The following is a 57671-nucleotide window of genomic DNA, read 5'->3' on the forward strand; positions in this document are numbered from 1 at the left end:
TATATTAGAATAAATGAAATACCATTTGATTCAGATAGAAAGCTTATGTCTACAGTAAATAGTATATATGGAGATTATATAATGTTTACAAAAGGTGCTCCAGATATTGTATTTAGCAGATGTAAATATGCTTTAAAAAATGGCTCAAAAGTAGACATAACAGATGAGATAATAGAAGAATACAAGAATAAAAATGAAGAGTTTTCAAATAGAGCACTTAGAGTATTAGCATTTGCAATAAAAGATGTTCCAGAAGAAGGTTTTACACCTTCAATTGATGACGAACATGATATGATATTGGTTGGGATAATGGCAATGATAGACCCACCAAGAGAAGAAGTAATGGACGCAGTAAAAGAAGCAAAGAGCGCTGGCATAAAAACAGTTATGATAACTGGAGATCACAAAACAACCGCAGCAGCAATTGCAAAAGAAATAGGTATAATGGAAGATGGAGATTTAGCACTTACTGGAAAAGAGTTGGATGCATTAAGTGAAGAAGAATTAAATAAAAAATTAGAAGATATAAGTGTATATGCCAGAGTTTCACCAGAAAACAAAATTCGTATAGTAAAAGCATGGCAACATAAGAATAACATAACTGCTATGACTGGTGATGGTGTCAATGATGCACCAGCTTTAAAACAAGCAGATATAGGTATAGGTATGGGAAGTGGTACTGATGTAGCAAAAGATGCTTCTGCTATGGTCTTAGTTGATGATAACTTTGCAAGTATAGTAAATGCTGTTGAAGTTGGTAGAACAGTATATAGCAATATAATAAAAGCAATAACTTATTTATTTGCAGGAAACTTGGGTGCTATAGTGGCTATCTTGTTTGCAGTATTTGCAGGATGGTCGAACCCATTTACAGCTTTACAACTTTTATTTATAAACCTAGTAAACGACTCTTTGCCAGCAATAGCATTAGGATTTGAAAAATCAGAAAAAAATATAATGAATAAACCTCCTAGACATCCAGATGAAAGTATATTAGCAGGAGGAACATTAAAAGCAGTGGCTATAAGAGGTTGTATAATTGGTATAGTTACAATAATTGCACAATATATAGGATTACAAGTGTCACCAGAACTTGGTGTAGCGATGGCGTTTTCAACTTTAATATTAGCGAGAATAATGCAAACATTGCCTGCACGTTCTAATAATCAGACAATAGTAAAACTAGGCTTTTTTAGTAATAAATATGTTATAGGAGCAGTTTTAATATGTTTTGGACTTTACTCTTTAACATTAATGCCAGTTTTGAGAGGGATATTCTCTATACCAACAGTATTTGGTTTATATGAATTAGGAATTTGTTTAGGTTTAGCATTACTTTCATCAATATTGATGGAACTTAATAAATTAATGAATAGAAATATTGTAGAATAATTAAAAATACTAAACTAAAGGGACATATTGATTTTATCAATATGTCCCTTATATAGTTAGATTTATTCTAGATTATCGATTATTTGGAATGCTTTTATAACCTCAGGAAGTTCTTTTTCTTCAGGCATTCTAAATCTTATAAAGTTTTTATCAAGTCCAGTAAAATCGCTACCAGATATAACTCTTATTTTTAATTTTGCAAATTCTTGTTGTAAATTTATATCTTTATTTTTATGTTCAACTGTCATTATAGATACAGTATCACTAGTCTCAGCTATGTTAAGGTTTTTCCATGGAATCAATAGTTGATTTTTTATAGCTTTTGTTTTTTCTTTTAATTCTTCTATAAATTGAACATCATCTAATAAATTAGCTGCAATACTACGAGAGATTTCAGATACTTCGTAAGGAGTAGAAATCTTTTTAATAGGATTAACAAGTTGTTCAGGAAGGACTGCATATCCTGCTCTTAGTCCAGCCAAACCAAAACCTTTTGAGAATGTTTTTAGAACAATTACATTATCATAATCATTTAAAAGTTTTACAGCTGAATTTTCTTTTGGCATATATTCACCATAAGCCTCATCTATCATAACAGCTATATCATATTTTGCTGCCTCTTTTACTATATTTTCAATTGATGATAGAGGTATAATTTGTCCAGTAGGATTATTTGGATTATCTATGTAAATTAATTTATATTCTGAATTTATTTTTTCAATAAATTCCTTTTCATTAAACTTGAAATTATTTTCTTTCTTTAAAAGAACATAGTCATAAGTAGCACCATGCATTTTTATATCTGTTTCATATTCTGAAAATTGAGGTGAATATCCTAAAACCTTATCTCCTTTTTCAATAAATAATCTATTTAAAAGATAAATAACATGTATAGAACCATCAGCTAGACAAATTCTATCAGTAGTTAGTGCTGTAAAGTCTTTCCAATAATCAACTATATTGTTTTTTAGACTAATTGAATGAGGGTATCCTCTTATCATATCAAATTCTAAAGCATTAAAAGCTTCTACAGCTTTATTTGAGAAAGATACTGTATTTATACCTTCGCCACAATCTATCTCAAATACATCTTCGCAATGACCAGATTCTATGGCATAACTTTTTTTTAACTGCATTTCAATAGCTTTGTTAATTTTTAATTTCATAGCTTATCACTCCTTATTTAGTCAATAATAAATGTTAAAAAAGTTGCTAGATTTAAAATATTGTGAAAATACATAATAGTAAAAAACAAATATAAATATTATAATAGCTCACTTTATTTAATATGATTATATATCATATATTGTAAAATTTCTAGCATTATAAGACTATAAATTGAAAATATTCAGAAAAATACTACAAGAAACGATTTATTTTGCCTTGATATGGAAGTATAGGAATGTTATTAATTTTATAAATTGGAATAGTTTAAGTGTAAAGTTATGATATAATTTAATAAGGGTAATTCTTTAAATTAGATTAAGGAAATATAAGTATACAATAAAATGTTATGGAGTTGGATGATGGGATATAAATTGATTGTAACAGATATGGATGGAACTTTATTAGGAAATAACCATAAAGTTACTGATGAAAATAAAATTGCACTGCAAAAAGTTATTAAAAGTGGTATTAATGTAACTTTAGCAACAGGAAGAACTTTCGATTCAGCTAAATGCAATGTAGATTTTCTTAAAGAAGATATGCCAATAATAGCTTGTAATGGCTCATTGATAAGGGAACAAAATGGAAATATAATATATTCAAATAAAATTGATACAAAAACATGTCTAGATATTTTAGATGTGTTAGACAAATATAATATTTACTATCAATGTAATAGTATAGATTCCATGCTTTCAAAAAAAATAGAAGGGCGTGAAGATAGAATAAGTGTGTTTTTGGGCTCTGAAACAGAAGTAATTATAAGGGATGATTTAAGAGAAGAGATTTCTAAAAATGACATATTAAAGTTTGTAATAATAGAAGAAAAAAATCCAGCTATTTTAGACGAAATAAGAAAAGAATTAAAAAAAGTTCAAGGCATAAAAATAACTTCTTCTTGGCCAAATAATATTGAGGTTATGAATACTGGTGTTGATAAAGGCAATGCGGTTAAAATTTTAGCTGAAAAAATGAATATAGATAGAGAAGATATAATTGCATTTGGAGATAATTACAATGATATAGAAATGATACAATTTGCTGGTCTTGGTGTAGCTATGGGAAATGCAGAAGAATTGATTAAACAAGAGGCTGATTATGTGACAGATAGCAATCAAGAGAGTGGAGTTGCAAAAGCAATTTATAAGTTTTTTGAGTTAAAAGAGTCACTTAGTTCTTAAAAAAGGCATTTAAAGGAAAAAATAGGTTGACTATTTTATAGATAGTAATTATAATACAAATAGGTAAAATATAAAAATTTAGATTCAGTGAAGAAGAGAGTAGATATAAAGCAGGTCTCAGCGAGTTAGGGATGGTGTAAGCCTAATGATAATACTTTATATTGAATAGAGCTTTGGAGAATATTACTTGAAATTCAGTATGGTAATAGGTAATCTCGCCTTAAGAGAATAGAGTGGGTAAACATAGTTTATCAACTAGAGTGGTAACACGGAATATTTCGTCTCTTGGTCTTTTTGACCAAGAGATTTTTTATTTTTAGCTAAAGTAAAAATATTATAATTAAAATATAAAAAATTAAAATATGAGGTGAAAAATATGAAATTATGGGGTGGACGCTTTAGAAAAGCTGAAAATCAACTTATGGAAGAATTTAATAAATCTTTTGGGTATGACTGTATACTATACAAAAAAGATATCGAAGGAAGTATAGCACATGTCTATATGCAAGTAAAATGTGGGCTTTTAACAGATGAAGAGGGAAAAGCTATAACAGAAGGTCTAAATGGAATACTTGAAGATATTGAAAATGGGAAATTGGCATTAGATGGAGATTATGAAGATATACATAGTTTTACTGAGATAAACTTGATTCAAAGAATAGGTGATGTTGGGAAGAAACTTCATACAGCTCGTAGTAGAAATGACCAAGTTGCAGTTGATATGAGATTATATGCCAAAGAAAAGGCAAGTGATTTAGTGGGGTTAATATCTGGATTTAAAGAAACTATAAAAGATGTTGCTGATAAAAATTCAGTAATGATGCCAGGATATACTCATCTTCAAAGAGCGCAAGTGGTAACTTTTAAACATCATTTGATGGCATATTATAGTATGTTTGATAGAGATGAGAAAAGAATAAAAAATGCTATAGAAATATTAGATGAATCACCTTTAGGTTGTGGAGCTTTGGCAGGAACTACACATGATATAGATAGAAATATAACTTGTGAGCAATTAGGATTTAAAAAAGTTGTAGATAATTTTATGGATGGTGTAAGTGATAGAGACTATTTATTGGAACTAATGAGTGATTTTTCAATTATAATGATGCATTTAAGTAGACTTAGTGAAGAATTGATACTTTGGAGTTCTCAAGAATTTGGGTTTGTTGAAATAGATGATTTATATACTACTGGAAGTAGTATAATGCCTCAAAAGAAAAATCCTGATGGTGCAGAACTTATAAGAGGTAAGACTGGTAGAGTATATGGAAATTTATTTGGTCTTTTTACAGTGATGAAAGGTATACCACTAGCTTACAATAAAGATATGCAAGAAGATAAGGAAGGCTTCTTTGATAGTGTACACACTCTTGAAATGTGTATACAAATAATGGAGAGAATGATAGCTACATTAAAGGTAAATGAAGATAAAATGAAACAAGCAGTTAAAAATGGGTTTTTAAATGCTACAGAAGTTGCTGACTATCTAGTTAAAAATAATGTTGCCTTTAGAGATGCACATGGAATTGTTGGAAGTATTGTGATATATTGTGAAGATAATAAAAAAGCAATAGAAGATTTGACACTAGAAGAATTACATAAGTTTTCAGATGAATTTAAGGAAGATATTTATGACTTTATTAACTATGAAAGTATATTAAACAAAGGAATAAAAAAGAATTTAAAATAATATAGGATATTAAGTTTTAAAAGCTGTGAATTTTAATGAGTGGTATCATTAAAACTTACAGCTTTTTATTATATAAAACATTATTTATAATGCAATATCAATAACTTTTAGAGCCAATAAATTTAAATTTATTAACACTAAAAAGTTACTAAAAATAAAACCTTCTATTATTAAAATGATAATTAATATCAATAAGTATTGACAAAATTATTTTTAGATATTATTATATATAGTATAAATAATAATGAAAATCAATATCAAATAAGGCGGGAGGCAGTCTAATGAACTTATTAGTGATTGGTGGCCATGAAAGAATGGAAAAAGATTATATGGTTATGGCCAAGAAAAAAGGTTATAAAACAAAAGTATATACTACTATGTCATCTAAATTAAATAACTCTATAGGAAAACCTGATGCTGTTGTTATACTTACATCAACAGTTTCACATAAGATGTCTAGAACAGTTGAGTCTCAGGCTAAAAAACAGGATATACTAATTGTAAGACATAAAAATAGTAGTAAGGTAGCATTTAATGAATGTCTAGATATGGTTGATGAATGTCTAGGAAACTGTTCAAAATGTAAACTTAACGATAAGCAAAAACAGAAAAATACATAAATATATAATTTAATAAGTTTGAGAATACATATTCAATATGTGTTGAGTGTGTGAAATAAAGTGTGCATTCTTCCAAAAAGTTGTGGTAGTAAAGATATCACAATATACAAGGAAGGAGCACATTTTTATTTTTTAACAAAAATAAAATGTTAAAGAGATTATTGAAAAATATTATTTTAATTATTTTTAAGTTAAGTGCATTTTTAGTAAAATAAGAAAACATAAATAAAAACATATTAACTTAATTTTTGTAGAATTAATTGTCAACTTTTTATTTAAATGGTAGAATATTCATGGATGGTATCTTGTTATAAGAACTATACTTTAAATGTTTTTAATTATTTTGTCTTATATAACTCATATCTTCATGAATGAGATTGGAAATTAAGATGTTGTATCACAAGTTGGAGGTGATACTATTAAAATAGGATTTATTGGTTCTGGAAAAGTTGGGACATCTTTAGCAAATTATTTTTTGTCAAAAGATTATTGTGTAACGGGCTTTTATGGAAGAAATCAATTATCTTTATTAGAATCAACAGATTTAACAAAAACAAAGATTTATAGTAACTTGAAAGACATTATTTATGAAAATGATATATTATTTATTACAACATCAGATGATTCTATTGAAATCATAGACAAAAAACTTTCCAAATTTAATTTAAAACATAAATACATTTGCCACACAAGTGGCTCTTTAAAATCTAGTATATTGTTCTGTTCAAAAAAAGCAGGTGCATTAATTTATTCTGTCCATCCTATATTTGCATTTTCCAATAAAAATACTGATATTAAAAAAATGAAAGACATTTGTTTTTCCATAGAAGGTGATAATGAAAAAGATGATTTATTTATTCAAAATTTTATAAATAGCTTAGGAAATCGGTTTTTCATAAGAGATAAAAATACTTCATCCACTTATCATGTGGCCAATGTTTTAGTTTCAAATTTAGTGTTATCTTTACTATATGTAGGAGTAAGTTACTTTATTAAATTGGGTCTATCTGAAGAAGAAGCTTTAAAAGCTATAAATCCTTTGGTCAAAATAAATATAGAAAATATACTTGATAATGGATTTACTAAATCCCTTACTGGACCTGTTGTTCGTGGTGATATAACACCAATAAAAAAACATTTATCAGCATTAGATAAAAAAGATGAAGATATTTACAAAATACTCTCCTTAAATCTACTAAAAATAATAGCCTTGGAAAATGAAGATTCATTAAAATGTACAAAAAATATTTCTATAGAAAATGCAGTCGAAGATTTAATGAGTAAATCTGAAAAATATAAAGAGATTTACAAAATTTTAGGAGGAAAAAACAATGAAAAATACTATACTGACTTTTAAAAATGCTAAAAGTGATGGAAGGAAGCTATCTATGCTTACTGCTTATGATTACTCAATAGCAAAAATAATGGATGAATGTAATATAAATGGTATTTTAATAGGAGATTCATTAGGAATGGTCGTAAAAGGTGAAGAAAACACTCTATCTGTTACTATAGATGAAATTATATATCATACAAAAGCTGTAAAAAATGGTGCCAAAAATGCCTTAATTGTAAGTGATATGCCATTTCTATCTTACCATGTTTCTACAGAAGAGGCTGTTAAAAATGCTGGCAGACTTGTAAAAGAAGGTGGGGCACATGCTGTAAAATTAGAAGGTGGCTCAAACGTTATAGAACAAATAAAAAACATTGTAAATGCTCAAATACCTGTAATGGGCCATTTAGGACTAACACCTCAATCTGTAAATTCATTTGGTGGATTTAAGGTTCAAGGAAATACTAGTGAAACAGCAAAACAACTTATTGAAGATGCTAAATTAATAGAAAAAGCAGGAGCATTTTCTATTGTCCTTGAAGGAGTTCCTGCTAAAATAGCTGAGAAGGTGACTAATTCTATTTCAATTCCCACAATAGGGATAGGAGCAGGAATTAATTGTGATGGTCAAATTTTAGTTTATCAAGATATGTTGGGGATGTTTGGAGATTTTGTACCTAAATTTGTAAAGCAATACGCAAATATAGGAGATATAATGAAAGATTCAATTAAAAATTACATACTAGAAGTTGAAACTGGCGTATTTCCACAAGAAAAACATAGCTTTTCAATAAATGAATCTGAATTAGAAAAATTATACTAAGATTAAGGATGGTACAAAATGCTTGTAAAAGAAATAAAATCACTAAGAAATATAATTAAAGATTGGAAAAAAACTGGCTATTCTATAGGACTTGTTCCTACTATGGGATTTTTACATGAAGGACATCAAAGCCTTATTAAAAAAGCTGTAAAAGAAAATGATAAGGTAGTAGTAAGTGTATTTGTAAATCCAACTCAGTTTGGACCAAATGAAGATTTTAACAGTTATCCGAGAGATATAGAAAAAGATTTTAAATGCTGTATAGATAGTGGTGCATCAGTAGTCTTTAACCCATCATCAGAAGAAATGTATTTGAAAGGCAATTGTACTACCATAGATGTGTCTGGACTTACAGATTTTCTTTGTGGTTCTAAAAGACCTGTTCATTTTGGTGGTGTATGCCTAGTTGTTTCAAAACTTCTGAATATAGTAACTCCTGATAAAGCTTATTTTGGAGAGAAAGATGCTCAACAATTAGCAGTAATTAAAAGGATGGTCAAAGATTTGAATATAGACACAAAAATAATAGGATGCCCTATAATTCGTGAAAAAGATGGTTTAGCAAAAAGCTCAAGAAATACATATCTTTCAAAAGAAGAAAGAAAAACTGCTTTAGTTTTAAATGAAAGCCTAAGCTTGGCAAAAGAAGAACTGGCAAAAGGAAATCTAGATGTAAAAAAAATAAAAGAATTAATAACATCTAAAATAAATTCTGAAGATTCAACGAAAATAGATTATGTTGAAATTGTAGATAGTGAGACATTACAACCTGTTGAACATATAGAAAATTCTGTACTTGTAGCAAGTGCTGTTTTCATAGGAAAAACTAGATTAATTGATAACTTTACATTTCAATTTGATATATAGGTTGTTGTTTTATACAGTATAGATAATTAAAAAAATGATATTTTATAAAAAGAAAAATTTAAAAATTAGATTTGCTTAAGATTATGATTAATTGTAATTATATGGGAGGTCTCAAAATAAAAATTTGGGTATCTCCTTTTTTGTATAAAAAAGAAAAGGGATTCCTAAGAACTCCTTTTCTATGTGATAATTGTTCTTTAAAAAAACATTATAATTATAGCAGATAAGGGTGTTATAAATAAGTGGTATTGCTATTTTCTCATATTTCTTTTTCCTCTAGACTTTCTTTTATTATTCTTTTTAATATTTGAAGCTATTATAAATATAACTAGAAGTACTAAAATAGCCATAATAATTTTAATAGAAAGCATCAAAGTTTTATTTTCAGTTATAAATGGAAGACTACTATCAAGGTTATTTTTTGCAACTAAATCTATACTCTTTTCTAGCTTACCACTATTATATATATTTAAAGTACCAACCTTAGTACCTTTTTTTACAGGTAAATCAATTTTATCTAGTTCAGTTTTAGTATTGTAGTCACCTTGAGACTCATTTTGTCCTAAAGTTATCTTATAACTATATTTTGGTTCATAAATTAATTCATGTTGTTTTGTAAATAATACTTTTTTAGTATCAGTATATTTTTCTTTATCAACAATAGTAGCGCATTTAAAGTTATCAAATCCATAATCAATTAAGATGCGTGAATCTAAATATAAATCGTAATTAGTTGAATTAAATACAGCAGCAATGACTCTTCTTCCATCTTTTACTGCACTAGATAAAAGACATTTACCAGCAGCATCAGTATATCCTGTTTTTATACCATCAACTATATCGTATTTTATATCTATAGATTGACCTTTATATGTAATCTTATCATGTGATGTTAAAAATTTATTAGTATTTACAAAATATCTTTCATAAGGGTATGCTTTTGTAGCATCAAACTTAAGTGACTTAGTTTTTACAATCTGTCTAAAAACATCATTATTCATAGCTTCTCTGGCCATAAGAGCCATATCATGAGCTGTAGTGTAATGATTTGGGTCTGGTAATCCATGAGGATTGTTAAAATGAGTGCCAGTAGCTCCAATATCTTTTGCCTCAGAATTCATAAGGTCAACAAATTTTTGTACATCTCCTTCACCAACATATCTAGCTAATACAAAGGCAGCATCATTAGAAGAATGAATCAAAAGAGCGTTTAATAATTGTCTTACAGTGAAAGCTTCGCCTTCTTTCAAGTACATACTAGAACCCTCTATCTGAGGTAGGTTTTTAATTTCTATTACTTGATTTAAATTCTTAACCTTTTTCAGAACTAAACAAGCTGTCCATGCCTTAGTTGTTGAAGCTGGATAAAGCTTAGAATCTCCAGATTTATTATACAATATTTTTCCAGTTTCATAGTCCATTAAAACGGCATGTTTGGCAACTATAGCTGGTTCATCATCTGCAAAAGATATATTAGAACTTCCTAAAAATGAAGCAAATATCAAGAAACAGATTAATAAAAGTGATAAATTTCTTTTCATTGTGAGCCTCCAAAATTTAAATTCATCTTTTAGTATAGCATATTTTTGTCAATAATTAAAATGAAGGAGTGATTAATATATGAAAAAAAAGGTAAAAATTATTTTGTTTTCTATGGTATGTTTTTTAACATTGTCAGCAATAATCATTAATCGGTTAGATGTCTTCAAAGAAGATATTTATGTTGTAAGTAAAAATAATTCACATAATAAAAAAACAGATAAGGTAGACAAAATAGTTAAAAATGAAGTAAATAAGCATAATAAATATGAGGGGAAAATAGATAAAAATATTCAAATTAATAAAATAACTATATACATAAGTGGAGCAGTGAATAGACCAGGGATTGTAACTATAGAATCAGATAAGAGACTTTATGATGCTGTAGAATTATTAGGTGGAACAACAAAAGAAGCTGATTTAAATGGAATTAATTTATCACTAAAGTTAGAAGATGAACAACATTACATAATACCTAAAATAGGAGAAACAATATCTGTTACAAGCAACAGCGATTCTAATAAGCCAAGTCTAGAAAATGAACCTAAAAATGAATCTGAAAGTAAAAATAATAAAAATCTATCTGATAAATCAAAAATAAATATAAACACAGCAAAATTAGAAGAACTGGATGCTTTACCTGGAGTTGGAGAAGCTACAGCTAATAAAATTTTACAACATAGAGAAGAAAATGGACAATTTGATTCAATTGAAGATATAAAAAATGTGAATGGGATAGGAGATAAAAAATACGAAAATCTAAAAGATTTAATTTGTATAGACTAAAAATATAATACAAAACTCACTTATAGATATGGTATTATAAATATGTATGTATATGTGTGTATATGCGGAAATTTAGTAAAGGAGGTACTTTTATGAAGAAGGAACAAAAAAAACTTACAGAGATGACAACAGCAGGTGGATGAGCAGCTAAAATAGGGCCAGAGGTTCTGGCATCAGTTTTATCTCAACTGCCTAAAAATGATAATATAGAAAATTTATTAGTAGGATTAGATACAGCAGATGATGCTGCTGTGTATAAGTTAAATGATGATATGGCACTTATTCAAACACTGGATTTCTTTACACCAATGGTAGATGACCCATTTGTATTTGGTCAAATTGCTGCATCAAATTCACTATCAGATGTATATGCTATGGGAGGAAAGCCTTTAGTTGCAATGAATATTGTTTGTTTTCCATCATGTCATGATATGGATGTACTTGCAGAAATATTAAAAGGTGGATTTGATAAAGTAAAAGAAAGTGGTGCACTATTAGTCGGAGGGCATACTGTAGATGACCAAGAACCTAAATATGGTCTTTCAGTTTCTGGAATTGTAAATCCAAATAAAGTTTTATCAAATGCTACTGCAAAGCCTGGCGACAAGTTAGTTATAACAAAGCCAATTGGTGTGGGTGTATTAAATACAGCCATGAAAGAAGGTATGGTAGAACAACATGTATGTGACAAAGTAGTAGAAATAATGATACATTTAAATAAATATGCAGCAATGAGTTTTGATAAAATTGATGTAAATTCAGTTACAGATATCACTGGATTTGGTTTACTTGGGCATGCTTTAGAAATGGCTAAAGCTTCTGAAGTGAGTATTGAAATTGATTCAAAGCATGTTCCAATTATCGAGGGTGCTGTAGAAATGGCAGAAATGGGAATCATACCTGCTGGGATGTATAAAAACATGCATTATGTATCAAAAGATGTAGAAATTGTAGGAGATGTAGAAGTTGCAGTTCAAGATATTTTATATGACCCACAAACTTCTGGAGGGTTATTGATTTCTGTAAAAGAAGAATTAGCAGAAGAACTTGTAAGAGATATGAAGTTAAATGGAGCAATAGAAGCAAAAATCATAGGTTCTGTAGTGAAAAAAGGGGAAAAATATATTAAAGTTTTATAAAATATTATATGTAGAGAAAGAGTGATTATTTTGAGCAAAAGAGAATTATTTGCAATGTTACCTTCAGTTGATGAAGTATTAAGTGATAATAGAATAGTAGAAATAATAGAGGAATATCCTAGAAGTTTAGTTTTAGAATCTGTAAGAGAAGTGATAGATTTTAAGAGACAATTTATTTTAAGATTAAAAGAGGATGCATCTAATTCTGTAACAATAGAATTTGATGAGATAATAGAATCTTCAATAGAGAGAGTTAAATTAAATTACTCATTATCATTAAAAAAAGTTATAAATGCAACTGGTACAGTTATTCATACAAATTTGGGGAGGTCTTTACTTAGTGAAGATATAAAAGATGAATTATGGTGTGCTGCTTCAAGATATTCAAACTTGGAATATGATTTGGATAATGGAGAAAGAGGCTCAAGATATTCTCATTTAACTAATACAATAAAAAGACTTACTGGTGCAGAAGATGTACTAGTTGTAAATAATAATGCAGCAGCAGTGCTTCTTGTACTTAGTACAATGGCAAAAGGAGGAGAAGCAATTGTATCACGTGGAGAGTTAGTGGAAGTAGGAGGTTCTTTCCGAATTCCAAGTATAATGGCTCTTAGTGGTGCAGAATTAGTGGAAATAGGCTCAACTAATAAGACACACTTAAAAGATTATAAAGAAGCTATTACAGAAGAAACTAATGTATTGATGAAAGTTCATACAAGTAACTATAGAATTATGGGATTTACAGAGAGTGTATCTATCGAAGAACTAGTTAGTTTGGGTAAAAAATATAAGTTACCTGTAATAGAAGACCTAGGAAGTGGAGTATTTATAGATTTATCAAAATATGGATTATCTTATGAACCAACTGTATTAGATTCTATAAGACAAGGTGCGGATGTAGTTACTTTTAGTGGAGATAAAATGCTTGGTGGGCCACAAGCAGGTATTATAGTTGGGAAAAAAGAGTATATAGAAAAAATGAAGAAAAATCAACTTACTAGAGCTCTTAGAGTCGATAAGCTTACAATATGTGCACTTGAAGCAACTTTAAGGATGTACCTAGACGAAACAAAGGCTGTGGAAAACATACCTACTTTAAAAATGTTGACATATAACATTGAAGAATTAGAAGCAAAGGCAAATAAATTATTTGAAAAAATAACTGCCTTAAGTCTAGATGCTAAGATAAACATAGAAGATGGATTCTCTCAGGTAGGAGGAGGGTCTATGCCACTTGAAACAATAGCCACAAAGGTAATAACAATAACTCCTGAGCATATGAATGTATCATCTTTAGAAAAAAAATTAAGACTCAGTGAAGCTCATATAATAGCTAGAGTATATGATAATAAATATGTTTTAGATGTAAGAACTATATTTGATGATGAATTTGATGTAGTAGTTGAGGAATTAAGAAAAGCCTTTAATTAACTAAATTTGATATAGTAATACTATTAATTTTAATTGAAAATTAAAAGCATTGAAGCTTTGATAGGGGGCAAAAAATGAAAAACGTAGTAATTGGAACAGCAGGTCATATAGACCATGGAAAAACAACTCTTATAAAAGCATTGACTGGAAGAGAAACTGATACCTTGGATGAAGAAAAAAAGAGAGGTATATCAATAAATTTAGGGTTTACTTATTTTGATTTACCAAACAATAGAAGGGCTGGTATCGTAGATGTACCAGGACATGAAAAATTTATAAAAAACATGCTAGCTGGAGCATCAGGACTTGATATAGTTTTACTTGTTGTAGCAGCAGATGAGGGTGTTATGCCACAGACAGTTGAGCATTTAGACATCTTAAGTTTTTTAAATATAAAAAATGGAATAGTAGTTTTGACTAAATCTGATACTGTAGACGAAGAATTTAGAGAACTAGTAAAAGAGGATGTTTGTGAAAAAATAAAAGGTACTTTTCTTGAAAGTGCAGAAATAATTGAAGTTGATTCTGTATCTAAAAAAGGAATAAATACTCTTATTGAAAAAATAGATAAGATGAGTGAGGCAATAGAAGATAAAAACGAAAATTCTCCAGCAAGACTTAATATAGATAGAGTATTTTCTATAAAGGGATTTGGTACTGTAATAACAGGTACATTAATAGAAGGAAAGATAAGTATAGAGGATGACTTGGTTATATATCCACAAGTATTAAAAACAAAGATAAGAAGTATACAAGTTCATGGGGAAAGTAAAGATACAGCTTATGCAGGACAAAGAACAGCAATCAACATATCAAATGTAAAGGTAGATGATATAAAAAGAGGAGATGTTTTGGCTGCTCCAAATTCATTAGAAGAATCAATGATGTTAGATGTGAAATTATCATTGGTAAATCATCTAGAAAAAGGGATAAAGCATTGGGATAGATTGAGATTGTATCATGGGACTAGAGAAATACTTTGTAGAGCAGTTCCACTAGATAAAGATTTAATTGAAAACGGAGAGAATGGATATGTTCAATTAAGACTTGAAGAAAGTATAGTATCTAAGAAGGGTGATACTTTTGTTGTCAGACGTTATTCTCCAATGGAAACTATAGGTGGAGGTGTGATAATTGACCCATCTCCTAAAAAGCATAAGAGATTTGATGAAAAAGTTATAGAGGGATTAAAAATAAAAGAAAAAGGTGAACTTAAAGATATAATAGAAGAATACTTAAAGAGAAATCTAAAAAATTATCCAAATCTAAAAGAAATAATGAGTTATAGTGGTGCTCATGAAGAGCATGTAAAAAAAGCTATTGAGATACTTATATCAGAAAATAAAGTATTGCTTATTGGAAACATGTACATGCATATAAATCAATACAATAAACTGAAGGAAAGTACAATAAATCTTTTAAGTGAGTACCATAAGAAGTATAGATTGAGAAAAGGTATGTTAAAAGAAGAAGTAAGGTCTAAGGTAGAAAGTAATTTTAAGACTAGAGAAATGGATATCTTATTAGAAAAATTATCTACAGAAAATATTATAAAAATAGAAAATAATATAATATCATTATTTGATTTTGAAGTTATCTTAAATGACAAACAAAGAGAAATAGCAAAAAAAATAGAAAAAAAGCTAAAATCATGTGGAGTTTCTTCAATATTGACAATAGATGAAGTTTCTGAAGGAAATCATAACTATGCTGAAGTATTAGAGTCAATGATAGGTAACAAGGTAGAAAAATTGGATGATTTGTATATAATGGATAAAGATATTTATGAAGATGCAAAGAATACTTTAATAAATTATATAAAAGAAAATAAGGAAATAACACTAGGAGAATACAGAGATTTGATAGATTCTAGTAGAAAAAACTGTATGATTATATTAGAAAACTTTGATAGAAACAAAATAACTAAAAGAGTAGAAAACAAAAGAATTTTGTTTTAGCGGAAAATGTCTGTTTTTGCTTTGAGGTATAAAGAAGGAATTATAATGTCGAGTATCGTATAAATTAATTAGTATAAAATATTAATTAAGAGGAAGTGTAAAGTATTGAAGAATATAATACCTGCTGTGAAACCAGATATAAAAGAAAGAGAAGACATGAGCCTTTTATTTATAATAATGGGCTCAGTGCTTTTGTTATTTATTATAAAAGATACAAATAAATATGAAATTTTACTGCATGCTGTATATGCTACATTCTTAATAGCTACAGGAATGATTATATTTAATACTACAAAATTTAAAGTAGATTCATTTTCTACATTTTTAGGATTAGTATTTGCAGCAACTGGAGTATTGGAGTGTATATATTTATTTAATTGTTTAGGTACTAGAGCAGAAGCTGTAATTGGAATTAACATTACAATATCAGCAATGACAGATTTATTTCCTATATTAGGTGTGTATTTAAGTTTTAAATTTGTTAAGGATAATAAACAAATTCATTCGAGCATAATTTTATTTGTAGTAACTGTAGTTTTAACAATATCATCTTTATTCATAATATCTGAAATTTGTAACTCTTTAGATAGAGGGACATTACACTATACTTTAGGGGTTGTTACATCTATATTTATGATAATTGTCTCTATTATGAGTGGAATTGAACTAAACTCAAGTTCAAACGCAAATAAATGGGAATATAGTGAGAAAAAGTTTTTTAATAGAATAATAATAATAACAATCTTATCAAGAGCTCCAAATTTACTACATATAGTAATTGGTAATATACATATAGAAGGTATGTTATCACAAATAACAATAAATGTAGCATTATATTATTTATATAATTATATAGTATCTAAGAATATTAAGAAAACAGCATTGGAATTACATGATACAAATGAAGAATTAACAATAAAAACGGAAAGTTTGAAAGAAAAAAATAAAAAATTAATATATGAAACAGAAAAAATAGAAGAACTTAAAGAAATACTTATAAAAAGAGAATTACGACTACAATCTACTTTAGATGTTGCTGTAAATAGTATAGTTGTGTTTAGTAAGGATGGAGAAATTACATATGCAAATAAAAGTTTTAGAAATATTTTTGGAGATTATAAAGAACAAGATAAATTAAGTTATAAAGTTAAAAATTTTAGTGATTTAATAGAAAGCATTAATTATGTATTTATCAATAAAAAAAATATAGAAAAATTTATTGATACAAGTGACAATAAGGTTTACCAAGCTATATTTGCTCCTTTAATTATAGCTACACAAATAGAAGGAGTCTTATGTGTATTAAAGGACAAAACTAAGAAAAAGGAATACGAACGAAAAGTTATTGAAGCAAATAAGAGAAGTGAAGACTTTTTGGAAAGTGTTGGAGATGGTATAGTAGTACTTGAAGGTAGTAATAAAATATATGTAAATAATGCATGTAGACAAATATTTAAAGAGACATTAGAAAACATCGATTTTTCCTCAATATGTAAAAGTGAAGAAAATATAGAAAAAAGGTATGTAATAGAGGGTGAAGTAAAATATGTAGAGATGAGTTTTTCTCATTATAATAATGAAGGAACTTATAAAACTATTATTGTAATACGTGATACAACTTCTCGAAAGATATCTCAAATAAAACTTGAAGAAAGTCAATCCTCTTATTCAAGATTTATAGATATACTACCTGATGGTATATGCTTGTTAAGAGAAGACTTAAGTGTAAATTATGCAAATAAATCATTTTTGGATATGCTATCTTTTACAAGTATAGATGATGTAAAAGATTCTAATATTAAGATATTAATGAATGCAAATACTGAAGAAAAAATGAAATTTACTGAAAATATGACTAAAGTTTTAAATGAAAATAAGAGTATACTTTTACTAGAATATGAATTAATAAATAATTATGATGATATAGTAGAAGTAGAATTAAGCGCCTTGCCTTTTTCGATATATAACACTAGATATATAATGCTTATTATAAAAGATTTAGCACATAAAAAATACTCTGAACAAGCTGAAAAAGAATTACTTGAAAGATTTAAAACAGATAAAATAAAAACTGAGTTTTTTGCAAATATGTCTCATGAGTTAAAAACACCATTAAATGTTATATCAAGTTCAAATCAATTGGTAGATTCTTTCTATAGAAGTGAAAAAATAAAAGACTATAATAATAATATTAAATCTCATGTTGATTTAGTTAGACAAAGTTCCTATAGACTTCAAAGATTGATAAATAATATTATAGATTTGACAAAGATGGAGTCAGGATTTTACACACTTAAACTTGCAAAATACAATATTGTATCTGTAATAGAAGATTTGTTTATGAATATAGAAGAGTATGCAAGCAGAAAAGATATAAGAATTCTATTTGATACAGAGCTTGAAGAAATCAATGTCTATGTAGACAAGGCTGAAATTGAGAGAATTATACTAAATCTATTATCAAACTGTATTAAATTTACTGATAATGGAGGATGGATATATGTAAACATCTACTATAAAATTGATAAAGTAATAATAAGTGTTAAAGACACTGGTGTTGGTATACCTCAAGATAAATTGGAGTTGATTTTTGAAGAGTTTTCACAAGTTGACAAGACTTTATCTAGAAATACTGAAGGAAGTGGAATAGGACTTGCTATAGTTAAGAACCTAGTAAGTCTTCATGGTGGAGATATAGAAGTAATAAGTGAAGTTAATAAGGGTACAGAATTTTTAATCTCACTGCCAATGAAAAGCTTTAGTAATGAGTATTATACAGAAGATAAGAGAATATACAATCTTCAAGAAAAAATAAAAATAGAATTTTCTGATATATATTATTAGAAAGTTATTAAATTGTAAAAGTAAAATAAAATATTCTATATTTAATAGAGTACATTATAAAAAGCTAGGCTATCATAAAAATAAGTTTTTATGATAGTCTAGCTTTTTTTGATGTTAATTGTATTTTGTATCTATATGTGAGAACATATGATTTCTAGATTACCTTCAAATCCAAAACTTCCAAAGTTATTTGGTAATATAAAATGCATACCTTTCTTTAAATCATACTCTATAGAATTGTGTATCAATTTACCAACTCCATCTAGGATACTGTACAAAGAAAAAGGTGTATTGTGAGTAAAATCACATTTTCCAAAAATATCTAATTTATAGACACTAAAAAATTCATTTGATACAAATGTTGTACATTTAAAGTTTGGTGTTGATACAATTTTATAATCAGTATCAAAATTTGTATGAGGAACATTTGTAACTTCTATTGATTTTTGAACATGAAGTTCACGTTTATTTCCTAAGTTATCAGTTCTATCATAATCATAAACTCTATAAGTAGTATCTGAGTTTTGTTGAGTTTCTAAAATTAATGTTCCCTTACATATAGCATGTATAGTTCCGCTTGGAACATAGAAAAAGTCACCTTTTTTTATATTAACTTTTCTAAGCAGTTTGTCCCATTCGTTATTATTTATCATTTCTATAAATTCTTCACGAGATTTTGCATTGTGACCTATTATAATTTCTGCATCATCAGAACAGTCTATTACATACCAGCATTCTGTTTTACCCAATTCTCCATTTTCGTTTTTTTGAGCATATTCATCATTTGGATGAACTTGAACCGATAAATTGTCATTGGCATCGAGTATTTTTGTAAGCAAAGGGAATTTATCTCCAGGTGTATTACCAAACAATTCTCTATTTTTCTCCCATAATTCAGATAGCTTTTTATTTTTATATTCTCCATTTTCTATCAGACAATCTCCATTTTTATGAGAACTTATAGCCCAACATTCACCTGTTGTAGGTGATTTTATCTCATAGTTAAATTTATCTTTAAGTGCAGTACCACCCCATATTCTATCCATAAAAATAGGCTTTAAAAATAATGGTTCCATAATCTTGTTCCTCCTATGATATTAAATTTATCCTACAAATAATTATATATAAATAGATTATAAAATCAATAGCAAAAAAGTTTTGTCCCTTGAAATGACATAAAGTATAAGGATTTATGAAACAAGATAAACTATGATATATAATATAAAGGTTTAAATTGGAGTGATAATCATGGAGAGATTTAAAGAAGAAAATCAAAAATATAAAAAAGAATTCTTGAAATTGTTGGAGGAATGGGTAAGTATACCTTCCTTTTATGATAAAAATACTGTATCTAAAGATATGCCTTTTGGAAAAGGTGTATATGATGCATTAAAGTGGTTTGAAAATTTAGGTAGAGAAAATAATTTTACTGTTAAAAATATAGATAATCATGCTGTTTATATTGAATATGGAGATGGTAAAGATTATATAGACATATTTGGGCATTGTGATGTTGTAAATCCAGGAGAAGGATGGGATAGTGAGCCATTTAAGCTAGATATTATGGGTGACAAATTAGTTGCTAGGGGTGTTTCCGATAATAAGGGCCCTATGATAGCAAATTTTTTGGCATTAAAAATGATAAAAAGTCTAAATATAGATTTAAAGAGAAAAGTTAGATTAATTGCTGGAGGAAATGAAGAAAGTGGATTTAAGTGCATAAAGCACTATTATAGCAAAGAGCCACATGGTGTATATGGATTTACTCCAGATGCTAAATTTCCTGTATTAAATGGAGAAAAGGGTGGAGCGATAATAAAGCTAATGCTGGATATAGATGATAAATATCTAGATATAAGTGGTGGAATAGAGTTTAATACAATTCCAGACAAAGTGTATATCAAAAATATTGAAAATTTAAGTAATGATTATATAAATTCTGATTTTAATAATGTTTCAATAAGTTTTAATGATGGTAAGTATATTGTGAATGGGAAAGGTGGACACTCATCTAAACCTGAAAAAGCAATAAATCCCATATTAGATACAATTAAAATTTTAGCAGAAAATCTTGATGAAGATTGGGCAAAAGATTTGTACAGGCTAATAAATAAAGATAATATAGATGGAAAACTGTTTGGCTTAAATGTTGAAGGAAAATGTGGAATTCTTTCAATGGTTCCAACAATAATAAATATAAAAGAAGGAAAGCTTGAAGTAATTTTAAGTGTTAGGTATCCTGAAGTATTGACAGTTGAAGAAATAATAGAAAAATTTGATTTGTATATAAAAATAAATAATATTAATAAATTTAAGTTTATTGGGGAAAATTTAAAGCAAGCAAATTATATAGATGAGAATTCGAAACTTGTAAGACGTTTACATGAGATATATGTAAAGTATTCTGGAGACTCAAAAAGTGTTGTTAGAGTAACCAGTGCAGGAAGCTATGCAGCTGAAATGAAGAATTCAGTAATATTTGGGTGTGAATTTCCTGATGGTAGTTTTGGAAATGTTCATAGTGCAAATGAATTTGCCAGTTTAGATAGGTTTATAACTGCGATAGGTATCTATGCGGAGGCAATAGTTACATTATGCAATAATATATAAATACAAAATGTCCCTTATATAGACATATTATATATACAACTAAAATTTTATTTGATATATAATTGAAATCAAAGAGAAGGTGATACAATGATAACTAAGAAACATGCAGTAATAGTAAAAAGTTTAAGCAATAAAGATGGATATATGACATCAAATGAACTAGCTATTAAATTAGATGTATCTACTAAAACTATTAAAAGATATATAGCAGATTTAAATGGTATTTTGAGTAAGTATGATTTAGAAATAGATTCTTCAAGAGGTATAGGATATAAGCTAAGTGGCTCTAAAACCAACATATCAAAAGCTGTAAAAGAAGCAAATAAATATATAAATGGTTTCTTGGATGATTCTGAAGAAGCAAGGATGTCAAATATAATATGTATGCTGATTAACAGAAATTATATGAGTATAGAAGTAATGGCAGAAGAATTAAATCTAAGTATAGCAGCCATAAATAAATTATCTAGTAAGCTTAAAAGAAAACTTGAAAAGTATGACTTAGTTATAAAATCTAAACCTTATTATGGAAGCTATATATATGGTGAAGAAATTAATATAAGACAGTTGATTACTGATTATGCAATAAAGTTGGATGAGAAGAGTAAAATCAAAGTATTTTTGGATGATATCAGTGAAAACGATATAAATTGCATAGAAAGTATTTTAGAAAAGCATTTAAGAGAAAAAGAAACAATAATTTCAGATAAAGACTTTAATCTTTTACTTTCAAAAATAATAGTTTCTGTGTTTAGAAGTAAGAGAGGTCATAGCAAAAATATAAATTTAATAGATACAGGATATAGATTTCATAATTACAGTTTTATAGAAAAGCTTATGAAAGAAATATCTGATAAAGTTGGATTTAAACTTATTGAAGATGAAGTAATTTATATTTCCAATTATTCTGGTGTAATAGCATATAGAGGTGCACAAGGAATAAAAAATGCAAGTGAAATTGAAGAAAGAATAAGTAGCGTTATAAGTAGTGCTCTTCAAGATATACTGCTTATTTCAGGAAGTGACTATACAAAAGATGAAGAGTTTATGATAGCGATATCTGACCATATAAAGAGGTTTTTAAATAGAGCAAAAGCTAATATAAAATCTAATAATCCTCTGCTTCATCAAATAAAAGAGAAATTTCCAATAGCTTTTAACTTAGCTGTGTTTTTATCAAATAAGCTAGAAACTGAATTTAATTTAAAATTAGATGAAGATGAACTTGGATATATAGCTATTCACTTTGCTGCTTCAAATGAAAGAATGAAAAAAAATACAAGTAAGAAAATTTGTATAGTTTGTCATTATGGTATAGGCACAGGTCAGCTTCTTTCTGAAAAATTAAAGCAGAATATAAGTGACTTAAATGTTGTAGGTGTTTATCCATTTAGATATCTTGATATGGCAATAGGTCAAGATGTTGATTTGGTAGTATCAACAGTTGAATTAAAAGGATATGAAAAGCCAGTCTTATATATAGAAAATATATTTGATGATAGCTTAATTGAAAACGTAAACAAAGCCTTTTATGAAAAGGAAGAAAGAAGAAAAATAATAAGTAATATGTTTGATGAAAGAGCTTTTTTCAGTATAAAAGCAAATACAAAAGAAGAAGTTATACTTTCGCTTTCAAACAAGTTAAAAGAAAGAGACTTTATAGAAGAAAGCTCAATAAAAAGTATAATAGATAGAGAAAATATTTCATCAACTGAAATAGGAAATCTAGTAGCTATACCTCACACAATAGTGAAGGGAGATAAAAAATCTATAATCGGAGTTGGAATACTTGAAAATCCAATAATTTGGGATAAGCAAGAAGTTCAACTAGTATTTATGGTATTTTTTAATACTAAAGAAAAACATAATTTTTCAATATTTAAATACCTTTACAATTTTATAAAAGATGAAGGTGGAGTAAGAGGAATTATTAAAATATGTGACTTTAATAAATTAATGGCACTGATAGGTAATTAAGGAGGAAATTAACAATGGGAACAAACATATTTAACAAAGAATATGTATTTTTAAATACTGAGGCTAAGTCTAAGGTTGAGGTTTTAAAATTTATAGCTAAGAAAGCTAAAGAATTAAATTTAACAGAAGATGAAAATCTAGTATACGAAGGCTTAGTAGCTAGAGAAGAGCAATTTACTACAAATTTGGGAGAATCTATAGCAATACCTCATACTAAAAATGATGCAATTGAAAATCCAGCAGTAGTGGTACTAAAGTTTAATGATAATGTTGTTTGGAATGAAGGTGAGGACAATGTCAAGTTGGCAATAAGTTTGCTTATGCCAGGAAAAAGTAAAGAAAACATACACCTTAAATTATTATCGTCTCTTTCAAGAAAATTAATAAATAAAGATTTTAAAGATTCTCTTTTAAAGAGTGATAATGTGGAAGAAATCGCTAATTTAATAAATGAAGCTTTAGGTTTATAGATAAATACTAAAGTTAAAATAAAAATAATTAATTAAAGTAAATAGGAGGAATTTAAAATGAATAAAAAATTAGTAGCATTATGTGCTTGTCCAATGGGACTAGCTCACACTTTTATGGCAGCAGAAGCAATAGAGCAAGCTGCAAAGGCATTAGGTTATGAAGCAAAAGTTGAAACTCAAGGTGCAGATGGTGTGCAAAATGAATTAACAAGAGAAGACATATTAGGAGCAACTATGATAATACATGCAGTAGCAATAACACCAGAAGGTATGGAAAGATTTGATGGTTGTGAAGTTTATGAGGTTGAATTACAAGAGGCTATAAAGAATGCAGAAGGTGTTATAAAGGAAATAGAAGAGGATTTAGGAATATAATAAATTTACTGTGGAGGAAATAGAATGGCAATCAAGAAAAAAGTTATAAACAGTTCAGGTGCTTCTACAACAGGAGGCAATAACGCAGGAAAAACTACTCCATCTAATCCAACTCAATCAAAGGGAAATGGAAAATGGAAAGAAATTAGTAAACATATAATGACAGGTATATCATATATGATACCAGTCTTAGTAATGGGTGGACTTATAGGAGCTTTATCTCAATTAATACCATATGCAATATTAGGGCTTGACCCATCTGTAGGTATAGTTGATGCTATGAACTCAGGTGAATTTACAGGATTTAAACTTAGCCTTTTAAACATGGCACAATTAATGTCAAACTTCGGATTTACTCTGTTTGGATTTGCAATACCACTATTTGCAGCATTCTGTGCAAATTCTATAGGTGGAAAAACAGCCCTAATAGCAGGATTTATAGGTGGATATATAGCTAATAAACCTGTAGGTGTACCACAATTCGTAGATGGACAATGGACAGAAGTTGTACCAGTTGCATCAGGATTCTTAGGTGCAATATTAATCGCATTTATAATAGGATATTTTGTAAAATGGTTAAATAAATCTATAAAAGTTTCTCATAACTGGTTAGCTTTTAAAACAACATTTTTAATACCACTAATAGCATCATTAACTTGTATGGTATTGATGATATTTATAATAACTCCATTTGGTGGATTAATTAATGAAAGTATGAAAAACTTCTTAACAGCAGCAGGAGCAGCGGGAGAATATGTATATGCAACAGCTTTAGCAGCAGCTACAGCATTTGACTTAGGTGGGCCAATAAATAAAGCAGCAGGATTCGTTGCACTTGGTTTGACTACAGAAAATGTACTACCAATAACAGCAAGAACAATAGCTATAGTTGTTCCTCCAATTGGATTAGGACTTACAACTTTATTAGATAAAAGATTAGTGGGAAGAAGAGTATATGATAGACAATTCTATCAAGCAGGAAAAACTTCTATATTCCTATCATTTATGGGTATATCAGAGGGAGCAATACCATTTGCACTTGAGAGACCAGGTTTTGTTATACCTTTAAATATCGTAGGAAGTATAATAGGAGCTATTACAGGTATAGTTTTAGGGGCAATTCAGTGGTTCCCAGAGTCAGCTATATGGGCATGGCCTCTAGTAGATAACTTATTTGGATATGTAATAGGTATAGCAGTTGGTGCTATATTCATAGCTGTAGGAAATGTATTTTACAGAAATAAATTAATAAAGGATGGTAAACTTGTTGTAGATTATATTGATTAATTTATAAATTTTACTATCTATAATAACCTTGGCTGGTAATATTGATTGAAACAATATTACCAGCCTTACCTATATGACTAATTAAGGGTGGTGAAGATAAAATTATGAATAAAATAGAAAAAATAAGAAAGTATCTTAAAGAGTATAATGTAGATGGAATTCTTATTAATAGTTCTACCAATAAGTTTTATATTGGAAATCTATTTAGTTCATCAGGCTATGTTTTTATAACGAAAGATAAACAATATATAATAGTAGATTTTAGATACTTTGAAGAAGTTAAAAGAAAATCAGATTTATTTGATGTTATATTAATGGATAAAAATAGAACGTATTTTGATATAATTAATGATATTTGCAGAAATCAAAATATAAAAGAAATTGGCTTTGAAGGAAGTGAAGTATCTTTTGACTCATATAAAAGTATGAATAACAAATTAAATGTAACTTTAAAATCAATTGATTTATCTACTTTAAGAAAAGAGAAAGATGAAGATGAAATAAAATATATAAAAAAAGCTTGTGAAATAGTAGATGCTACGTTTTATCATATAATTGACTTTATAAAAGTTGGTATGACTGAAAGACAAGTAGAAAATGAAATTGTAAGATTCATAAAAGAATTAGGCGGACAAAAAGAATCATTCGACACTATAGTTGCATCTGGTTTGAGAGGAGCCTTACCTCATGGAAAAGCTAGTGAAAAAATTATAGAATATGGAGATTTTGTTACATTCGATTTTGGAGCAAAGTATAATAATTATTGTTCAGACATTACTAGAACTATTTGTATGGGAACTACAAATAAAGAACTAGAAAAAATATATAATATAGTAAAGAAAGCTAATGAAGAGTGTATAAAGGTTTTAAAGCCAGGTATGACTGCTGGTGAAATAGATAAGGTTGCAAGAGATATAATTAGTTCATATGGATATGGTGATAATTTTGGACACAATCTGGGTCATGGTGTAGGTATTATGGTTCATGAGTATCCAGCATTAACTTCAGAATCAAATGAAGTATTAAAAGAAGGCATGGTTGTAACTATAGAGCCTGGTATATATGTGCCAGAACTTGGAGGAGTAAGAATTGAAGATGATGTACTTATAACTCAAGATGGGTGTATGAGATTGACTATATCTACCAAAGATTTAATAGTTGTAAATTAAAAATAAATTGTAGCTAAGTATTTTTATAATAATAAGAAAAGACGAGGTAAATTTAAATGTATAATTTTGATGATAGACCAGATAGAGTAAGTGAAAAGTGTAGAAAGTGGGATTTAAATATTATAAGAGATAAATTTGGAGATATTAAAGAAGATTTTGTACCAATGTGGATTGCTGATATGGATTTTAAAATACCAACAGAAATAGAAAGTAAATTTATTGAAGCTGTAAAAAGAGGTGTATTTGGATATACATACTGTTATGATGAATTTTATGATTCAGTTATTGGGTGGCAAAATGATATGCATAAAGTAAATGTAGAAAGAGAATGGATTACATTGACTTATGGAACTGTGTCAACACTTCACTATGTAGTACAAGCTTTTTGTAAAAAAGGAGATAGTATAATATTAAATACACCAGTTTATGACCCATTTGAATCATCAGCTAAAAAGCAGGGTGTAAATGTAGTTTGTAATACATTAGATGTGATAAATGATAGATATTATATAAATTTTGATAGATTAGAATCTCAAATTAAAGAAAATAAACCTAAGTTAATGATGTTTTGTACACCACATAATCCATCAGGAAGAATTTGGTCAATTGAAGAAATGACGAAAGTAGCAACTATATGTAAAGAAAACAATGTTATTTTAGTTGCAGATGAAGTACATGCAGAGCATATTCATTATGGCGAATTTAATTCTATTCTTAAGCTTGAAAGAGAACTTTTAGAAAATATTATCCTATTGACATCACCAAATAAAGGGTTTAATCTTGGAGGATTAAAGACCTCTTATTCAATAGTTATAAATAAGGACATAAGAGATACTTTTAGAAAGAAACTAAAACAAAATTCTATAACTTCTCCAAATGTATTTGGAATAATAGGATTAATAACAGCTTATGATGAATGTAGAGAGTGGTTAAGGAACGTAAATGAGTATATAAAATCAAATTATGAACTTTTAGAGAATTGGGTAAATAAATATGAGAAGATTAAACTAATGAAGATGGAATCGTCTTATTTGGCTTGGATGGACATAAGCAATCTAGGACTAAGTGCAAGTGAATTTACAGATAGGTTAGCTGTCAATACAGGAGTGCTAATAGAAGATGGAAGTCACTTTGTAAAAGATGGAGAAAAGTATGTTAGGATAAATTTAGGAACTCAAAAAGAAAATGTAATTGAGGCATTAAATAGAATGGATTTGTTTGTAAAGTCGTTATAAAAAGTTAGTTGAGTTATTTATTAAAAATAAAAAAATGTAGGTTGTTTCAAAGATGTACTAAAAAAGATTAAAAAATAAGGTTTATAGACATCAAGATGTAATTCAATTATAAAATTAAATATGTTTAATGATAGGCATTTCTAATGAAATGTCTATTTTTATATATATTTTGTAAAGTTTCCTTTACAAAAATAAAAGCAAGTGGTATATTATAAATGTAAAGGAAACTTTACAAAAAGGAGGCAATCTTTTTGAAAAATCGTGTAGAGGATTTAAGAAAGAAAAAAGGTCTTAATCAAGAAGATTTTGCAAAAATTCTTAAGGTTTCAAGGCAGACGATTAGTTCTATTGAAAATGGAAAATATAATCCATCTTTAGAACTTGCATTTCAAATATCTGATTTTTTTGAAATGTCGATTGAAGAAATATTTTTATGGAAGGAGAAATAGTTCATGGAAAAGAAAAATTTAAGAATAGGAATTGTATTTGTAGTTTTAGGTGTTATTTTCTTGTTTCTTTGTTTAATGAATGGTGATAAGTTAGGTTCTTTGTTTGCTGGACTAGCAGGAGGCTTTGGATTTGGTGGAATTTCTGCCATTTATCGTTACTTTTACTGGAATAAGCATAAAGAAGAATACAAAGAAAAGCTCGAAATAGAAAACATTAATCTTCATGATGAAAGAAATGTTATGTATAGAGATAAAGCAGGAAGATATGCTTACATTGTATGTATGATAATAATTCCTATATCTGCTTTTGTTTTCTCTGTACTAAATGCATTAGATATATACAACTCATTGGTAATAATCATATATTTATTTGTTTTGTGGATTGTTTTATATGTTGTAGGAGTTATTTATTATCGAAAGTTAAAGCGTAATGGGTAGTGTTTTATACAAATCAAGCTATAAATATGGTATATACATAAGTACAATTTGTTTTAGACTACTTAGTATATACCATATTTTATATAAAACTTAAATTTACATTAGTTATATTAGAGTTATTTAAATTTGTATGTATAAATTTGTATGCATAATAGATATAGTTATTATTTAAACTCATTATTTATTGAACTTTTTAATAGAAAAAGCTTTGTCTGTAAGTTTAAAATTATTTTGTATGCCATTAGTTAAATATACTTTTTTATCTTTGGTTATAAATATAGCATCTACATTATCAATACTATTAATTAAATCCATACCTTTTTCAAGTCCAAGTCCAAATGTAGAAGTGGATAAAGCATCACAATTAATAGATTTATCAGAGATTATTGTAACACTGCTTAAGTTGTTTTCAAAAGGGTATCCTGTAAATGGATTTAACATATGGTGATATATTTTACCATCTTTTTCTATAAATCTCTCATAAATTCCAGATGTAACAACAGATTTATTTGTAGTTTCTATATTCCCTATAGATTCTCCATTTTTGCTAGTTGGGTCTTGAATACCAATTTTAAAAGGTTTGTTATTTTTGCTATCTTCTAAAGTAAATATATTACCTCCCAAGTTTACTAAAGCTTTTTTTATACCTTCTGATTTCAAATAGCCTACGATTTTATCAGCAGCATATCCTTTAGCTATTGCCCCTAAATCAATTTTCATATCTTCTTTAGCTAACTTTATAGATTTATTTTTTTCATCTAATATAATATTTTTGTAATCAATGAGCGGCAGAAGTTCGTTTATCTCAGAGTCATTTGGGACTTTAGCCTTGTCTGTTCCAATTGCCCATAGATTGGATAGTGGACCAACTGTTATATCAAAGTATCCATTTGACAACTTAGAGTATTCTATAGCCTCTTGTACAACAAAAAATGTATCATCAGAAACTTTGACAAAATCTTTACCAGCATTATCATTTATTTTAGAAACATCGCTTCCTGGTATATGGGTACTCATCTTGTTATCAATATATCTTAAAATTGAATCACATTCATTTAAAATTTTATCACTTTTTGATTCTTTTATATTAAATATAGTAACTTCATTTACTGTACCAAGGTAATAGCTTGTCTTACTATATTTAGTATTTTGACTTGAACTCCTAAAAAATGAAAATAAAATTAATGCTAAAATCAATATCACAAAAATAAATGTGATTTTTTTCTTATTCATGGTATATTCCTCCTATGAAATTGTGTTATTATCTTATTATAGCATAATTTCATAGGAGGACAAAAAATGAAGAAAAAAGACATTCTTCTTATTTTAGGTGTTTTGATTGTTATCACAGCATGTTATGGAATAATAAATGTTATAAATTCTAAAAATGCTGGAAGTATTGAAATTTATGTAGATAATAAATTGTATAAGACTGTTTCAATAAATGCCAAAGAAGAATTTAAAATAGAAAATAGAGGAGGGTACAATATAGTTAAAATTCATGACAAAGGTGTGGAGATAATAGATGCTTCATGTCCTGATAAGGTGTGTGTACATACAGGTTTTATAAACAAACCAAGTCAAAGTATAGTTTGTATACCTAACAGAGTGAGCATAAAAATAAATACTAATGAAAAAAATGACAATCAAGAGGACATAATTTCTAAATAAAACAATAAATAAAAATAGCTGAAAGGAATTGGTGATAACTATGGTTAATTTAGGAAACGATTGGAATGAATTATTAAAGGAAGAATTTGAAAAAGAATATTATTTAAATTTAAGAAAATTCCTTATAGATGAATATAAGACACGTCAAATTTTTCCTAATATGCATAACATATATGAAGCTTTAAAACACACTTCATATAAAGATACAAAAGTTTTAATACTAGGACAAGACCCCTATCATGGAGATAATCAAGCTCATGGTTTAGCTTTTTCAGTTCAACCACAAGTAAAAACTCCACCATCTCTATTAAATATGTACAAAGAGTTGAAAGAAGATTTAGGATGCTTTATACCTAATAATGGATACTTAATGCCTTGGGCAGACCAAGGTGTGTTACTTTTAAATACAGCACTTACTGTTAGAGCACATGAAGCCAATTCTCATAAAAATAAAGGGTGGGAAATTTTCACAGATAGAGTGATTTCTATTTTAAGTGACCGTGAAGACCCAGTAATTTTTGTACTGTGGGGAAGTAATGCGCGTAAAAAAGTAGAATTGATTGATACAAGTAAGCATTATATTTTGGAAGCACCTCATCCAAGTCCATTATCAGCAAGTAAAGGTTTTTTTGGATGTAAGCACTTCTCTAAGATAAATGAAATTCTCGAAAAGCTAGGAAAAGAACCTATCAATTGGCAGATAGAAAATATATAAAGATAAAAGGTAACAAAATGATAACAAAACAACAATAAACAATGACATTGTTGTAACTAATAGAAATATGCTTCAATAGTTGAAAATACTATGTATGCATATTTCTATTTTTTTGTCAAGTTGACAACTCTTGAAAAAATAGTTACAATTTAGTTACACAAAAAACAAAAAAGAAATTTACGAAGCAGAATATTACGAAGCAAAATATATAGTGTAAAAAATTTGAGGGAGGAAATTTTATATGAATTTAAAGAAATTGAGTAATGTTAAAGTCTCGGCAATGGCGGTTGTTTTATCAGTTGGAATTTTATCTGGATACTCTGCACTTAATAAACAAGTAACATTAGTAGTAAAAGGAGAAGAAAGAACTGTATCTACATTTAGTTCTAATGTAGGAGACCTTTTGGAAGCCCAAAACATTAGCTATGATGGAAATGATATAGTTAGTTTGGATGTAAATTCAAAGTTATCTAATGGAGATAAAATAGAAGTAATTGATGTTAAGGAAAAAACAGTTGTAGAGACTAAAGACATTCCGTTTGAAGTTACAGTTGTTGAAGATAACTCTTTGTCAAAAGGAGATTCTAAAGTTAAAGAAGAAGGAAAATCTGGTAAAAGTGAATTAGTATATAAAGAAACTTATCACAATGGCAAGAAAGTAGAAAAGGAATTTGTGAAAAAAGTTGTTACATCTGAGCCAGTTAATAAAGTTGTAAATAAAGGAACAAAAGTAGAAATGCAAGTAGCTTCATCAAGGGGAGAAAGTTCAAGAAGGATGGCTTCATCTTCTTCAAGTAGTAGCAGTAGTAACAATGGTAGAAGTATGAGAGTTGTAGCAACTGCATATTCTGGTCATAGTATAACTGCAACAGGAACAAAGCCTAAGTGGGGAACAATAGCTGTAGACCCTAAGGTTATACCATATGGAACGAAAGTATATATACCTCAATTTGATATGGTATTTACTGCTGAAGACTGTGGTGGTGCGATAAAAGGAAATAAAATTGATATATTTATGAATGATTCAAAGACAGTTTACAATTGGGGAAGAAAAACTATAGATATACGTATATTAAAATAATTAAATAATTTATATTTATACTGGAAATTGTATTTTGATTAAATAGAGGAAAAATTCTTTATAGATAATTAAAATATGGTTTCCAGTTTTTAAGTTTATAAATATAATAAGAAGATATATAAATATTAATTGCTATAGATAAAAACTATTTAAAATATGATTTGCTATCAAATTAATCTATAAAAATTGTTGCAAAGAGTCAAAATATATGATATTATAGATTTCGTTGAGAAACGTTTCGTTATGGGAGTGGATGGGTGCCGGTGTGCCCTCTAGTCTTCAAAACTAGTATGAGGGGTTAAGAGCCTCTTAGGTGGGTTCGATTCCCACGCATTCCCGCCAGTATAAAAGGTATCTTTTAATATTAAAAGATACCTTTTTAAATTTAAAAATTATTTTGAGATAATTTAGTTTTAGTAATATATAATATCTAGTATTATATAATGTAAATTTTCTAATACTAATATTAGGTATATAAAAGTCTAGGAGAGTGGAAAAATGGAAAATAACTTTACAACGAGAACTAGTTTTCTAGTTGGAGATGATGGTATAGAAAAACTTAAAAATTCAAATGTAATAGTATTTGGAGTTGGAGGAGTAGGTAGTTTTACTGTTGAAGCTTTAGCAAGAGCTGGAGTGGGTAATCTCACTATTGTTGATTTTGATGATGTAGATATAACAAATATAAATAGACAAATACCAGCATTACATTCAACTGTGGGAAAATATAAAGTCGATGTTATGGAAGAAAGAATTTTAGATATAAATCCTAATATTAATATAAAAAAAATAAGAAATCTTTATAATAAAGATACTAGTAGTGAAATACTAACAGAAAGATATGATTATGTTGTGGATGCAATAGATATGGTAAGCTCGAAGATACATTTAATTGAAACATGTGAAAAAAGAGGTTTAAAAATAATAAGTTCTATGGGTATGGGAAATAAATTGGACCCAACTAAAATAGTTGTTACTGATATACACAAAACAAGTACTTGTCCTTTAGCTAAAGTCATGAGAAAAGAGCTTAGAGATAGAGGAATTAAAAAATTAAAGGTGGTATATTCAACTGAACAACCAATAGAACTTAAAAAGAAAGTCATGAATGGTAAAAAGGTAACACCAGGTAGTGTATCATTTGTGCCATCTGTTGGAGGTCTAGTAATTGCATCTGTAATAGTTAATGAATTATTAGGGTAATAATGCTAAATATTTTATCTATAAATTTTATGGACATATTTTAAAGGCTAAAAGCATCAATATAAAACCATTTTATGTTGATACTTTTAGCCTAGTTCTGTTATGTAGTTACAGTTTTATTTCTTATGTTAAGTGTCTATTTTATATTTGTGTTTTGTAAATATCATTTTACCATCACTATAAAAAACAATATCACCTATTTTATCTGTCCTATAAATTGATATATTGTTTTGTTTTAAATTATTGATAACTTCCTTATGAGGATGTCCATATTGATTTTTATATCCACACGATATTGCGGCTATATCTGGATGAATTTTTTCAATAAATTCTAAAGTAGTTGATGAATTGCTTCCATGATGACCGATTTTTATAAAATTGATGTTATCTAATTTAAAATAATGTAAAATTTCTTTTTCAATTGCTTCTTCAGCATCGCCCATAAATAAAAATGAGGTGTCATTAAAATTTAATTTAAAAACTATTGAGTTTAAATTAGGTTCTTCCTGTATATATGAAGGACTTAATACATATATATTTATATTGTTATCGATATTTAAAACATCATCTCTGTATAGATACTGTATAGATAGGTTTTTATCATTACAAGAACTTATTAGATTTTGATAAGCTTCACTTTCTGTTGATTGTTCAGGCATATAGATGGAGTTTACATTAAATTTTTTTATGACATTATCAAGACTTCCTATATGGTCTGAATCTGGATGCGTAGCTATTATTATATCAATGGTTTTTATTCTTTTTTGTTTCAAGTAACTAGTAACTATATTTCCACTATCTTCATCACCTCCATCAATTAATATATTTTTCTTTGTAGGTGTTTGAACTAAAAGACTATCACCTTGTCCAACATCTATCATATGTATAGATAGTAGAGATTTTTTGTCACAAGCACTTAAAAGTGATATTATAATAAGTATTAATAAAAAAATTTTATTTCTCAATAAAAAATCACTCCAGTCATTACATGTTTATATAATTTTATGATGGGTAATATAAGATATATGGGAACTATCCTATTTTATATTTTAGACAATATAAGTGAAATTAATACCATAACTAAATTGGAGTTTTTATAGATACAAAATAAAATTTTAAAAAATTAAGCAATAAAAAGGTAGGAGGATTTTATGTTTTTCAAAGATATTGAACTAAATTCAAAAAAGGAGCTAGACCCTTATTTTGATTTAGTAGATTATGAAGCTTGTGAGTACTGTTTTAGTACTTTATATATGTGGCAACATGTTTATAAGACAGGATACTATATAGGTGAAGATTTTGCTGTTTTAGTTGGTGAATATGAAGGAGATAGTTTCTCAATATTACCACTTGCTAAAAAAGACAAACTTCCAGAAGTTGTAGATTTTGTACTTGAGTATTTTTCACATAACAACAAAAAAATATACTTAAGAGGTATTACTACTGAAGTGGTAGAATTTTTAAAAGAAAAATACCCAAATAGATTTGAGTATATAGAAGAAAGAGATTTATTTGATTATATCTATGATGCAGAAAGTTTAAGAACGCTAGCAGGTAAAAAGAATCAAAAGAAGAGAAATCATATAAATTATTTCTTAAAAGAATATGCAGGTAGATATGAAGCAAGATTATTAGATAAAGAAAACTTCAATGAATGTTTAGTATTAATGAAAGAATGGGAAAGTAACAAAGAAGAAAATAACGAATTTGATGAAAGTATGGATGATGAATTAGTTGGTATCAAAAAGATATTTAACAATTATGATATTTTAAAAGATAAAGTAAAAGTATTTGGTGTATATGTGGATGGAAAATTAGAAGCATTTAGTATCGGAGAGCTTTTAAATAAAAACATGGCATTAATTCATATAGAAAAAGCAAATCCAGATATAAGAGGTTTATATCCATTTATAAACCAACAATTTTTAGTAAGTGAATTTAAAGATGTTGAGTTTGTAAATAGAGAAGAAGACTTAGGTATTGAAGGTCTGAGAAAAGCTAAACTTTCTTACCACCCTTGTAGATTTGTTGAAAAGTACAGTGTTAGGGAGGCTTAATAAACTATATGGAGATTAGGTATGCTAAAGAAGAAGAAATAGAAAGTATAAAAGAAATATGGAGTTATTGCTTTAATGATAGTGAAAGTTTTATGAAATACTATTTTAATGATAAATATAAATATGAAAATACTGTAATAGCTTTAGATGAAGGAAAAATTGTTTCCTCTCTTCAGCTAAACCAGTATAAATTAAGTTTAAATAGTAAGGTATACAATACATCGTATGTAGTAGGGGTTTCCACACTTCCTGAGGGGAGAGGAACTGGCTATATGAGTAAAGTTATTAAATTTACTTTAAATGAGTTGTATAAGAAAGGACAACTAGTATCTATATTAATGCCAATTGATTATAGACTTTATAGAAGGTTTGGATATGAGCACTGTTATGACCAAATTGAATATACTATCAAAACAGATGATTTAAAAACTTTCAAGGCAAATGGAAAAATGATAAAAGCTAATTTATCACAAATTGATGATTTAATTAAAATAGATAAAGTATTTTTAAATGAGGTTAATGGTAATGTGTTAAAAGATGAACATTATTATGAAAACTTATTTAAAGAAATCCAAAGTGAAGATGGACATTTATATATCCATGAAGATAGTGAAAAAGATGGATATGTAATTTATTTTCTTCAAGGAGATAAAATGTTTGTCAGAGAGCTATTTTATAAAAATATAGATGCCCTTAAATCAATGCTTAAATTTATATATAATCACAATACTCAATGTAAGATAGTTACTATAGCTACTCCTATGATAGATAAGATAAGGTTTATATTAGACAATCCTAAAGACTGTGAGATAAAAATAAAACCTTTTATGATGGGAAGAGTTATAAATGTAAAGCAATTTATTGAAGATATAGATATTGATAAGGATATTAATGGCTCTATAAAATTATATATAGAAGATAAATATATAGAAGAGAATAATGGACTATTCAAAATATCTATACAAAATAAAAAAGTAATGTTAGAAAAATTAAATAAAGAATATACAGATGAGCTTCAAGAGTGTTTTGATATTAAATTAGATATAAATGCTTTAACACAATTGGCATTTTCTTATATAGACATTGAAGAAGCACTTTTATTAAATAATATAAAGGGTATTTCAAAAAAAACAATAGAAATACTTAATTGCATTTTTTCTAAAAAAGATAATTATATAAATGAATATATATAGAAATGAAAATACGTCAAAAGATTTTAATAAATCTTTTGACGTATTCTTTTGTTTATAGAATAATTTCTTTTGTTTAAAAAATATTTATTTGAAAATAATCTAAATAATATGTTTTATAGAGGAGTGATTATGATTCAAATAAGAAGACCTTTACTAATTATATTAATATTTGTGATAGCTGTATCTTTTATTATCACAAATAAGAAGAAAGAGGATGAAAAATTTAATGATAAGATAATAACTATACAAGGAACAGTTAAAGGAAGACTTGAAAAGCCTAGATATAATCAGTATAAAGTAGGAGCTTTCTTAATAAATGATTACACAAGAACTAAAAATTTGAAAATTGGTCAGAAAGTTAATATTACAGGCAAATTTAAAAGTTTAGCTAAAATGAAATATGAAGATTTTGATTATGGAAGGTATATAAAAAGCACTGGATATAAAGGTATAATATATATAAATAGCTATAAAATTATTGGTAAGAATAAAATATATGACTTAATAGGTAAAGTAAAGTTTTACATAAATAAAACGTATAGATATTTATATAAGAAAAATTCGGATTTTATAAATTCTATATTGTTAGCAGAAGTTGAAAATCTGACAGATGAGCAAAAAGAAATGTTCACCAGAACAGGAACTAGCCATGTAATATCTATATCTGGTCTTCATACAGGCATACTATGTGTTGTAATTGCTTTTTTATTAAGAGGTATAAATAAATTGTATAAATTATTAATATTGTCGATTTTTATATCTTTATATTGTATAATGGTAGGTGCGTCTCCATCTATAATTAGGTCTATAACATTTGTTATGGTTTTCTATTTATCAGTCTTTATTAATAGAAAAAAGGATGGAATATCAACACTGTCTCTAATAGGGATAGTTTTAATTATAAATAACCCCTATGTTATATATAATGTAAGTTTTCAATTATCTTTTTTAGCTACATTCTCTATACTAATATTTTACAATAAAATAAATAGTATTATAAAATTAAGTATGGTATCATTGACAATATCGTCAAATATATTAACCTTGCCTATAATATATTATACATTTAAAGGTATACCATTGGTTTCAATCATAGGAAATTTAATCATAGTACCATTTATAGGTATAATAATGTATTTGAGTATTGCAAGTTTAATAATATTTAAAATAAGTGTAGTAATAGCTAAAATAATAGCTTTATTTAACAGTACATTGATAGAAATCATATTTTTTTTACTAGAGAAACTCAGCAATTTAAATTTTACATATATTGATATAGATAACCCTAAACTTTATATTGTAGTGATTTATTACATAGGAGTATTTTTTTACATATTTTACATAGAAGGAAAAGAGATAAAGGAGCAAGAAAATGGATTACAAGGATATTATAAGGAATATAAAAGATAAAAAACTTGAGAAAATGTATCTTTTTTATGGCAGAGAGTATTATTTAATAGAAAATGCAATAAAAGTCTTTAAAGAGAATTTAAACGAAGGAATGCTCGATTTTAACTTAGATATAATAGATGGAAAGGAAATAGTCTTAAATCAGCTTATAAGCTCTATAGAGACACTTCCTTTTATGGATGATAGAAAAATAGTAATAGTAAAAGACTTTGAGTTACTAAAAGGAAAGAAAAAGAATTTTACAGATAGTGACGAAAAATACTTGATAGAGCATTTAGATAATACTCCAGACACTACTACCATAGTTTTTGTTGTATACGGAGATATTGACAAAAGAAAATCTTTAGTTAAAAAGATAAGTAATAATGGAATTGTTTTTAACTGTGACAAGCTTTCTGATATGGACTTATTTAAGTGGATAAAAAAATCTTTTGCTCTAAATGAAGTTATAATAGAAAACTCTCAGATAATGTATTTTATTGAACAAGAAGGATATAGAGATAAAAGTAGTGAAAAGACTTTATCAGACTTAGAAAACGAGATAAATAAAATTAGTTCATTTGTTGGAAAGGGAAATAGTGTAACTAATGATATAATAGATAAATTATCTCCTAAAAAGGTTGAAAATGATATATTTAAGTTAATTGATTATATTGGAGAGCAAAGTGCTTCTAATGCAATGAAAATATTGAATGATATGATACAGGAGGGCGAATCTGTTTTAGGTATATTTTCTATGATAGCTAGACAGTTTAAAATAGTTATGCAAGTAAGACAATTACAATTAGAGGGATACTCAGCAAAACTTATAGCAGATAAATTAAAAATTCATCAATTTGTAATAGGAAAAGCATTAAAGCAGGCTAAGAACTTTTCTGATGATATAATCATAGAAATTTTAAACTATATATTAGAAAGTGATTATAAAATAAAAACAGGTCTTATAAGGGATACCTTAGCAGTAGAAATGTTGGTTAGTAGATACTGTAAAAGACAAGCAGTGTAAAAAAAATTATACATTAATAAAAAATAAATAGCAAGATATGTTATAGTTCAAAGTACAAGTAGGCTAGATTGAGTCTAAGAGTATATAATCTACTATAATATGTCTAACTATTTATTTTTTATTGTATAAATTTCCAAAATAAAAAACCCCTACATAGGGGTTATTATATATAAGAAATATAAACTGGTAATTAAGCGTTCATACCGTTTAACTTTTGAGCTAATTTAGCTACTTTTCTAGCTGCAGCATTCTTATGTATAGTTCCTTTAGAAGCTACTTGGTATATTCTTTTTTGAGCGTATTGGAACTTAACAACAGCATCCTCTCTGTTTCCAGCTGCAACAGCATCTTCGAATCTTCTTATTGCAGTTTTTATTTGAGATTTTCTAACTCTATTTAAAGCAGTTTTCTTTTCGATAACACTTATTCTTTTCTTAGCTGATTTTATATTTGCCACCGTGTTCACCTCCCTGTATTTTTTTCTCATATTCATCGTCAACATATTAGATTTTAACAGAAATAAATCTAAAAATCAAGGATTATTATTTATATATTTTAATAATGTTTTTTGTTTTGATTTTTTAGACTATAAATTATGTATAAATAATTTGAAATATTTTGTTTTTATGTTGATATATTTTGTTCTTTAAATATTTTAATAGATACAATTTAATATTTTATTTTTGTAACATATATCTTGAAATAATACAAATTATTAACATACATTTTGATAGTATTTCCAATAATTATAAGATAATACAAGAAATTACTCATTTTTATGGACTTAGTAATAAATTTTATAAAAATATGAATTTATATGGTTAATATGAAAGTATTTCTATTAATTAAAGGTAATTTTTTTATTGTCGCAGATAAGCAGAACTATACTATCGCTATTTTTATTACTGTTGACTGTTTAATAGTTTTATATCATACTCTTGTATAGTCTAAAAAATTAGACTATAATAATTTTATGGATTAAAGAAAGGATTGATAAAGTGGATACAACAAAACTAATTTTAAATCCAGCTAGACTCCGAATTTTACAGTATATCAGAATTCATGGTAGTGTTCGTACATCTGATATTGTGAAGTATCTAAGTGATATTCCTCGTGCAACAGTTTACCACCATGTTAAAATTTTGGAAGATAACAATATGATTGAAGTAGTTAAAGAAAATCGTGTACGTGGTACAATTGAAAAAATTTATTCATTAAAGGAATATGCTTTGGATATGGAAGTAGATGCATCTGTTTCACTCTCTACAGCATTTCATATGGGTTTGATGCAAGAAATGAATGAATATTTTAGTTTGAAAAATCAAGACAATAAGAAAGACAATGTATTTTTCACTTCAGCATTGTTATATATAACTGATAGAGAATATGAAAATCTTCTTCAAAGTATAGTTGATTTATTGAAGCCATACATAGACCAAGAACCCAAATCAGATTTAAAACTCCGAAAACTCTCAATTATATCTTCTCCACCTGCAAAAAATGATGAGAAGAAGAAATAACAAACATTTTGTTTTTATAAGGAGGTATTATATATGAACTTTCATGAATTTGGGAATAAAAACAATCCACATATCATGCTGATTCATGGAGGTGGGAATGCATGGTGGAATTATTTACGACAAGCACGAGTATTGTCTGAATACTATCATGTAATACTTCCTACACTGGATGGTCATGGAGAAGAATACAAGACTGCATATATTTCTACAGAGGATACAGCAGATAAATTGATGAAATATATAGATGAAGAGTGTGGTGGTCATCTTTTTTCTCTGTGTGGAGTATCTCTTGGTGGACAGATTGTTATAGAGATTTTATCTCGAAAACCCGATATTACTGAAAAGGCAATTATTGATGGCAGTATTTGCTATCCTAGACCCAATATGGCACGAGCTTGTATGATGTCGATTCGATTTTTTAGAGGGCTTTTATTTAGTGAAAAAGCTTGTAGATTTCAAATTGCTATGATGTCAAAATTATTTCCAAAAAACATGCAATATCCAGATGAAATTAAGAACTATTATATGAAAGATATGCCACATGTCAGAAAAGAAACACTCTATGCTATGTATCGTACTTATATGATGAAGTACACACTTAAGGAGAGTTTAAGAGAAACTACAGCACAAGTGATGTATTGGTATGGTGAAAAGGAAATGAAATGTGTAAAAAACTCTGCAAAGATGTTTCAGTCTTATGTACCTTCTTGTAAAATTTATGAAGCTAAGGGATATAATCATGGTTATCTAGCTATTTATTTGCCAAATGAGTGGTTGGAGATTACTGAACCATTTTTTCAACAGAATGAAATGATATAGAAATTATAAAGTTATTTTGATAAAAAGAAATGTATAATGAATGAAAATTTGACAGGAATTTGATAATATGAAATTGATAAATAGATTAAAAGGTAGCGCCTATATAAATAGTTGCTACCTTTTTATATTTGTAAATAGATGATAGTTAAGGAAGTTTACTGACTATTTACTGACCAAACTCAATTTTCTTACATTGAAAGCCTTAATTTTACTTGTTTTAAATAAATTTATAGTTTTTTGTTATAAAATACTAAATTTTGTTAACAATTATAATTAGCATTTAATTTATACTGGAGGTTTATATGATTAATGTAAGAACAGATTTGGCTTTAGAAGCTAGTGAAATGTGTGAAAAATCTCAAGAAGGAAGTAGTATTCCTGGGGTGGAAATAGAAACTAAAGAATTAGAAAATTGTGTTGTAACAAAAGTTGAAGTAATAGATGAACAAGGTTCAGAGATAATGAACAAAGATATAGGAAAGTATATAACCCTAGAAAGTAATCTTATGAAGTTTGATGATGATGAGTCAAGAGAAGAGATGATAAATTATCTAAAAGATGAATTAGTAGATGTATTTGGACAAGACAAAAATAAAAAGACACTAGTAATTGGTCTTGGAAATAGAAATATTACTTCTGATGCATTGGGTCCCAAAAGTGTATCTAAAACACTAGTAACTAGACATCTCTTTAAAAATTACAACAAGGATTATGATGATGATTTTACTGAGGTATCAGCTCTAAGTCCAGGGGTTATGGGTGTTACTGGGATAGAAACTAGTGAAGTAGTGAAGTCACTAGTTGAGAAAGTTAAGCCAGATAGAGTAGTAGCAATAGATGCACTAGCATCAAGAAAAATGGAAAGAGTAAACTCTACTATACAAATATCAACAGCAGGAATATCACCTGGTGGAGGTGTTGGTAATACAAGAAAATCTCTCACTAAAGAAACCTTAGGAGTGGATGTTATTGCAATAGGAGTTCCAACTGTGGTTGACGCAGCAACTCTTACTATAGATGTTTTGGATATGGCAATAGATAATTTAATATCTCAATCAGAAGAAACAGAAAGTTTTTATAATATGTTGAAAAAACTTAAAGAGGAAGAAAAATATCATCTAATAAAAGATTCATTAGATCCATATGATAAGAACTTAATCGTAACACCAAAAGATATAGATGATACAATTGAAAATCTATCTATAATAATAAGTGAAGGTCTGAATAGGTCTTTACATCCAGGTAGATTGTAAAATAAGGAGGAGCAAATATGTTTAAAAAATGCATTAAAGTAGTAACCTTGACTTTTATATTAGCATGCATTTTACCAGGAAAATCATTGGCTTTAAATCAAGATGACTTTTTAAAGTTTTTAGTAAATTCATCTTATCCAGAAGCTAAAGTCGAAGGAAATAATACAGAAAATAAAAAGAGTGATAAAAATAAAGAAGCAAGTAAAGAAAGTAAAGATGAAAATAAAAAATCTGAGGATGTAAGTAAATCCGACAATAAGAAAGAAAGCGAAAAAGAATATATAAAACTTTATGTTGGTAAAGAAAATGTTCCAGATATTGAGTCAAAAAACTCAGATACAACTGAAACTAGTACTGCATCTAGTGCAGAGTATAAAGATGACTTAAGAGTGACTAAAGAAAATCCAAGAATTTTGATATATCATACTCATGGGTGTGAAACTTATTCAAACTCACCTGATGGAAATTATCATTCAAGAGATAAGAAAAATTCAGTAATGGAAGTAGGAAATGCATTAACTAGTGCTTTAGACAGTAAGGGATGGGGTGTAGTCCATACTACTAAATACCATGACTATCCATCTTATAATAACTCTTATGCAAGTAGTTTAAAAACAATAAAAAGTATACTCCCTAAATATAATACAGTGGACATAGCAATAGATTTACATAGGGATGCTAGGGATTTAACTAATCCAGCCACTAAAGAAAAAGACCATTTGAAATATACAACTATGATAAATGGAGAGAGAGTATCTAAATTCTTCTTTGTTGTAGGAGGAAAAAATGAAAATAAAGCACAACTTAGAGCTTTAGCAGATGATATAACTGCTTTTGCTGAAAAGAAATATCCAGGCTTGGTGTCTCCAATAGTAGAAAAAGACTATGCTAGATTTAATCAATTTGCAGTTAAAAATCACATGTTAATAGAAATTGGAAATAATGCAACGAGTATAGAAGAATCTAAGGCTACTACAAAGTATCTTGCTGAAATTTTAGATGAATATTTTAAACAAAAAAATTAGATTGTTTAGTGTAATTAGGAGCATGTTGAATGAGCCGATTAGAAAGAAATATAGAAGGTAAAAGTAAACAAAGAAAATATAAGTATATTATGAGAATTATATTTTTAGTTATTATGATTATAGGTACATCCATTTGTGTATTTATAGTTGATAGTAATGCTAAAAGTATGTTGGGAATAAAACAACATAATTATTTCTCAAGTATTAAATTTGATATTACAAAGTTTGATATACCAGATTTTGATATACACAAAATCGTTGAAAAATTTAATAAGTAGGAAATAAGTGAATAAGGTTTATTGATTAAAATAAGCCTTATTTTAGTTATGTATTTTTAATTGTATAAAATAAAAACACATTAACTATATTTTATAGGATTTACTTTAAGTTTATGATATTATATAATATTTAGTGTTAGACTTGATAATCCACATATAATGTGGATAATTTTGTTTAATGCCAATTAGTTTATATTCAAAAATTTAAAATTTGATATATAAAAAGTTTTTATATAATATAAAATGATAACTATAAGAATAATCAAGAGGAGGGAATTTAAGGTGGACAATAAACAAAGTAGAACTAGAAATTTTAGTATAATTGCACATATAGACCATGGAAAGTCTACCTTAGCTGATAGATTAATACAACAAACGGGGCTTGTCAGTGAAAGAGACATGAAGAGTCAATTACTTGATAACATGGATCTTGAAAGAGAAAGAGGAATCACTATAAAGCTTCAAAATATAAGATTAATGTATAAGGCGAAGGATGGAAATGAATATTATTTAAATCTTATAGATACACCAGGACATGTAGACTTCAATTACGAGGTATCAAGAAGTTTAGTAGCATGTGAGGGAGCATTATTGGTAGTCGATGCAGCACAAGGTGTTGAGGCACAGACTTTAGCTAATGTGTATCTTGCAATAGACCAAGATTTAGAAATATTACCAATAATAAATAAAATAGATTTACCAAGTGCAAGACCAGATGAAGTAAAACATGAAATTGAAGATATAATAGGGCTTGATGCAAGTGAAGCACCTCTTATTTCAGCTAAAACAGGTTTAAATATAGAAGATGTTTTAGAAGATATTGTAAAAAATGTACCTGCACCTAAAGGAGATAATGAAGCACCATTAAAGGCGTTAATATTTGACTCTTATTACGATGCTTATAAAGGTGTTGTAGCCTATGTTAGAGTGTTTGAAGGAACTGTTAAAAAAGGTATGACAATAAAAATGATGAATACTAAGAAAAAGTTTGAAGTAACTGAAGTTGGTGTTATGGCTCCAGGGCAAACTGAACTTAGTGAATTATCAGCTGGTGATGTTGGTTATATTGCTGCTAGTATAAAAGACATAAGAAGCTGTCGTGTAGGGGATACAATAACAGATTCAAATAATCCTACAGAAGAACCTTTACCAGGATATAAAAAAGCTACTCCAATGGTATATTGTGGTATATATCCAGGAGAAGGTGAAAAATATGAAAATGTAAGAGATGCTCTTGAAAAATTACAAGTAAATGATGCTGCCCTTGAATATGAGGCTGAAACTTCAGCTGCGCTAGGGTTTGGGTTTAGATGTGGATTTTTAGGTCTTTTACATATGGAAATAATGCAAGAAAGACTTGAGAGAGAATTTAATCTTGATATAATAACTACAGCACCATCTGTTATATACAGAGTTACAAAAACTGATGGAGAAGTTGTAATGATACAAAATCCTGCAAATTTGCCAGAAGTAGCTGAGATAAGAATGATAGAAGAACCTATAGTAAAAGGTGATATAATAGTTCCTAAAGATTATGTAGGTGTTGTTATGGAACTTTGCCAGGAAAGACGTGGAAATATGTTAAACATGGAATATATAGATGAGAGAAGAGTAATGCTTCATTACGACCTTCCTCTTAATGAAGTTGTTTATGATTTCTTTGATGCCTTAAAATCAAGAACTAGAGGATATGGTTCTCTTGATTATGAGATTAAGGGATATGTTGCATCTACTCTTGTAAAACTTGATGTTTTAATTAATAAAGAGCAAGTTGATGCACTTAGTTTTATTGTACATGAAACTCGTGCTTTCCCTAGAGGAAAGGCAATGTGTGAGAAATTAAAAGGAGAAATTCCAAGACATCAATTTGCTATACCTATACAAGCTGCTGTTGGTAATAAGGTTATTGCAAGAGAGACAATAAGTGCTTTAAGAAAAGATGTACTTGCTAAATGTTATGGTGGAGATATATCTCGTAAGAAGAAACTTCTTGAAAAACAAAAAGAAGGTAAGAAGCGTATGAGACAAATTGGCTCTGTTGAAGTTCCTCAAAAAGCATTTATGTCTGTACTTAAGTTGGATGAATAATTTATTAAATTTTTATAAATTTAGATAAATATACTTAAAAGCTAGAGTGATTTTAGAATTATTTCTAAATTAATCTAGTTTTTTTGTGGTATATTTTAATTAAACACATAGAGAATATAAGTAAGAGTATATTAAAGAAAAAATAAAAAAAGGTGATATTTATGACTAATATAGAAATTCCTAAAAAAGTGGATTATATAATTAAAGAATTAGAAAAGAATGGTTATGAGGCATATGTAGTTGGAGGATGTGTGAGGGATTGTTTATTAGAAAAAATTCCAAATGACTGGGATATAACAACTAGTGCAAGACCTGAAAAAGTGGTAGAGATATTTGAAAGGACTATTCCAACTGGTATACAACATGGTACTGTAACAGTCATGATTGAACATGAGCCATTTGAAGTGACAACATATAGAATAGATGGAAGTTATAGTGATGGTAGACATCCAGATTCAATAGAATTTACAAATGATATAGTTAAGGATTTGTCAAGAAGAGATTTTACTGTTAATGCAATTGCATACAATTCAAAGACTGGATTAGTTGACCCATTTAATGGTTGTGAGGATATACAAAATAAGTGTATTCGTTGCGTTGGAAATCCAGTAGATAGATTTGAAGAAGATGCACTTAGAATGCTTAGAGCGATTAGATTTTCTGCACAGCTTAATTTTAAAATAGCTGAAGATACTAAACAAAGTATCTACAGAAACGCAGATTTAATAAAATGTGTGTCTATGGAAAGAATTCAAGTAGAATTCAATAAAATGCTAATATCTGATTCATCTAAGTTAAATTTATTAATTTCAACAGGATTATTAAAATTTATAATTCCTGAAATATGTGACTTAGAAGATGTTATTCAAAATAATCCATATCATATTTATAATGTTGGAAAACATACATTGATAGCTACTGAAGTAATTGAAGATGAATTATATCTAAAGCTTACAATGTTATTTCATGATTTGGGTAAAAAAATTACTAAAACGACAGATAAAAATGGAATTGACCATTTTTATAGTCACAGTAGGGAGTCTGTCAAAATAGCAAAGCAAATTTTGAAGAGACTTAAGTATGATAATTATACTATTAATAAAGTTTTAATATTAATACAATATCATGATTATAGAATAGAACCAAAAAGAAAAATTATTAAAAAGTTATTAAATAAACTTGGAGACGTTGAACTATTTGAAGATTTAATAAAGGTTAATTGGGCTGACACACTTGCTAAAAACCCAAAATATGCAAAACAGAAAATATTAAACCTTATTGAGAGTGAAAAGGAATTTAAACATATAATAAGTCAAAATGAATGCTTTCATATTAAAGACTTAGCTATTAATGGAAACGATTTAATGTCTATAGGTGTTAAACCAGGTAAAGATATAGGGTATCTATTAAATAAGATGCTTGAAATTGTTATTAATAATCCAGAACTAAATGAAAAAGAAATTTTAAAAGGAAAAGTATTAGATATATACACATTTTAAGTTAAAAGATTAAACTTTAATTTAATTAATTTAAGATAGTAAATATAATTTACATTAAAAAAATAGACAGTCTTTAAAGGTTGAAATTATGAAGGTTGGTATTCTATAATTTTAAATGTATAGCAAATTAATATAAAGTTAGTAAGTTAATATAAAAAAAAACTTTGGGAATACTAAAACCATAAATTTATAAAATTAATATTTTATGCACTTATAAAACAGTAAGGAGGGACATCATGCGTACTCAACTACAAAAGACGATTGGTCTTTCAGCAGCTCTTTCTACTGTTGTAGGTATGGTTATAGGTTCAGGAGTTTTTTTTAAGCCACAGGCAATATATACCACAACTAATGGAGCTCCAGGACTAGGTATTATAGCATGGCTTTTAGGTGGATTTATAACAATAACAGCTGGACTTACAGCTACAGAAATATCAGCTGCTATCCCAAAAACTGGTGGTATGATGATTTATATTGAAGAAATATATGGAGAAAAATTAGGATTTTTAACTGGATGGATGCAAACTGTATTATTTTTTCCAGGTACGTCAGCAGCATTAGGGGTAATATTTGCTCAACAAGCATCTGAACTTTTAAATATGAGTCCAAACAATATGTCAGTTGTGCTTCCAATAGCAATTGGAGTAATACTGTTTTTATCATTACTTAATATAATAGGTTCATCATTGGGAGGAAAAGTTCAGACAGTAGCTACTATTGGAAAAATGATACCATTAGCTCTAATAATAATATTTGGATTTATTAAAGGCCAAAGTAGTGAGATATTAAATCCATTTGTAGGTGATGGAGTTAGTGTATCAAGCGCACTTGGACAAGTATTAATAGCAACGTTGTTTGCATATGATGGATGGATAAATGTCGGTGCTATCTCAGGAGAGATGAAATCTCCAGAAAAAGATTTACCAAGAGCAATAGTTGGTGGGCTATCATTAGTTATGGCAATATATATTATAATAAATGTAGCATATCTTTGGGTTGTGCCAGCAAGTGAATTAGCAACTGTTACTTCACCAGCAACATTAGTTGCAAAAAAATTATTTGGAAATTTAGGTGGAAAAGTAATAACTGTGGGTATATTAATATCAGTGTTTGGTACATTAAATGGATATTTATTAACAGGGTCAAGAATACCATATACATTAGCTGAAAAAGGAACTTTGCCTGCTTCTAAGGTTTTATTAAAAGTAAATTCTGGTGGGTCTCCTGTAAATTCAATACTGCTCATAACTGTATTAGCATGTATATATGCTTTATCTGGTCAATTTAATCTTTTGACAGATTTAACTATATTTTCAATATGGGTATTTTACGTATTGACTTTTGTTGGAGTTATAAGGCTTAGAAGAGAACAACCAGATTTACACAGACCGTATAAAGTTCCTTTATATCCAATAATACCAATTATAGCTATATTAGGTGGATTATTTGTAATAATAAATCAAATACTGACTTCAACAGCAGTATCTTTAGGTGGTATATTTATAACCCTACTTGGATTACCAGTTTATTATTATATGAAGAAAAAATAGTCATTTATTTTAAGTTGAAAAATTTGGATAAAAGTAAAAATCTACTTTTATCCAAATTTTTTATGATATTACATAGTGAAGATGCTTTATATGTTATTTGATGAGTTATTTTGTTTGATTTATAATTTAATAACTGATGCTTTAAGATAATTTTAAGAAATGAGGAATATAAAATGTTAGGACTTTATATACATATCCCATTTTGTGTGAAAAAATGTAAGTATTGTGATTTTAATTCTTATAAAATGGACCTAGATTCAAAAAAAAGATATATAGAAGATTTGAAAATAGAAATGGAGTTATACAGTAATAAATTAAATAGAGATGATAAATACAAAAATAAAGAAGATTTCAATATAGACAAAAACGATATAATAACAAGTATATTTATAGGTGGAGGAACACCTAGTATTTTGACATCTGAAGAAATAAGAGAAGTATTTGTAAGTGTAAAAGAAAAATTCAATATAGACAAAAACGCAGAAATAACCATAGAATGCAATCCTGGCACACTGACACTAGAAAAATTAGAAACTATGAAAGAAGTTGGTATCAATAGACTTAGCATAGGGTTACAAGCTGTCCAAGAAAAGCATTTGAACTTTATAGGAAGAATACATAGTTATAAAGAATTTGAGAAAAACTATATGGACGCATTGAGTGTAGGATTTAAAAATATTAACATAGACTTAATGTATAGTCTTCCCAATCAAACACTATGTGATTGGAAGGAAACTCTTGAAAAAGTTACAGATTTAAATCCAGCACATATATCAGCATATTCTCTTATATTAGAAGAAGGTACTGAACTGTATAATATGTATGAAAATAATCAATTTGACCTTATAGATGAAAATATAGATATAGAAATGTATGAGTATACAATAAACTATTTAAAATCAAAAGGATACAATCAATATGAAATATCAAATTACTCACAAGAAGGCTATAATTGTAAACATAATATTTTATATTGGGAATGTGAACACTATATAGGTCTTGGAGCAGGAGCTTCTGGTTATATTGATAATAATAGATATAATAATTTAGAATCTTTAGAGGATTATCATTTAAGTCTGATTAAAGGAGAGAAGCCAATACAAGATAGTGAAAATCTTTCTATAAAAGATATGATAGAAGAAAAGATATTTATGGGCCTTAGAATGAATAAGGGAATAAAATTTAAAGATTTTGAAAAAAATTTTGGAATAGATTTTAGAAAAAAATACAGTAAGCAGATAGAAATGTTACTAGCTAGAGACCTTATAAACCAAAGCTTTGAGGGAATACAATTAACTCAAAAGGGAAGAGAAATATCTAATAGTATATTTATAGAATTTATGGAATGATTTTTAGGGTGTTGACAAAATAAATTTATAATGGTATATAATATATATAATCTTTTTAGCACTCGAACTTAGTGAGTGCTAACAGCTAGGAGGTATAATAATATGGAATTAAATGAAAGAAAATTAAATATCCTCAAAGCTATAGTTAAAGATTATATAGAAACAGCTGAAGCTATAGGTTCTAGAACAATATCTAAAAGGCATGATTTAGGTGTTAGTGCTGCCACCATAAGAAATGAAATGGCTGACCTTGAAGAATTAGGATATTTAATTCAGCCACATACTTCTGCGGGTAGAGTTCCATCTGAAAAAGGCTATAAGTTATATGTAAACTCTCTTATGAGTAAAAGTGAATTAGATGATAATGATAAGATTCTTATTGAACAATGTATGAATCATAACATAAATCATATAAAAGAATTAATTCATGAAACGTCTAAGCTATTATCTCAATTAACTAACTACACAACTGTAGCAGTTACTAAGAGTTTAATAAATCAAAGCGTCATAAAGCATATACAGTTAGTTGCTATGCATGACAATAATATTTTACTTATAGTTGTAACAGATAAAGGGGACTTAAAAAAAGCTAACCTTACAACTAATGTATATTTAGATCAATCTAAGTTAAATTTGATTTCTGATAATCTTACAAAGAAGCTCTTAGGAAAAAGTATAACAGATTTAGATGATAATCTGATTGCTTTTATTAAATATGAAATAAGTGAGTACTCAGGGTTTATAGATGAACTTTTAAATGCCCTAAACTCAAATATGGAAGAAGAAGATTTTTCTCTATCATTAAATGGAGCCACTAATATATTTAGTTATCCAGAATTCAATGATGTGTTAAAAGCAAAGTCATTTTTAAATATGTTAGAAAGAAAGGAAACAATAGCTGACATAATTAAATCAAAGGGAATACAAAAAGAAAATCTAAATATAATAATTGGTAGTGATAATGATTGTAAATTGGCACAGGATTGTAGTATAGTTACAGCAACTTATAATGTAGACAGAGACTTAGTTGGGCGAATAAGCTTCATAGGACCTACAAGAATGGATTACGCTAGAATTTACTCTATAATAAATTATATGAGTTTATTAATTAATAGAAAGTAAAGAAATTTTAAATTGAGGGGTGTAAAGTCTTGGATAAAAAAAATGAGCAACAAGAAGTAAAAGAAGAAAATGATACTTCTATTAACCAAGAATCTGAAACTCAAGTAGAGTTAGAAGATGAAGTTGTTAATGAAGAATGTGAAGAGTCAAGCGAAAAAACTGATGAAGAAAAAGCTGATGATGAAAATGTAACAGATATAAATTCTAAATTAGCAGAAAAAAAATTAAAAGATGAAGTAGATGAATTAAATGACAAATATCAAAGACTTCAAGCCGAATATGCAAACTATAGAAGAAGAACTCAACAAGAAAAAGAAACAATTGGTGTGTTTGCAAATGAGAAAATAATAACTGAGTTAATACCAGTTATAGATAGTATGGAAAGAGCCTTAGATGCATGTGAAGATAAGGAAGATACTATGTATAAGGGTATAAGCCTTGTACATAAACAATTAATAGATACTCTAGTAAAATTTGGAGTAGAAGAAATAGAAGCAGAATCTAAGGAATTTGACCCAAACTTACATCTAGCAGTTATGCAAGAGAGTGTAGATGGAGTAGAAGCAAATCAAATAGTGATGGTACTTCAAAAAGGATATAAGCTAGGAACTAAAGTTATAAGACCTTCAATGGTTAAAGTTTCTTGCTAAGTATATAAATTAAGGTTAAAATATTTAGCCTAATATAAAATACACAAATAAGTAAAATTTAATTATACAATTACTCAAGGAGGATTTTTAGTCATGGGAAAAATAATAGGAATAGATTTAGGAACAACAAATTCATGTGTTGCAGTATTAGAAGGTGGAGAAGCACAAATAATAGCAAATAATGAAGGTATGAGAACTACTCCATCAGTAGTGGCATTTACAAAAGATGGTGAAAGAATAGTTGGAGAACCTGCAAAAAGACAAGCAGTTACAAATGCAGATAAAACAATAACTTCAATAAAAACTCACATGGGAACTGATTACAAAGTGAATATAGATGGAAAATCATATACTCCACAAGAAATATCAGCAATAATATTACAAAAATTAAAATCAGATGCAGAAAGTTACTTAGGACAAACAGTAACAGAAGCAGTTATAACAGTTCCAGCGTACTTTACAGATGCTCAAAGACAAGCTACTAAAGATGCTGGTAGAATAGCAGGGCTAGATGTTAAGAGAATAATAAACGAGCCAACAGCAGCAGCTCTTGCTTATGGTATGGATAAATTAGACCAAGAAAAGAAAATATTAGTATTTGACTTAGGTGGAGGAACTTTTGACGTATCTATACTTGAAATAGGTGATGGTACTTTTGAAGTTTTAGCTACAGCTGGTAACAATAGATTAGGTGGAGATGACTTCGACCAAATAGTAATAGACTATTTAGCAGATGAATTCAAAAAAGCTGAAGGTGTAGATTTAAGAAATGATAAAATGGCTCTTCAAAGATTGAAAGAAGCAGCAGAAAAGGCTAAGAAAGAATTATCATCAACAATGAATTCAAACATAAACTTACCTTTCATAACTGCTACAGCAGAAGGTCCAAAGCATTTAAATATAGATTTATCAAGAGCTAAATTTGAAGAATTAACTAGAGGTTTAGTTGAAAAAACTATGGAACCAACTAAGAGAGCTTTACAAGATGCAGGACTTTCTACAAGTGAAATAGATGATGTATTACTAGTTGGTGGTTCTACAAGAATACCAGCAGTTCAAGATGCTGTTAAGAAATTTATAGGAAAAGATCCTCATAAAGGTATAAACCCAGATGAATGTGTTGCAGCAGGAGCTTCTATACAAGCAGGAGTTTTAGCAGGAGATGTTAAAGACTTATTATTACTAGACGTTACTCCATTATCTCTTGGTATAGAAACTATGGGTAATGTAATGACTAAGATAATAGAAAGAAACACTACAATACCAACTAAGAAATCTCAAGTATTCTCAACTGCTGCTGATAACCAAACAGCTGTTGATATACATGTACTTCAAGGTGAAAGAAGTATGGCTTATGACAATACAACTTTAGGAAGATTCCAATTAACTGATATACCACCAGCACAAAGGGGAATACCTCAAATAGAAGTTACATTTGATATAGATGCAAATGGTATAGTTAATGTTTCAGCTAAAGATTTAGGTACAGGAAAAGAACAAAAAATAACTATAACATCAAATACTAATTTATCAGAAGCAGATATAGAACAAAAAATAAAAGAAGCTGAGATGAATGCTGAAGCTGACAAACAGAAAAAAGAGAAAATAGAAGCATTTAACCAAGCTGAATCTACTATATATCAAACTGAAAAAACTTTAAATGAACTTGGAGATAAAATAAGTGCAAGTGATAAAGAAGATATAGAAAAAGCAATAGCAGACTTAAAAGTTGTAAAAGATAATCAAGATGCTACAGCAGAAGAACTTAAGAAAGCTACAGAAGAAGTAATGACTAAGTTCCAAAAAGTATCTCAAGAAATGTACCAAAAGGCAGCTCAAGAACAACAAGCAGCACAAGGTGCAGAGCAAGCTCAAGATAATGGACCTAAAGATGACAATGTAGTAGATGCTGACTTTAAAGAAGTAGATGAAGATAAATAAGCTATATAATATAACATCAAATGATAATTGAAGAATAGATTATTTATGAAAATCATATAGATATTAAAGATATATGGACAATATACATCATAAAGAATATAATATATCATAGATTATATAACTTAAAGTAGAATATAAGAATTAATGATAGCTTGTAGTTTATTATTCTACAAGCTATCGTTTTGTAAAATGAAGGTGGTGTCAATTTTTGAGTACAAAAAGGGATTATTATGAAGTCTTAGGTATCAGTAAAGGTGCAGAAGCTCAAGAGATAAAAAAAGCTTACAGAAAGTTAGCAATGAAGTACCATCCAGATAGAAACCCTGGTGATGAAGAGGCTGAAGAAAAGTTTAAAGAAATAAATGAAGCTTATGAAGTACTTTCAGATGATACAAAGAGAAAGACTTATGACCAATTTGGACATGATGGGCTAAATGGTCAAGGAGGCTTTGGAGGCCAAGGTGGATTTAATGGCCAAGGCTTTGGTGGATTTGAAGATATGTTTGGAGATATATTTGGTGACATGTTTGGAGGGGGCTTCGGAGGTGGAAGACAAAGAAGAAGAGGTCCACAACGTGGTGCAGATATAAGACAAAATGTTACTATATCTTTTGAAGAAGCTGCATTTGGTAAAAAAATGTCTATAAAGCTAAATAGAAGTGAAGAATGTGATGAGTGTGATGGAACTGGAGCAAAACCAGGAACATCAAAGAAAACTTGTTCAACTTGTAATGGAACTGGCCAAGTTAGAACTGTTCAAAGAACTCCATTTGGAAATATAGCAAGCTCAAGACCTTGTAGTACTTGTAATGGAACTGGAGAAGTAATTGAATCTCCTTGTAGCAAATGTCATGGAACTGGAAACACAAGAAAAGTTAAGACTATAGAAGTAGATATACCTGCAGGTATAGATGATGGTCAAATGATAAAACTTGCTGGTCAAGGTGAAGTGGGAGAAAAAGGTGCTCCAAGAGGAGACTTATACATTGTAGTTAATGTAAAATCTCATCCATTGTTTACTAGAGATGGAAATGATATTTACTTTGAGATGCCAATTACATTTGTTCAAGCAACTTTAGGTGATGAAATAGAAGTACCTACTTTGGATGGAAAAGTTAAGTATAGTGTGCCAGAAGGAACACAAACTGGAACTGTATTTAGACTTAAAGAAAAAGGGATTCCTAGAATTAGAGGTAATTCAAGAGGAGACCAATATGTCAAAGTTGTAGTCGAGATTCCTAAAAAATTAAATGATAAGCAAAAAGATCTGTTAAGAGAATTTGCGAAGGAGTGCGGGTCGAACGTCCACGAAAAGAAAAAAACATTCGGACAGAAAATAGAAGATATGTTTAAGAAAAAGTAGTTAAAATAGCCAATATAATGTAATCATATTCTTTAGAATCTAAATTATTTAGTTATAAGATTTTGAATTAATATAATATGATTTTTATATTGGCTATTTTTAATTTTGAGTATGTAAAATATGTATAAATAATTTCTTTATAATACTCACCATTATAATGTAGTTGATGACAAAAATACTTATGTTTTTTAACGTGAGCTTTGTGGCAGGTATTAACTATATAACTTTTTTTTATAAAATAATTGTTTTGACCAAATGTACATTTTAGACGACCAGTTACGCATAAATTGTTGAATATTCTTTTAAATATCTATATACTTTATAGTATAATTTATCAGAAAATTTAGAAAAAAAGGATATAAAAAGAAAATCTAATGAAATTATAGGCGGTGTTAATCATATGGAAAGTAATAATAAAGGTGTGTTTAACAATGGAACAATTTCTATAGGTGAAGTATCTATGCCTAAAGGTGGTGGCGCAATAAAAGGTATGGGTGAGACTTTTAGTTCAAATCCATTTACAGGAGTTGGAAATTTTTCTATACCAATAAAAACTTCAAAAGGTCGAGGTTTTGAACCAGATATTTCTTTAAATTATAACTCTGGTGCTGGGAATGGTCCATTTGGATTAGGATTTTCTATTTCATTGCCTTATATATCTAGAAATACGGAGAAGGGTGTGCCTACATATGAGGATATTTTGGATAAGTTTATATTATCTAATTCATCAGAACTTGTAAAAACATGTGATAATAGAAAACAAATGAAGAAATCAAAAAATTTGAATTCCTCATGGGAAGTGACTTCATATTTACCTAGAGTAGAAGGAGACTTTTCAAGAATAGAATATTGGAAGAGTAAAGAGAGTTCTTATTGGAAAATTACTACAAAAGATAACATTACATCAATCTATGGCAAGTCTTTAAATTCAAAAGTTGCAAATCCAAACAATGACAGTCAAATATTTATGTGGCTTATTGAAGAAAGTTTTGATTCAAAAGGAAATAAAATTGAGTATATTTATAAACAAGAAAATAATGAAAATATAATAGATAAATCTAATTATGTAGATAGAAGATTTGATTCATATAAATATATACATAAAATAAGATATGGGAACTATTTTGATAAACAAAAAAAAGAAAAATGGGCCTTTGAAGTGGTCTTTGATTATGGTGAATATGAATTAGAAGATACTTTATTAAAAACGAGTCAGTCGAATCCATATGTATATACAAATATGTGGAAAGTGAGAAAAGATTCTTTTTCGTCATATAGAAGTGGATTTGAAATAAGAATTTGTAGGCTTTGTAGAAATATATTAATGTTTCATAAATTTGAAAATGAACTTGGAGAGATACCATGCCTTGTAAATGTAACTAACTTAAAATATGAAGAAACACTGCAAATGTCTATGCTATCAGAAGTTCAACTGAAAGGATACAGAAGGAATAAAGATAATAGTTATTTTTTAAAATCTATGCCTCCAATAAAGTTAGGATATTCTAGTTTTAATCCAAATAATAAAAAATTCAATTTATTAAAAACAAAAGATGATTCTAATTTACAAGGATATTTACAAAAAACTGAGTTTAATTTTATAGATATTTATGGTGATGGTTTACCAGGAATTTTAATGAGCAATGAAGAGTCTACATTTTTTTGGAGAGCAGAAGGAGATGGAAAATATGGATTTTTAGAAAAACCAATTAAGTTTCCTATTGAAAAAGATTTAACTTCCTCTAATTATTTTTTAATGAGTCTTGAAGGTAATGGCAAATTGAACTTTATTGTTTCAAAAACAGAAAGAGCAGGATTTTATGAGTGTGAAAGTAATGGAGATTGGAAACAATATATGGATTTTGAATATTTTCCTATGGAATTTACAAGAAGCAGTAGAAAAGAAATGGTTGATATAAATGGAAGAGGACTAATAGATATTGCTATATTTGGAGATGATTACCTAAATGTGTATTCATCTATTAAAAAAAGTGGTTTTAGTAGAGCAAATAGAATTGATTTTGGAAATAGAATAAGTTCAGGAGAATTTCCATATAAGAATAGTGAAAACATAAATGAATTTATTGGA

Annotated in this window: 49 protein-coding genes, 1 tRNA gene and 1 other annotated feature (2 of these 51 running past the window's edge); of the genes, 44 read left to right on the top strand and 6 right to left on the bottom strand. The window is 28.0% G+C overall.

The genetic code is table 11. From position 1 onward, the window contains the following. Positions 1 to 1392, top strand: partial view of a cation-translocating P-type ATPase gene (locus tag IR151_RS00995; protein ID WP_227432531.1) — the 3' portion only. 1248 nt of this gene lie to the left of the window's left edge; the window shows 1392 of its 2640 coding nt (coding positions 1249-2640); its start codon lies beyond the left edge, outside the window; its stop codon occupies positions 1390 to 1392. A 62-nt stretch (positions 1393 to 1454) separates the two neighbouring features. Here the strand turns inward: IR151_RS00995 and IR151_RS01000 are convergent, their stop codons facing one another. Further along, complete coding sequence (locus IR151_RS01000) at positions 1455 to 2558, bottom strand: pyridoxal phosphate-dependent aminotransferase (protein ID WP_227432532.1); 1104 nt, start codon at positions 2556 to 2558, stop codon at positions 1455 to 1457. 360 nt (positions 2559 to 2918) lie between these two features. Between IR151_RS01000 and IR151_RS01005 the strand changes: the two genes are divergently transcribed. The 6 genes from IR151_RS01005 to panC all read left to right on the top strand — a co-directional run bounded on the left by IR151_RS01005 (position 2919) and on the right by panC (position 9079). Further along, complete coding sequence (locus IR151_RS01005) at positions 2919 to 3740, top strand: Cof-type HAD-IIB family hydrolase (RefSeq protein WP_227432533.1); 822 nt, start codon at positions 2919 to 2921, stop codon at positions 3738 to 3740. Positions 3741 to 3818: 78 nt separating this feature from the next. Then, positions 3819 to 4029: a binding site (T-box leader), on the top strand. Between the two features lie 87 nt (positions 4030 to 4116). Continuing rightward, positions 4117 to 5433, top strand: a complete 1317-nt coding sequence (gene argH, locus IR151_RS01010; RefSeq protein WP_227432534.1) for an argininosuccinate lyase — start codon at positions 4117 to 4119, stop codon at positions 5431 to 5433. A 281-nt stretch (positions 5434 to 5714) separates the two neighbouring features. Beyond that, positions 5715 to 6053: a DUF2325 domain-containing protein gene (locus IR151_RS01015; RefSeq protein ID WP_021385441.1), complete on the top strand. Its 339-nt coding sequence runs from the start codon at positions 5715 to 5717 to the stop codon at positions 6051 to 6053. A 418-nt stretch (positions 6054 to 6471) separates the two neighbouring features. Then, positions 6472 to 7410 carry a DUF2520 domain-containing protein gene (locus IR151_RS01020; RefSeq protein WP_227482912.1) on the top strand — a complete coding sequence of 313 codons (939 nt, stop codon included), beginning with the start codon at positions 6472 to 6474 and terminating at the stop codon, positions 7408 to 7410. Beyond that, positions 7385 to 8212, top strand: coding sequence for a 3-methyl-2-oxobutanoate hydroxymethyltransferase (gene panB, locus IR151_RS01025; protein WP_227432535.1), 828 nt, complete (start codon positions 7385 to 7387; stop codon positions 8210 to 8212). The genes IR151_RS01020 and panB overlap by 26 nt, the downstream gene beginning before the upstream one ends. Before the next feature lie 18 nt (positions 8213 to 8230). Beyond that, entirely contained in the window at positions 8231 to 9079 is an 849-nt protein-coding gene (gene panC, locus IR151_RS01030) for a pantoate--beta-alanine ligase (protein WP_227432536.1), read from the top strand. A gap of 251 nt (positions 9080 to 9330) precedes the next feature. On the opposite strand, the gene IR151_RS01035 is transcribed toward panC, so the two are convergent. Next, positions 9331 to 10620, bottom strand: coding sequence for a D-alanyl-D-alanine carboxypeptidase family protein (locus IR151_RS01035; RefSeq protein WP_227432537.1), 1290 nt, complete (start codon positions 10618 to 10620; stop codon positions 9331 to 9333). 79 nt (positions 10621 to 10699) lie between these two features. On the opposite strand from IR151_RS01035, the gene IR151_RS01040 reads away from it, so the two are divergent. From IR151_RS01040 to IR151_RS01060, 5 genes are all read left to right on the top strand, one after another. Then, positions 10700 to 11404, top strand: coding sequence for a DUF655 domain-containing protein (locus IR151_RS01040; RefSeq protein WP_227432538.1), 705 nt, complete (start codon positions 10700 to 10702; stop codon positions 11402 to 11404). Between the two features lie 92 nt (positions 11405 to 11496). After that, a complete protein-coding gene (gene selD, locus IR151_RS01045) occupies positions 11497 to 12543 on the top strand; it encodes a selenide, water dikinase SelD (protein ID WP_227432539.1) in 1047 nt (348 codons plus the stop codon). Positions 12544 to 12597: 54 nt separating this feature from the next. Next, positions 12598 to 13977 (top strand): L-seryl-tRNA(Sec) selenium transferase, encoded by a 1380-nt coding sequence (selA, locus tag IR151_RS01050; protein WP_227432753.1) that lies wholly within the window; start codon positions 12598 to 12600, stop codon positions 13975 to 13977. 74 nt (positions 13978 to 14051) lie between these two features. Continuing rightward, complete coding sequence (gene selB, locus IR151_RS01055) at positions 14052 to 15935, top strand: selenocysteine-specific translation elongation factor (protein ID WP_227432540.1); 1884 nt, start codon at positions 14052 to 14054, stop codon at positions 15933 to 15935. A gap of 105 nt (positions 15936 to 16040) precedes the next feature. Further along, positions 16041 to 18779, top strand: coding sequence for a PAS domain-containing sensor histidine kinase (locus tag IR151_RS01060; RefSeq protein ID WP_227432541.1), 2739 nt, complete (start codon positions 16041 to 16043; stop codon positions 18777 to 18779). 131 nt (positions 18780 to 18910) lie between these two features. On the opposite strand, the gene manA is transcribed toward IR151_RS01060, so the two are convergent. Further along, on the bottom strand, positions 18911 to 19855 hold the full coding sequence (manA, locus tag IR151_RS01065) for a mannose-6-phosphate isomerase, class I (RefSeq protein WP_227432542.1): 945 nt from the start codon (positions 19853 to 19855) through the stop codon (positions 18911 to 18913). Between the two features lie 172 nt (positions 19856 to 20027). On the opposite strand from manA, the gene IR151_RS01070 reads away from it, so the two are divergent. The 9 genes from IR151_RS01070 to IR151_RS01110 all read left to right on the top strand — a co-directional run bounded on the left by IR151_RS01070 (position 20028) and on the right by IR151_RS01110 (position 28789). Further along, entirely contained in the window at positions 20028 to 21389 is a 1362-nt protein-coding gene (locus tag IR151_RS01070) for a Sapep family Mn(2+)-dependent dipeptidase (RefSeq protein WP_227432543.1), read from the top strand. Positions 21390 to 21476: 87 nt separating this feature from the next. Further along, positions 21477 to 23366 (top strand): BglG family transcription antiterminator, encoded by a 1890-nt coding sequence (locus tag IR151_RS01075; protein ID WP_227432544.1) that lies wholly within the window; start codon positions 21477 to 21479, stop codon positions 23364 to 23366. Positions 23367 to 23380: 14 nt separating this feature from the next. Next, a complete protein-coding gene (locus IR151_RS01080; RefSeq protein WP_227432545.1) occupies positions 23381 to 23836 on the top strand; it encodes a PTS sugar transporter subunit IIA in 456 nt (151 codons plus the stop codon). Positions 23837 to 23893: 57 nt separating this feature from the next. Further along, positions 23894 to 24211 (top strand): PTS fructose transporter subunit IIB, encoded by a 318-nt coding sequence (locus IR151_RS01085; protein ID WP_227432546.1) that lies wholly within the window; start codon positions 23894 to 23896, stop codon positions 24209 to 24211. A gap of 24 nt (positions 24212 to 24235) precedes the next feature. Continuing rightward, positions 24236 to 25498: a PTS fructose transporter subunit IIC gene (locus IR151_RS01090; RefSeq protein ID WP_227432547.1), complete on the top strand. Its 1263-nt coding sequence runs from the start codon at positions 24236 to 24238 to the stop codon at positions 25496 to 25498. Positions 25499 to 25602: 104 nt separating this feature from the next. Then, a complete protein-coding gene (locus tag IR151_RS01095; RefSeq protein ID WP_227432548.1) occupies positions 25603 to 26667 on the top strand; it encodes an aminopeptidase P family protein in 1065 nt (354 codons plus the stop codon). A gap of 56 nt (positions 26668 to 26723) precedes the next feature. Then, a complete protein-coding gene (locus IR151_RS01100) occupies positions 26724 to 27902 on the top strand; it encodes a MalY/PatB family protein (RefSeq protein ID WP_227432549.1) in 1179 nt (392 codons plus the stop codon). Between the two features lie 251 nt (positions 27903 to 28153). Next, on the top strand, positions 28154 to 28351 hold the full coding sequence (locus IR151_RS01105; RefSeq protein ID WP_227432550.1) for a helix-turn-helix transcriptional regulator: 198 nt from the start codon (positions 28154 to 28156) through the stop codon (positions 28349 to 28351). A 3-nt stretch (positions 28352 to 28354) separates the two neighbouring features. Then, the gene (locus IR151_RS01110) at positions 28355 to 28789 is read left to right on the top strand and encodes a tellurium resistance protein TerC (RefSeq protein ID WP_227432551.1); all 435 of its coding nucleotides are present in this window, start codon (positions 28355 to 28357) and stop codon (positions 28787 to 28789) included. Positions 28790 to 28966: 177 nt separating this feature from the next. Here IR151_RS01110 and IR151_RS01115 read toward each other — a convergent pair whose 3' ends face one another. Further along, a complete protein-coding gene (locus IR151_RS01115; RefSeq protein ID WP_227432552.1) occupies positions 28967 to 30022 on the bottom strand; it encodes an FAD:protein FMN transferase in 1056 nt (351 codons plus the stop codon). A gap of 66 nt (positions 30023 to 30088) precedes the next feature. Here IR151_RS01115 and IR151_RS01120 point away from each other — a divergent pair, with 66 nt between their 5' ends. From IR151_RS01120 to IR151_RS01140, 5 genes are all read left to right on the top strand, one after another. Continuing rightward, positions 30089 to 30460, top strand: a complete 372-nt coding sequence (locus tag IR151_RS01120) for a NusG domain II-containing protein (protein WP_227432553.1) — start codon at positions 30089 to 30091, stop codon at positions 30458 to 30460. A gap of 40 nt (positions 30461 to 30500) precedes the next feature. Continuing rightward, positions 30501 to 31175, top strand: a complete 675-nt coding sequence (locus tag IR151_RS01125) for a uracil-DNA glycosylase (protein ID WP_227432554.1) — start codon at positions 30501 to 30503, stop codon at positions 31173 to 31175. 241 nt (positions 31176 to 31416) lie between these two features. Beyond that, positions 31417 to 32256, top strand: a complete 840-nt coding sequence (locus IR151_RS01130; protein ID WP_227432555.1) for a G5 domain-containing protein — start codon at positions 31417 to 31419, stop codon at positions 32254 to 32256. Between the two features lie 245 nt (positions 32257 to 32501). Next, positions 32502 to 32598 (top strand) — tRNA-Sec (locus IR151_RS01135). Between the two features lie 156 nt (positions 32599 to 32754). Next, a complete protein-coding gene (locus tag IR151_RS01140; protein WP_227432556.1) occupies positions 32755 to 33459 on the top strand; it encodes a ThiF family adenylyltransferase in 705 nt (234 codons plus the stop codon). A gap of 128 nt (positions 33460 to 33587) precedes the next feature. Here the strand turns inward: IR151_RS01140 and IR151_RS01145 are convergent, their stop codons facing one another. Beyond that, positions 33588 to 34424, bottom strand: coding sequence for a ComEC/Rec2 family competence protein (locus IR151_RS01145; RefSeq protein ID WP_227432557.1), 837 nt, complete (start codon positions 34422 to 34424; stop codon positions 33588 to 33590). A gap of 186 nt (positions 34425 to 34610) precedes the next feature. On the opposite strand from IR151_RS01145, the gene IR151_RS01150 reads away from it, so the two are divergent. From IR151_RS01150 to holA, 4 genes are all read left to right on the top strand, one after another. Then, the gene (locus IR151_RS01150) at positions 34611 to 35516 is read left to right on the top strand and encodes a DUF2156 domain-containing protein (protein ID WP_227432558.1); all 906 of its coding nucleotides are present in this window, start codon (positions 34611 to 34613) and stop codon (positions 35514 to 35516) included. An 8-nt stretch (positions 35517 to 35524) separates the two neighbouring features. Continuing rightward, positions 35525 to 36709, top strand: coding sequence for a GNAT family N-acetyltransferase (gene eis / locus IR151_RS01155; RefSeq protein ID WP_227432559.1), 1185 nt, complete (start codon positions 35525 to 35527; stop codon positions 36707 to 36709). A gap of 129 nt (positions 36710 to 36838) precedes the next feature. Then, positions 36839 to 38119, top strand: coding sequence for a ComEC/Rec2 family competence protein (locus IR151_RS01160; RefSeq protein WP_227432560.1), 1281 nt, complete (start codon positions 36839 to 36841; stop codon positions 38117 to 38119). Continuing rightward, positions 38082 to 39125: a DNA polymerase III subunit delta gene (holA, locus tag IR151_RS01165; protein WP_227432561.1), complete on the top strand. Its 1044-nt coding sequence runs from the start codon at positions 38082 to 38084 to the stop codon at positions 39123 to 39125. Before IR151_RS01160 ends, holA begins: the two co-directional genes overlap by 38 nt. A 190-nt stretch (positions 39126 to 39315) precedes the next feature. On the opposite strand, the gene rpsT is transcribed toward holA, so the two are convergent. Continuing rightward, the gene (gene rpsT / locus IR151_RS01170; protein WP_227432754.1) at positions 39316 to 39582 is read right to left on the bottom strand and encodes a 30S ribosomal protein S20; all 267 of its coding nucleotides are present in this window, start codon (positions 39580 to 39582) and stop codon (positions 39316 to 39318) included. Positions 39583 to 40123: 541 nt separating this feature from the next. Here rpsT and IR151_RS01175 point away from each other — a divergent pair. From IR151_RS01175 to IR151_RS01240, 14 genes are all read left to right on the top strand, one after another. Next, positions 40124 to 40645: a helix-turn-helix domain-containing protein gene (locus IR151_RS01175; protein WP_227432562.1), complete on the top strand. Its 522-nt coding sequence runs from the start codon at positions 40124 to 40126 to the stop codon at positions 40643 to 40645. A gap of 33 nt (positions 40646 to 40678) precedes the next feature. Continuing rightward, complete coding sequence (locus IR151_RS01180) at positions 40679 to 41464, top strand: alpha/beta fold hydrolase (protein ID WP_227432563.1); 786 nt, start codon at positions 40679 to 40681, stop codon at positions 41462 to 41464. A 302-nt stretch (positions 41465 to 41766) separates the two neighbouring features. Beyond that, positions 41767 to 42717, top strand: a complete 951-nt coding sequence (gpr, locus tag IR151_RS01185; RefSeq protein ID WP_227432564.1) for a GPR endopeptidase — start codon at positions 41767 to 41769, stop codon at positions 42715 to 42717. Positions 42718 to 42734: 17 nt separating this feature from the next. After that, positions 42735 to 43742: a stage II sporulation protein P gene (spoIIP, locus tag IR151_RS01190; RefSeq protein ID WP_227432565.1), complete on the top strand. Its 1008-nt coding sequence runs from the start codon at positions 42735 to 42737 to the stop codon at positions 43740 to 43742. Between the two features lie 29 nt (positions 43743 to 43771). Then, on the top strand, positions 43772 to 44020 hold the full coding sequence (locus IR151_RS01195; RefSeq protein ID WP_227432566.1) for a hypothetical protein: 249 nt from the start codon (positions 43772 to 43774) through the stop codon (positions 44018 to 44020). A gap of 282 nt (positions 44021 to 44302) precedes the next feature. Continuing rightward, positions 44303 to 46108, top strand: coding sequence for a translation elongation factor 4 (gene lepA, locus IR151_RS01200; RefSeq protein WP_227482848.1), 1806 nt, complete (start codon positions 44303 to 44305; stop codon positions 46106 to 46108). A 161-nt stretch (positions 46109 to 46269) separates the two neighbouring features. After that, positions 46270 to 47607 (top strand): CCA tRNA nucleotidyltransferase, encoded by a 1338-nt coding sequence (locus IR151_RS01205; protein WP_227432568.1) that lies wholly within the window; start codon positions 46270 to 46272, stop codon positions 47605 to 47607. 236 nt (positions 47608 to 47843) lie between these two features. After that, entirely contained in the window at positions 47844 to 49157 is a 1314-nt protein-coding gene (locus IR151_RS01210; protein WP_227432569.1) for an APC family permease, read from the top strand. Positions 49158 to 49330: 173 nt separating this feature from the next. Beyond that, positions 49331 to 50506, top strand: a complete 1176-nt coding sequence (gene hemW, locus IR151_RS01215) for a radical SAM family heme chaperone HemW (RefSeq protein WP_227432570.1) — start codon at positions 49331 to 49333, stop codon at positions 50504 to 50506. A 102-nt stretch (positions 50507 to 50608) separates the two neighbouring features. Next, positions 50609 to 51628, top strand: a complete 1020-nt coding sequence (hrcA, locus tag IR151_RS01220; protein ID WP_227432571.1) for a heat-inducible transcriptional repressor HrcA — start codon at positions 50609 to 50611, stop codon at positions 51626 to 51628. Between the two features lie 29 nt (positions 51629 to 51657). Further along, entirely contained in the window at positions 51658 to 52278 is a 621-nt protein-coding gene (gene grpE / locus IR151_RS01225; RefSeq protein ID WP_227432572.1) for a nucleotide exchange factor GrpE, read from the top strand. Between the two features lie 93 nt (positions 52279 to 52371). After that, positions 52372 to 54219: a molecular chaperone DnaK gene (gene dnaK / locus IR151_RS01230; protein ID WP_227432573.1), complete on the top strand. Its 1848-nt coding sequence runs from the start codon at positions 52372 to 52374 to the stop codon at positions 54217 to 54219. Between the two features lie 208 nt (positions 54220 to 54427). Then, positions 54428 to 55582: a molecular chaperone DnaJ gene (gene dnaJ / locus IR151_RS01235; protein ID WP_227432574.1), complete on the top strand. Its 1155-nt coding sequence runs from the start codon at positions 54428 to 54430 to the stop codon at positions 55580 to 55582. A gap of 400 nt (positions 55583 to 55982) precedes the next feature. After that, on the top strand, positions 55983 to 57671 hold the start of the coding sequence (locus tag IR151_RS01240) for a SpvB/TcaC N-terminal domain-containing protein (protein WP_227432575.1). Its footprint extends 5745 nt past the window's final position; only the first 1689 of its 7434 coding nucleotides appear in the window; the start codon lies at positions 55983 to 55985; its stop codon lies off the right edge, out of view.

It is taken from the genome of Clostridioides sp. ES-S-0006-03 (assembly GCF_020662275.1).
GTDB lineage: Bacteria > Bacillota > Clostridia > Peptostreptococcales > Peptostreptococcaceae > Clostridioides.

Bases quoted from the DNA above. Each gene is read 5' to 3' on its own strand.
- IR151_RS01000 (WP_227432532.1), bottom strand. From the start codon at position 2,558: ATGAAATTAAAAATTAACAAAGCTATTGAAATGCAGTTAAAAAAAAGT.
- IR151_RS01005 (WP_227432533.1), top strand. From the start codon at position 2,919: ATGGGATATAAATTGATTGTAACAGATATGGATGGAACTTTATTAGGA.
- argH (WP_227432534.1), top strand. From the start codon at position 4,117: ATGAAATTATGGGGTGGACGCTTTAGAAAAGCTGAAAATCAACTTATG.
- IR151_RS01015 (WP_021385441.1), top strand. From the start codon at position 5,715: ATGAACTTATTAGTGATTGGTGGCCATGAAAGAATGGAAAAAGATTAT.
- panB (WP_227432535.1), top strand. From the start codon at position 7,385: ATGAAAAATACTATACTGACTTTTAAAAATGCTAAAAGTGATGGAAGG.
- panC (WP_227432536.1), top strand. From the start codon at position 8,231: ATGCTTGTAAAAGAAATAAAATCACTAAGAAATATAATTAAAGATTGG.
- IR151_RS01035 (WP_227432537.1), bottom strand. From the start codon at position 10,620: ATGAAAAGAAATTTATCACTTTTATTAATCTGTTTCTTGATATTTGCT.
- IR151_RS01040 (WP_227432538.1), top strand. From the start codon at position 10,700: ATGAAAAAAAAGGTAAAAATTATTTTGTTTTCTATGGTATGTTTTTTA.
- selA (WP_227432753.1), top strand. From the start codon at position 12,598: ATGTTACCTTCAGTTGATGAAGTATTAAGTGATAATAGAATAGTAGAA.
- selB (WP_227432540.1), top strand. From the start codon at position 14,052: ATGAAAAACGTAGTAATTGGAACAGCAGGTCATATAGACCATGGAAAA.
- manA (WP_227432542.1), bottom strand. From the start codon at position 19,855: ATGGAACCATTATTTTTAAAGCCTATTTTTATGGATAGAATATGGGGT.
- IR151_RS01070 (WP_227432543.1), top strand. From the start codon at position 20,028: ATGGAGAGATTTAAAGAAGAAAATCAAAAATATAAAAAAGAATTCTTG.
- IR151_RS01075 (WP_227432544.1), top strand. From the start codon at position 21,477: ATGATAACTAAGAAACATGCAGTAATAGTAAAAAGTTTAAGCAATAAA.
- IR151_RS01080 (WP_227432545.1), top strand. From the start codon at position 23,381: ATGGGAACAAACATATTTAACAAAGAATATGTATTTTTAAATACTGAG.
- IR151_RS01085 (WP_227432546.1), top strand. From the start codon at position 23,894: ATGAATAAAAAATTAGTAGCATTATGTGCTTGTCCAATGGGACTAGCT.
- IR151_RS01090 (WP_227432547.1), top strand. From the start codon at position 24,236: ATGGCAATCAAGAAAAAAGTTATAAACAGTTCAGGTGCTTCTACAACA.
- IR151_RS01095 (WP_227432548.1), top strand. From the start codon at position 25,603: ATGAATAAAATAGAAAAAATAAGAAAGTATCTTAAAGAGTATAATGTA.
- IR151_RS01100 (WP_227432549.1), top strand. From the start codon at position 26,724: ATGTATAATTTTGATGATAGACCAGATAGAGTAAGTGAAAAGTGTAGA.
- IR151_RS01110 (WP_227432551.1), top strand. From the start codon at position 28,355: ATGGAAAAGAAAAATTTAAGAATAGGAATTGTATTTGTAGTTTTAGGT.
- IR151_RS01115 (WP_227432552.1), bottom strand. From the start codon at position 30,022: ATGAATAAGAAAAAAATCACATTTATTTTTGTGATATTGATTTTAGCA.
- IR151_RS01120 (WP_227432553.1), top strand. From the start codon at position 30,089: ATGAAGAAAAAAGACATTCTTCTTATTTTAGGTGTTTTGATTGTTATC.
- IR151_RS01125 (WP_227432554.1), top strand. From the start codon at position 30,501: ATGGTTAATTTAGGAAACGATTGGAATGAATTATTAAAGGAAGAATTT.
- IR151_RS01130 (WP_227432555.1), top strand. From the start codon at position 31,417: ATGAATTTAAAGAAATTGAGTAATGTTAAAGTCTCGGCAATGGCGGTT.
- IR151_RS01140 (WP_227432556.1), top strand. From the start codon at position 32,755: ATGGAAAATAACTTTACAACGAGAACTAGTTTTCTAGTTGGAGATGAT.
- IR151_RS01150 (WP_227432558.1), top strand. From the start codon at position 34,611: ATGTTTTTCAAAGATATTGAACTAAATTCAAAAAAGGAGCTAGACCCT.
- eis (WP_227432559.1), top strand. From the start codon at position 35,525: ATGGAGATTAGGTATGCTAAAGAAGAAGAAATAGAAAGTATAAAAGAA.
- IR151_RS01160 (WP_227432560.1), top strand. From the start codon at position 36,839: ATGATTCAAATAAGAAGACCTTTACTAATTATATTAATATTTGTGATA.
- holA (WP_227432561.1), top strand. From the start codon at position 38,082: ATGGATTACAAGGATATTATAAGGAATATAAAAGATAAAAAACTTGAG.
- IR151_RS01180 (WP_227432563.1), top strand. From the start codon at position 40,679: ATGAACTTTCATGAATTTGGGAATAAAAACAATCCACATATCATGCTG.
- gpr (WP_227432564.1), top strand. From the start codon at position 41,767: ATGATTAATGTAAGAACAGATTTGGCTTTAGAAGCTAGTGAAATGTGT.
- spoIIP (WP_227432565.1), top strand. From the start codon at position 42,735: ATGTTTAAAAAATGCATTAAAGTAGTAACCTTGACTTTTATATTAGCA.
- IR151_RS01195 (WP_227432566.1), top strand. From the start codon at position 43,772: ATGAGCCGATTAGAAAGAAATATAGAAGGTAAAAGTAAACAAAGAAAA.
- IR151_RS01205 (WP_227432568.1), top strand. From the start codon at position 46,270: ATGACTAATATAGAAATTCCTAAAAAAGTGGATTATATAATTAAAGAA.
- IR151_RS01210 (WP_227432569.1), top strand. From the start codon at position 47,844: ATGCGTACTCAACTACAAAAGACGATTGGTCTTTCAGCAGCTCTTTCT.
- hemW (WP_227432570.1), top strand. From the start codon at position 49,331: ATGTTAGGACTTTATATACATATCCCATTTTGTGTGAAAAAATGTAAG.
- hrcA (WP_227432571.1), top strand. From the start codon at position 50,609: ATGGAATTAAATGAAAGAAAATTAAATATCCTCAAAGCTATAGTTAAA.
- dnaK (WP_227432573.1), top strand. From the start codon at position 52,372: ATGGGAAAAATAATAGGAATAGATTTAGGAACAACAAATTCATGTGTT.